The 56,847-nt window shown below is 35.7% G+C and carries 65 protein-coding genes (1 of these 65 only partly in view); 44 read left to right on the top strand and 21 right to left on the bottom strand.

The window, feature by feature from the left end:
* A protein-coding gene (locus J2Z26_RS08050; protein WP_193537219.1) for a hypothetical protein crosses the window boundary here: on the bottom strand, positions 1-451 show its 5' portion. It extends 125 nt beyond the left edge of the window; only the first 451 of its 576 coding nucleotides appear in the window; the start codon lies at positions 449-451; its stop codon lies beyond the left edge, outside the window.
* A 195-nt stretch (positions 452-646) separates the two neighbouring features.
* On the bottom strand, positions 647-937 hold the full coding sequence (locus J2Z26_RS08045) for a hypothetical protein (RefSeq protein WP_193537217.1): 291 nt from the start codon (positions 935-937) through the stop codon (positions 647-649).
* Positions 938-1,172: 235 nt separating this feature from the next.
* On the opposite strand from J2Z26_RS08045, the gene J2Z26_RS08040 reads away from it, so the two are divergent.
* The 4 genes from J2Z26_RS08040 to J2Z26_RS08025 all read left to right on the top strand — a co-directional run bounded on the left by J2Z26_RS08040 (position 1,173) and on the right by J2Z26_RS08025 (position 3,610).
* Positions 1,173-1,808, top strand: coding sequence for an NUDIX hydrolase (locus J2Z26_RS08040; protein WP_193537215.1), 636 nt, complete (start codon positions 1,173-1,175; stop codon positions 1,806-1,808).
* Position 1,809: 1 nt separating this feature from the next.
* Positions 1,810-2,253, top strand: coding sequence for a YrvL family regulatory protein (locus J2Z26_RS08035; RefSeq protein WP_193537213.1), 444 nt, complete (start codon positions 1,810-1,812; stop codon positions 2,251-2,253).
* Between the two features lie 151 nt (positions 2,254-2,404).
* Positions 2,405-2,836, top strand: a complete 432-nt coding sequence (locus J2Z26_RS08030) for a hypothetical protein (protein ID WP_193537212.1) — start codon at positions 2,405-2,407, stop codon at positions 2,834-2,836.
* Between the two features lie 150 nt (positions 2,837-2,986).
* Positions 2,987-3,610 (top strand): pyridoxamine 5'-phosphate oxidase family protein, encoded by a 624-nt coding sequence (locus J2Z26_RS08025; RefSeq protein ID WP_193537210.1) that lies wholly within the window; start codon positions 2,987-2,989, stop codon positions 3,608-3,610.
* Between the two features lie 32 nt (positions 3,611-3,642).
* Here J2Z26_RS08025 and J2Z26_RS08020 read toward each other — a convergent pair whose 3' ends face one another.
* On the bottom strand, positions 3,643-3,789 hold the full coding sequence (locus J2Z26_RS08020; protein WP_193472490.1) for a hypothetical protein: 147 nt from the start codon (positions 3,787-3,789) through the stop codon (positions 3,643-3,645).
* A 146-nt stretch (positions 3,790-3,935) separates the two neighbouring features.
* Between J2Z26_RS08020 and J2Z26_RS08015 the strand changes: the two genes are divergently transcribed.
* Positions 3,936-5,177, top strand: coding sequence for an HD domain-containing protein (locus J2Z26_RS08015; RefSeq protein ID WP_193537209.1), 1,242 nt, complete (start codon positions 3,936-3,938; stop codon positions 5,175-5,177).
* Positions 5,178-5,221: 44 nt separating this feature from the next.
* On the opposite strand, the gene J2Z26_RS08010 is transcribed toward J2Z26_RS08015, so the two are convergent.
* From J2Z26_RS08010 to J2Z26_RS08000, 3 genes are all read right to left on the bottom strand, one after another.
* Positions 5,222-5,524: a hypothetical protein gene (locus tag J2Z26_RS08010; protein ID WP_193537207.1), complete on the bottom strand. Its 303-nt coding sequence runs from the start codon at positions 5,522-5,524 to the stop codon at positions 5,222-5,224.
* A 198-nt stretch (positions 5,525-5,722) separates the two neighbouring features.
* Positions 5,723-5,854, bottom strand: coding sequence for a YjcZ family sporulation protein (locus tag J2Z26_RS08005; protein WP_193472493.1), 132 nt, complete (start codon positions 5,852-5,854; stop codon positions 5,723-5,725).
* 57 nt (positions 5,855-5,911) lie between these two features.
* Positions 5,912-5,998 carry a YjcZ family sporulation protein gene (locus J2Z26_RS08000; protein WP_193473260.1) on the bottom strand — a complete coding sequence of 29 codons (87 nt, stop codon included), beginning with the start codon at positions 5,996-5,998 and terminating at the stop codon, positions 5,912-5,914.
* Positions 5,999-6,253: 255 nt separating this feature from the next.
* Here J2Z26_RS08000 and J2Z26_RS07995 point away from each other — a divergent pair, with 255 nt between their 5' ends.
* Positions 6,254-6,694, top strand: coding sequence for a GNAT family N-acetyltransferase (locus J2Z26_RS07995; protein WP_193537205.1), 441 nt, complete (start codon positions 6,254-6,256; stop codon positions 6,692-6,694).
* A gap of 62 nt (positions 6,695-6,756) precedes the next feature.
* Here the strand turns inward: J2Z26_RS07995 and J2Z26_RS07990 are convergent, their stop codons facing one another.
* Together J2Z26_RS07990 and J2Z26_RS07985 are read right to left on the bottom strand one after the other, a co-directional pair.
* Positions 6,757-6,987, bottom strand: a complete 231-nt coding sequence (locus J2Z26_RS07990) for a group-specific protein (protein WP_193537203.1) — start codon at positions 6,985-6,987, stop codon at positions 6,757-6,759.
* Positions 6,988-7,175: 188 nt separating this feature from the next.
* Positions 7,176-7,748, bottom strand: a complete 573-nt coding sequence (locus J2Z26_RS07985; RefSeq protein WP_193537201.1) for a thioredoxin family protein — start codon at positions 7,746-7,748, stop codon at positions 7,176-7,178.
* 172 nt (positions 7,749-7,920) lie between these two features.
* On the opposite strand from J2Z26_RS07985, the gene coaA reads away from it, so the two are divergent.
* The 4 genes from coaA to J2Z26_RS07965 all read left to right on the top strand — a co-directional run bounded on the left by coaA (position 7,921) and on the right by J2Z26_RS07965 (position 10,213).
* Entirely contained in the window at positions 7,921-8,874 is a 954-nt protein-coding gene (gene coaA / locus J2Z26_RS07980) for a type I pantothenate kinase (protein ID WP_193537199.1), read from the top strand.
* Between the two features lie 104 nt (positions 8,875-8,978).
* Positions 8,979-9,410, top strand: a complete 432-nt coding sequence (locus J2Z26_RS07975; protein ID WP_193537197.1) for an NUDIX hydrolase — start codon at positions 8,979-8,981, stop codon at positions 9,408-9,410.
* A gap of 101 nt (positions 9,411-9,511) precedes the next feature.
* Positions 9,512-9,946, top strand: coding sequence for a GNAT family N-acetyltransferase (locus tag J2Z26_RS07970; protein WP_193537195.1), 435 nt, complete (start codon positions 9,512-9,514; stop codon positions 9,944-9,946).
* Positions 9,947-10,060: 114 nt separating this feature from the next.
* On the top strand, positions 10,061-10,213 hold the full coding sequence (locus J2Z26_RS07965) for a hypothetical protein (RefSeq protein WP_193537193.1): 153 nt from the start codon (positions 10,061-10,063) through the stop codon (positions 10,211-10,213).
* Positions 10,214-10,222: 9 nt separating this feature from the next.
* Here J2Z26_RS07965 and J2Z26_RS07960 read toward each other — a convergent pair whose 3' ends face one another.
* The 4 genes from J2Z26_RS07960 to J2Z26_RS07945 form a co-directional block, all read right to left on the bottom strand.
* Positions 10,223-10,513 (bottom strand): hypothetical protein, encoded by a 291-nt coding sequence (locus tag J2Z26_RS07960; RefSeq protein ID WP_193537191.1) that lies wholly within the window; start codon positions 10,511-10,513, stop codon positions 10,223-10,225.
* Positions 10,514-10,569: 56 nt separating this feature from the next.
* The gene (locus J2Z26_RS07955; protein WP_193537190.1) at positions 10,570-11,481 is read right to left on the bottom strand and encodes an alpha/beta fold hydrolase; all 912 of its coding nucleotides are present in this window, start codon (positions 11,479-11,481) and stop codon (positions 10,570-10,572) included.
* Between the two features lie 78 nt (positions 11,482-11,559).
* On the bottom strand, positions 11,560-12,519 hold the full coding sequence (locus tag J2Z26_RS07950; RefSeq protein ID WP_193537188.1) for a helix-turn-helix transcriptional regulator: 960 nt from the start codon (positions 12,517-12,519) through the stop codon (positions 11,560-11,562).
* A 60-nt stretch (positions 12,520-12,579) separates the two neighbouring features.
* The gene (locus J2Z26_RS07945) at positions 12,580-13,377 is read right to left on the bottom strand and encodes an endonuclease/exonuclease/phosphatase family protein (protein ID WP_193537186.1); all 798 of its coding nucleotides are present in this window, start codon (positions 13,375-13,377) and stop codon (positions 12,580-12,582) included.
* A gap of 188 nt (positions 13,378-13,565) precedes the next feature.
* Here J2Z26_RS07945 and J2Z26_RS07940 point away from each other — a divergent pair, with 188 nt between their 5' ends.
* The 5 genes from J2Z26_RS07940 (at position 13,566) to J2Z26_RS07920 (ending at position 19,923) form a co-directional block, all read left to right on the top strand.
* Positions 13,566-14,258: a response regulator transcription factor gene (locus J2Z26_RS07940; protein WP_193537184.1), complete on the top strand. Its 693-nt coding sequence runs from the start codon at positions 13,566-13,568 to the stop codon at positions 14,256-14,258.
* Positions 14,236-16,467, top strand: a complete 2,232-nt coding sequence (locus tag J2Z26_RS07935; protein WP_193537182.1) for a sensor histidine kinase — start codon at positions 14,236-14,238, stop codon at positions 16,465-16,467. The genes J2Z26_RS07940 and J2Z26_RS07935 overlap by 23 nt, the downstream gene beginning before the upstream one ends.
* Positions 16,468-16,772: 305 nt before the next feature.
* Positions 16,773-17,735 carry a processed acidic surface protein gene (locus tag J2Z26_RS07930; RefSeq protein WP_193537180.1) on the top strand — a complete coding sequence of 321 codons (963 nt, stop codon included), beginning with the start codon at positions 16,773-16,775 and terminating at the stop codon, positions 17,733-17,735.
* A 3-nt stretch (positions 17,736-17,738) separates the two neighbouring features.
* Positions 17,739-18,365, top strand: a complete 627-nt coding sequence (locus tag J2Z26_RS07925; protein WP_193537178.1) for a class D sortase — start codon at positions 17,739-17,741, stop codon at positions 18,363-18,365.
* A 172-nt stretch (positions 18,366-18,537) separates the two neighbouring features.
* Positions 18,538-19,923, top strand: a complete 1,386-nt coding sequence (locus tag J2Z26_RS07920; RefSeq protein WP_193537176.1) for an L-cystine transporter — start codon at positions 18,538-18,540, stop codon at positions 19,921-19,923.
* Positions 19,924-19,964: 41 nt separating this feature from the next.
* Here the strand turns inward: J2Z26_RS07920 and J2Z26_RS07915 are convergent, their stop codons facing one another.
* Positions 19,965-21,095 carry a phosphatidylglycerol lysyltransferase domain-containing protein gene (locus tag J2Z26_RS07915; protein WP_193537174.1) on the bottom strand — a complete coding sequence of 377 codons (1,131 nt, stop codon included), beginning with the start codon at positions 21,093-21,095 and terminating at the stop codon, positions 19,965-19,967.
* Between the two features lie 220 nt (positions 21,096-21,315).
* On the opposite strand from J2Z26_RS07915, the gene J2Z26_RS07910 reads away from it, so the two are divergent.
* Together J2Z26_RS07910 and J2Z26_RS07905 are read left to right on the top strand one after the other, a co-directional pair.
* Entirely contained in the window at positions 21,316-21,522 is a 207-nt protein-coding gene (locus J2Z26_RS07910) for a hypothetical protein (protein ID WP_193537172.1), read from the top strand.
* Positions 21,523-21,555: 33 nt separating this feature from the next.
* Entirely contained in the window at positions 21,556-22,833 is a 1,278-nt protein-coding gene (locus J2Z26_RS07905) for an ATP-binding protein (RefSeq protein ID WP_319638064.1), read from the top strand.
* Between the two features lie 75 nt (positions 22,834-22,908).
* On the opposite strand, the gene J2Z26_RS07900 is transcribed toward J2Z26_RS07905, so the two are convergent.
* Both J2Z26_RS07900 and J2Z26_RS07895 read right to left on the bottom strand, forming a co-directional pair.
* On the bottom strand, positions 22,909-23,982 hold the full coding sequence (locus J2Z26_RS07900) for an AbrB family transcriptional regulator (RefSeq protein ID WP_193537168.1): 1,074 nt from the start codon (positions 23,980-23,982) through the stop codon (positions 22,909-22,911).
* A gap of 30 nt (positions 23,983-24,012) precedes the next feature.
* A complete protein-coding gene (locus J2Z26_RS07895; RefSeq protein ID WP_193537166.1) occupies positions 24,013-24,924 on the bottom strand; it encodes a DMT family transporter in 912 nt (303 codons plus the stop codon).
* A 155-nt stretch (positions 24,925-25,079) separates the two neighbouring features.
* Here J2Z26_RS07895 and J2Z26_RS07890 point away from each other — a divergent pair, with 155 nt between their 5' ends.
* The 9 genes from J2Z26_RS07890 to J2Z26_RS07850 all read left to right on the top strand — a co-directional run bounded on the left by J2Z26_RS07890 (position 25,080) and on the right by J2Z26_RS07850 (position 36,953).
* A complete protein-coding gene (locus J2Z26_RS07890; protein ID WP_227413731.1) occupies positions 25,080-26,009 on the top strand; it encodes a DMT family transporter in 930 nt (309 codons plus the stop codon).
* Positions 26,010-26,154: 145 nt separating this feature from the next.
* Positions 26,155-28,302 carry a DNA helicase RecQ gene (recQ, locus tag J2Z26_RS07885; RefSeq protein ID WP_193537165.1) on the top strand — a complete coding sequence of 716 codons (2,148 nt, stop codon included), beginning with the start codon at positions 26,155-26,157 and terminating at the stop codon, positions 28,300-28,302.
* 55 nt (positions 28,303-28,357) lie between these two features.
* Positions 28,358-29,104, top strand: a complete 747-nt coding sequence (locus tag J2Z26_RS07880; protein ID WP_193537161.1) for a glycerophosphodiester phosphodiesterase — start codon at positions 28,358-28,360, stop codon at positions 29,102-29,104.
* Positions 29,101-30,594: a glycerol kinase GlpK gene (gene glpK, locus J2Z26_RS07875; protein WP_193537160.1), complete on the top strand. Its 1,494-nt coding sequence runs from the start codon at positions 29,101-29,103 to the stop codon at positions 30,592-30,594. Before J2Z26_RS07880 ends, glpK begins: the two co-directional genes overlap by 4 nt.
* Before the next feature lie 121 nt (positions 30,595-30,715).
* On the top strand, positions 30,716-32,362 hold the full coding sequence (locus tag J2Z26_RS07870; protein WP_209794322.1) for a glycerol-3-phosphate dehydrogenase/oxidase: 1,647 nt from the start codon (positions 30,716-30,718) through the stop codon (positions 32,360-32,362).
* Positions 32,363-32,648: 286 nt separating this feature from the next.
* Entirely contained in the window at positions 32,649-33,833 is a 1,185-nt protein-coding gene (locus J2Z26_RS07865) for a sulfite reductase subunit alpha (RefSeq protein ID WP_193537158.1), read from the top strand.
* Positions 33,834-33,960: 127 nt separating this feature from the next.
* A complete protein-coding gene (gene ligD, locus J2Z26_RS07860) occupies positions 33,961-34,914 on the top strand; it encodes a non-homologous end-joining DNA ligase (RefSeq protein ID WP_193537156.1) in 954 nt (317 codons plus the stop codon).
* A 157-nt stretch (positions 34,915-35,071) separates the two neighbouring features.
* Positions 35,072-36,121 carry an ATP synthase beta subunit C-terminal domain-containing protein gene (locus J2Z26_RS07855; RefSeq protein WP_193537154.1) on the top strand — a complete coding sequence of 350 codons (1,050 nt, stop codon included), beginning with the start codon at positions 35,072-35,074 and terminating at the stop codon, positions 36,119-36,121.
* A 10-nt stretch (positions 36,122-36,131) separates the two neighbouring features.
* Positions 36,132-36,953, top strand: coding sequence for an alpha/beta fold hydrolase (locus tag J2Z26_RS07850; protein ID WP_193537152.1), 822 nt, complete (start codon positions 36,132-36,134; stop codon positions 36,951-36,953).
* A gap of 39 nt (positions 36,954-36,992) precedes the next feature.
* Here the strand turns inward: J2Z26_RS07850 and J2Z26_RS07845 are convergent, their stop codons facing one another.
* Complete coding sequence (locus J2Z26_RS07845; protein ID WP_193537150.1) at positions 36,993-38,072, bottom strand: M42 family metallopeptidase; 1,080 nt, start codon at positions 38,070-38,072, stop codon at positions 36,993-36,995.
* Positions 38,073-38,228: 156 nt separating this feature from the next.
* Between J2Z26_RS07845 and J2Z26_RS07840 the strand changes: the two genes are divergently transcribed.
* A complete protein-coding gene (locus J2Z26_RS07840) occupies positions 38,229-38,399 on the top strand; it encodes a hypothetical protein (protein ID WP_193537148.1) in 171 nt (56 codons plus the stop codon).
* A 20-nt stretch (positions 38,400-38,419) separates the two neighbouring features.
* On the opposite strand, the gene J2Z26_RS07835 is transcribed toward J2Z26_RS07840, so the two are convergent.
* Positions 38,420-38,599 (bottom strand): small, acid-soluble spore protein, H family, encoded by a 180-nt coding sequence (locus tag J2Z26_RS07835; protein ID WP_193537146.1) that lies wholly within the window; start codon positions 38,597-38,599, stop codon positions 38,420-38,422.
* Positions 38,600-38,670: 71 nt separating this feature from the next.
* Positions 38,671-38,970 (bottom strand): hypothetical protein, encoded by a 300-nt coding sequence (locus J2Z26_RS07830; protein WP_193537144.1) that lies wholly within the window; start codon positions 38,968-38,970, stop codon positions 38,671-38,673.
* A gap of 221 nt (positions 38,971-39,191) precedes the next feature.
* On the opposite strand from J2Z26_RS07830, the gene J2Z26_RS07825 reads away from it, so the two are divergent.
* From J2Z26_RS07825 to J2Z26_RS07790, 8 genes are all read left to right on the top strand, one after another.
* A complete protein-coding gene (locus tag J2Z26_RS07825; protein WP_193537142.1) occupies positions 39,192-40,733 on the top strand; it encodes a sensor domain-containing diguanylate cyclase in 1,542 nt (513 codons plus the stop codon).
* 95 nt (positions 40,734-40,828) lie between these two features.
* Complete coding sequence (locus J2Z26_RS07820) at positions 40,829-41,029, top strand: hypothetical protein (RefSeq protein WP_193537140.1); 201 nt, start codon at positions 40,829-40,831, stop codon at positions 41,027-41,029.
* A 510-nt stretch (positions 41,030-41,539) separates the two neighbouring features.
* Positions 41,540-42,814 carry an ATP-binding protein gene (locus J2Z26_RS07815; RefSeq protein WP_227413729.1) on the top strand — a complete coding sequence of 425 codons (1,275 nt, stop codon included), beginning with the start codon at positions 41,540-41,542 and terminating at the stop codon, positions 42,812-42,814.
* Between the two features lie 188 nt (positions 42,815-43,002).
* The gene (locus tag J2Z26_RS07810) at positions 43,003-43,953 is read left to right on the top strand and encodes an AAA family ATPase (protein ID WP_193537138.1); all 951 of its coding nucleotides are present in this window, start codon (positions 43,003-43,005) and stop codon (positions 43,951-43,953) included.
* On the top strand, positions 43,953-45,143 hold the full coding sequence (locus J2Z26_RS07805) for a DUF58 domain-containing protein (protein WP_193537135.1): 1,191 nt from the start codon (positions 43,953-43,955) through the stop codon (positions 45,141-45,143). Before J2Z26_RS07810 ends, J2Z26_RS07805 begins: the two co-directional genes overlap by 1 nt.
* The gene (locus J2Z26_RS07800) at positions 45,133-46,350 is read left to right on the top strand and encodes a cation:proton antiporter family protein (RefSeq protein ID WP_193537133.1); all 1,218 of its coding nucleotides are present in this window, start codon (positions 45,133-45,135) and stop codon (positions 46,348-46,350) included. Before J2Z26_RS07805 ends, J2Z26_RS07800 begins: the two co-directional genes overlap by 11 nt.
* Positions 46,351-46,421: 71 nt before the next feature.
* The gene (locus tag J2Z26_RS07795) at positions 46,422-47,204 is read left to right on the top strand and encodes an SDR family oxidoreductase (RefSeq protein ID WP_193537131.1); all 783 of its coding nucleotides are present in this window, start codon (positions 46,422-46,424) and stop codon (positions 47,202-47,204) included.
* Positions 47,205-47,277: 73 nt separating this feature from the next.
* Positions 47,278-47,544 (top strand): hypothetical protein, encoded by a 267-nt coding sequence (locus J2Z26_RS07790; protein ID WP_193537129.1) that lies wholly within the window; start codon positions 47,278-47,280, stop codon positions 47,542-47,544.
* A gap of 103 nt (positions 47,545-47,647) precedes the next feature.
* Here the strand turns inward: J2Z26_RS07790 and J2Z26_RS07785 are convergent, their stop codons facing one another.
* Both J2Z26_RS07785 and J2Z26_RS07780 read right to left on the bottom strand, forming a co-directional pair.
* Positions 47,648-48,436, bottom strand: coding sequence for an alpha/beta fold hydrolase (locus J2Z26_RS07785; protein WP_193537127.1), 789 nt, complete (start codon positions 48,434-48,436; stop codon positions 47,648-47,650).
* A 309-nt stretch (positions 48,437-48,745) separates the two neighbouring features.
* Positions 48,746-48,931, bottom strand: a complete 186-nt coding sequence (locus tag J2Z26_RS07780; protein ID WP_193537125.1) for an alpha/beta-type small acid-soluble spore protein — start codon at positions 48,929-48,931, stop codon at positions 48,746-48,748.
* Positions 48,932-49,104: 173 nt separating this feature from the next.
* Between J2Z26_RS07780 and glcT the strand changes: the two genes are divergently transcribed.
* The 4 genes from glcT to J2Z26_RS07760 all read left to right on the top strand — a co-directional run bounded on the left by glcT (position 49,105) and on the right by J2Z26_RS07760 (position 53,063).
* Positions 49,105-49,947: a glucose PTS transporter transcription antiterminator GlcT gene (gene glcT / locus J2Z26_RS07775; RefSeq protein ID WP_193537123.1), complete on the top strand. Its 843-nt coding sequence runs from the start codon at positions 49,105-49,107 to the stop codon at positions 49,945-49,947.
* Between the two features lie 227 nt (positions 49,948-50,174).
* The gene (locus J2Z26_RS07770; RefSeq protein ID WP_193537122.1) at positions 50,175-50,441 is read left to right on the top strand and encodes a phosphocarrier protein HPr; all 267 of its coding nucleotides are present in this window, start codon (positions 50,175-50,177) and stop codon (positions 50,439-50,441) included.
* Positions 50,442-52,154, top strand: a complete 1,713-nt coding sequence (gene ptsP / locus J2Z26_RS07765) for a phosphoenolpyruvate--protein phosphotransferase (RefSeq protein ID WP_193537120.1) — start codon at positions 50,442-50,444, stop codon at positions 52,152-52,154. It begins immediately after the preceding gene.
* Between the two features lie 105 nt (positions 52,155-52,259).
* Positions 52,260-53,063, top strand: coding sequence for a S1C family serine protease (locus J2Z26_RS07760; RefSeq protein ID WP_193537119.1), 804 nt, complete (start codon positions 52,260-52,262; stop codon positions 53,061-53,063).
* Positions 53,064-53,316: 253 nt separating this feature from the next.
* On the opposite strand, the gene J2Z26_RS07755 is transcribed toward J2Z26_RS07760, so the two are convergent.
* On the bottom strand, positions 53,317-53,502 hold the full coding sequence (locus tag J2Z26_RS07755) for a DUF5370 family protein (protein ID WP_193537117.1): 186 nt from the start codon (positions 53,500-53,502) through the stop codon (positions 53,317-53,319).
* Between the two features lie 107 nt (positions 53,503-53,609).
* On the opposite strand from J2Z26_RS07755, the gene J2Z26_RS07750 reads away from it, so the two are divergent.
* The 5 genes from J2Z26_RS07750 (at position 53,610) to J2Z26_RS07730 (ending at position 56,824) form a co-directional block, all read left to right on the top strand.
* A complete protein-coding gene (locus J2Z26_RS07750) occupies positions 53,610-54,242 on the top strand; it encodes a class I SAM-dependent methyltransferase (RefSeq protein ID WP_193537115.1) in 633 nt (210 codons plus the stop codon).
* 75 nt (positions 54,243-54,317) lie between these two features.
* Complete coding sequence (locus J2Z26_RS07745; protein WP_193537113.1) at positions 54,318-54,542, top strand: hypothetical protein; 225 nt, start codon at positions 54,318-54,320, stop codon at positions 54,540-54,542.
* Between the two features lie 104 nt (positions 54,543-54,646).
* Entirely contained in the window at positions 54,647-55,432 is a 786-nt protein-coding gene (locus tag J2Z26_RS07740; RefSeq protein WP_193537111.1) for an SDR family oxidoreductase, read from the top strand.
* A 21-nt stretch (positions 55,433-55,453) separates the two neighbouring features.
* Complete coding sequence (locus J2Z26_RS07735; RefSeq protein WP_193537110.1) at positions 55,454-55,870, top strand: VOC family protein; 417 nt, start codon at positions 55,454-55,456, stop codon at positions 55,868-55,870.
* 42 nt (positions 55,871-55,912) lie between these two features.
* Entirely contained in the window at positions 55,913-56,824 is a 912-nt protein-coding gene (locus J2Z26_RS07730) for a YncE family protein (RefSeq protein WP_193537108.1), read from the top strand.
* Positions 56,825-56,847: the final 23 nt, after the last annotated feature.

Here is a 56,847-nt window from a genome sequence, read left to right as displayed (position 1 = left end):
ATGAAAAGGGCGTTATCTCTTTATGAACGTTCTCAGAGTTTTCATTATTAAAGGTTTCAAATTCAGGATTCCCAATTACATTAGATACCTCTAAAAACTCGTTATTATCTAAATCGTAATAATAAATTTCGGTTTTATTAAATTTAAAAATGGAGTCACGAACCTGCTGATACTCCACTAATGCAGCTATGATCGTTGATTCATAGGTTTCTGTTTCAGTTTCGTCTTCAGGTGTCTCAGGATTATCTTTTGTAACAACCTTAAATACTTCGCCTTTAAGAGAAATGGAGTCTACAATCGTAACTGTGTTTGGGTCATTATACGAGCTTGCAGACTCTAGTCGTTCCTCTAACGCTTTTGTAAATGAAGATGAACCTTCACTAGCAAAGATAAAGTTAGGGTATACCATAAACAGTAGTAATGATAATAGCAACAATCTTACTTTCTTCAATCAAATCCCCTCTTTCTATAATAGAATCATCCAGTCATTACTGAGAAGTTTGTACCAATATCCACTATGTATATAGTTGCTTAATAATTAAAATAACATAATTTGGTAACTAAATGTATAATTTTGTAAAAAAATCACATTTTATTCATAAATATAAATAATAATCGCCCCTTAACTATAGTATGAAGGGGACGATCATTTTAGAAACTCAATTCCTTTATACGTTATTTTAATCTCTTCCCACCAAATCGATATGCAATTATTTCGATAAAAAGGATGGTAGGGGATGCACTGCTGCTGACAGGGAGTTCGGTCAAACTGAACAAAGCCTAACTTTTCTAACTCAAATATATGAAACATGATTTCTTTTATTTTCATGGTTTGAGATTTTTCCTGAAGACCATAAGTTTCAATCGATGGCTTCCAGAGTTTATTTTGTTGTTTTTCGTATAAGTCTTTTAGAATGGCTACGGTAGTATGGTTCAATTTAAAATTCCACCTCAATTCAAAAAAGATAGTACCAAATAATTCGGATAATTGAATGTTTTATAGAGAGTTGTACCACTGATTAAGTGCCTATTTTAGCTAATTTAGATAACATTTTGTATAATATAAAGTTGAGTACTACATATACCAAAATAACACTTAAAATAGAACATCCTTCATTTTTAGTCTAAATAATCATATACTAATAAGAAAAATTAAGTAGAGAGGCGTAGAGATGGATCTAAAGCACATACAAAGGCAATTAGAAAATCGAACAAGAAAAATTATGGGAAGTGAAAACTTCGCACAGTTTTCTGTTCTGCTCCCTTTGCTTGAAAAAGGTGGCGAAACCCACATTCTATTTGAAGTCCGTTCTCAAAATTTGAGAAGACAGCCTGGAGAGATATGTTTTCCAGGAGGAAGAATTGATCCAGATGACCAAAATGATCGTTACACAGCTATTCGTGAGACAACTGAGGAGTTAGGTATTTCAGAGTCCTATATTGAAAACGTTTGGCCACTTGATTATATGGTTACCGCTTTTGGAACAATCATATATCCTTATGTTGGTTTAATAACCGAGCCGGAGAGGATCATTCCTAATCCTACTGAAGTTGAAGAGATATTTACCGTACCACTATCTTACTTTCAAAGCACAAAACCTGATTGTTATAAGATAAATTTCAATCTTCAACCTGAACCAAACTTTCCTTTTAATTTAATTGAAGGTGGAAAGGATTACAATTGGGCGGCACGTAAGGTAGATGAATACTTTTATCATTATGAGGGCCGGGTGATATGGGGACTCACCGCGCGAATCCTTACACACTTTCTAGAACTTTTAAATCAAAAAAGTAAAAGGGGAGGCTGAAATGAATAACAGAGGTAAGGATAAAGTCATAGTTTGGAGTGCTATGATTTTTTTGTTTTTCGTGGTCATTTCCTCTGTATTTAGTCTATATTTTTTCGGAATACTAGGGGTCTTACACCTAACCGGAGTTCATTATGACTCAATGGTCTCAATGCTCATTTTTGTTCTTCTATATGTTGGTATAAGCATAATTACAGATGTTTTCTCAAAATTGGCGAAGTACACGCTCTCTGAGAAAATTACTGGAGTAAGAATCATTTTGGGTAGAATGGTAGTTGACTTTTTTTTCTCATGGCTTGCAATCCATCTTGCAGATGAACTAATGAGTGCTATCAATTTAAGTTTAAACTCTGAACTAACTTTAGCCATTGTACTAGCGATAGCGGAGGAGGCTTTTCGGAAACCGACTCAAGTTAAGTATAAGCTCTCCCGTCCACCTAGTTAATCCCACTTCATTCAATATTCTATTGTGGTTTTGTGCGACTAAACCATAATAGAATATTGAATGATTTATTAATTTTAGCAAAGGTTTGTATATTATTACGCGAGATGTTGAATACTACCTTATTAGATTCTTCTGTAGAAGGGATGAAAGCATGTTTTCATTACGTGGGGATGCACATAAATTTTATCTTCAACTAATAAAAACATTAAAGAACGGGGAATCGTTTAGTAGTATTAAGGGGTTATCCGAGATTGAGGAGATTCAAAAGCATTACCGATCTATCAATACTGAAACGTTAAAACTAATTTATTATCGCATGATCAAAGAAAAAAACGGTACAGGTATCGTGCCGATCTTTGTAACTGCCGTGCCATGGTTTTTGTTTCTGTTTTCAAAGCAGTTACAGGAATTTCTTTTTAAAGAGGGAAGCACACTATGGATTATTTTTGGAATCATTTATTTTTCAACACTAAGTGTTAGTGTAATTGTTCATTTTCGTGAAAAAGCCTGGGCCGCTTTTCACATTGAGATCATTCAAGACATACTAAAAGAAAGAAATGAAACATTCTCTTCAAACACATAAGGTTAGAAAGCTTACTAATTGAGGTAAGCTTTTTTAATTGTAGGAAGTGCTACTATCTCATGGTAAAATTAGATTATTAAGTTTATTCCGCATATGATTGTTAGACATAAAGAATAGTAGATTGAAAATACATATAAGGATGCTGGTTATATGTTTAAAAAAATCATAAAAACCCAAGACGAATTAAGTGGATTTTTTGGTGCGCCTAGTGAATTAGTAAAAAATAAAGTCATTGACTATCTAGACTCTCATTGTCTTGATTTTATTTCACGTTCACCTTTTTTAGTTATATCGACCTCTGATAAATATGGGAATTGTGATGTTTCTCCCCGAGGAGACCACCCAGGATTTATAAAGGTTATTGACGAGAAGACATTACTAATACCTGAGAGACCTGGAAACAAAAGAATGGATTCTTTTTATAATATAATTTCTAATCCACATGCGGGACTACTCTTCGTTATCCCTGGCCTACAGGAAACACTGCGTATTAATGGAAAGGCAAGTTTGATTCAGGATGAAGAATTCTTAGAAGAAATGTCGGTAAATGGAAAAAAACCTTTAATTGCTATTGCAATCGAAGTAGAGGAATGTTTTATTCATTGTGCTAAAGCATTTAAACGCTCTGAGCTTTGGCAACCTAGCACTTGGCCTCCTGCAGAAAGTCTTCCTTCTGCAGCGAAAATCCTATCTGCTCATGCCAAAACAACGAATCTGACTGTCGAAGAAGTGGAGGAACGACTAAAAGAAAGCTATTCACAAAGGCTTTATTAAGATTCGCCTAGGAAAACCTAGGCGATATATTTTTACTTTTTCTCATCAAGTACGTTTTGTTTTTCGGCTTTCACATCTGTGTAAGCAGCAAATTCAACCATTTCGCTACTAATTCTGTTTCCTTTTTTAGCATTATTATTACGTTGAGCATTTGCATTTCCACGTTTTGTTCTACCCATTTCATCATCTCCATTTTATAGTATCATTGGTAGTATAGGTTTTATAAAATGTTTTATGTAATCCTTATCCGAAAATATGATTAGGAATAAATTTCCAGAAAATTAATATAAAAAATGAATGGTTTATACTCAAGGGAGTGATTTGAATGTCGATGAGTCATTATTTTTACGGAATTGTTCCGGTACATGATTCAATTAACAACGAAAATAGAGCAGCTATATTAAAGGATTTTCCAGTTCCTGATTTTTCGATAAATACGGAAGGTTTTTCTCTAGAAACGCAAACACATGGAGAGAATGTAGATAGAGTAACCTTTCTTTTAAATGAATTTAAGGTTGAGCGTACCCAGGGTGCTAGCCCAAAGCCCTATTTTAAAATGAAATTATCCAATCACTTAGGGACGTATAATGCAAAAATGTGGGACAATAATGGTGCAGTGGATCGATATACACCTATCCTTGAAAATAACAGTGTTTTTGAAATTTCTGGGAAAGTTGAGGAGTACAAAGGATTTAAATCAATAACAATTAATGAGATGAATCCTTGTGAAAATGAGGTAGATCCATTTAGCCTAATTGCTTGCACTCAGCAGTCATTAGAGGATTTTACGGTTGAATTGCATCATTATTTAAATGTACTTGAGGAACCATACCGAACGATAAGTCTTGCTGCAATGAAGCGTTTTTGGACAGAATTCAGCATACGTCCTGCAGCAATGGGCCATCATCATGCTTATTTAGGGGGACTTTTAAAGCATACGGTTGGCTTGATGAGATTAGCAAGATACATTTTAGTTCATGAGAATGATCATTATAAGGCAGTTCTTAAACTGATTAATCAAGTTGAGAAGGTGTACAAGCAGGAGTTGTGGAAGGACCTCAATTCCGATACACCAGGAGGCAATCCACGTAACTTAGTGTGGAAGGATTCAATTGATCATTTGTATACAATGTTTTATGGAATGGCCAAGAATCGGGATGAAGAAGTTGATTATTCATTACTCATGTGTGCGATTTTTTATCATGATCTTGGCAAGTTAATGGAATATCATCATGCTGGCAAGGGGACGAGGGAATTTGCATTCTTATATCCAACAGCTGATCAATCTTCATTAGCAAACCGTAAGCCAACAGGTATTACAATGGATGATTTAGGAGTATTAGTAGGTCATATCCCTTATGGTGTCATGTTAGTTTCAAAAATAATTGAGACAGAGAATATCGCAATGACTTTGGAGGACATTCACAGGCTGCAGCATGCCATTTTATGTCACCATGGTAAGCTAGAATGGGGTGCAAATATAGCTCCTAAAACAGTAGAGGGGTATTTAATTCATATTGTAGATTATTTAGATTCTAGATATGAACGAACAGAAGAAATTAAATAAGTAAAAAAGGCATCAGAACTGATCTGCTGCCTTCTTTTTTTATGTTATCTTCCGTATCCGTATCCGTGATGGTGTCCGTATCCGTGATGCCCATGGTGGTGTCCATGATGATGATGATGATGGTGACCATAACCATAACCAGGATAGCCATAACCATGACCAAAACCATAACCATATCCAGGTGTTCCGTATCCATATCCATAACCCGGATATCCGAAGCCTCCGTAACCTGGACCAGCTAACCCACTACCTAATGCCCCTAAGCCGAAGCCAAGTAATCCTGCTCCTAACGGTCCAAAGCGCTCATCATTTTGATTCATTGGTGTGCCATAAAATTGTTGATTCATTTTCTATTCTCCTCCTGAGATTACATAATTAATAAAGATATATACATAGTAGCCTATGTATTATGGGGCAAATGTGCATGGGGCAAATGCCTTTTTTATGCAAAAAAAAGAGTATATTTAGAGAAAGATAATGGAAATAGAAAAATAAAACCCCATCCAAAAAGGATGGGGCTTTATATATTCCTAGGATTTATTTACTTAAGCCCAAGCAGCTCCAACGATGATTAGAAGTATAAATAGCACTACGATTAGTGCGAAACCTCCAACACCAGTTCCAACTCCAGCTACAGGTGCTCCATAACCATACCCACATCCATGATACATATGCATAGATTTATTCACTCCTTAATAGTTTTTTTTTCATCAGATTCATTCTGTCACTCATACTTACACATATGCTGTTCCGATAACGATTAGCAAAATGAACAACACAACGATTAAAGCAAATCCGCTGCCATAACCAACTCCACTCATTTCGTAACACCTCCATATGTGTTATACAATTATAGACTATGGAGGAGGAGGTTGTTTGGTTTGGGCGATAGTCCATTTTTCTAAAATTGATGAATCCGCCGTTACGGACCTGGGGTATTTGCATACTTCTAATTACATTGACTACTTATTTTGTGAAAAAAACTCATGTGCAAATAATGGAAAGGTGAGTTAAAATACATGAGTAAATATAGATTTATAATTTCATTGAAACCTTACAATGGAGGAGAACCTTAAGTGTCAATCACCTTACAAAAGATAACAAGAGAAAATTGGGAAGATTGTATTGATTTGAAAGTAAGTTTAGAACAGCAAAAGTTTGTTTCCTCTAACCTTTATTCAATTGCGGAAGTCCAATTCTTAAACAATTTTGAAGCCTTAGCAATTTATCATGACAATCAAATGGTTGGATTTACAATGTATGGTCTTGATCCAGATGACAATAATTATTGGATATATCGTCTTATGATTGACGAGAAACAGCAAGGCAAGGGTTATGGAAAACATGCAATAAAAGAAGTTCTTAATAACCTAATGAAAAAGCCTAACTGTCAACTGATTATGGTGGGGTATCACCAGCAAAACACTGCAGTTCATAACTTATACAAATCAATAGGTTTCGTGGATAGGGGAATTGCTCCTTGGGGTGAACAATTAGCGGGATATGAAGTGAAATAGAAAAAGCCACGTTCAGTGGCTTTTTGACATTATGCAACAATATTTCAAAGGCGCAACATCTTCTATAGATTAAGTATGGTAGTGAGCTTTTTATTTCTTTCACTTTGCTCCATTTCTGAAGCTAAATCATATTTCTTGAGAAGGTGAAATACTTTATTTAGTGTTTCTTGGTCTAGTTTGCTAGATAAGAAAGCTTCTATTTCTTCATATAATGAATGTGGTAAAGAGGTTTTTTGGCTTTCGAGTTTTTTTAGAACGTCTTCTAATGAGTGGTCAATGTTACATGTAGACATGGCATTTCCTCCTAGTGCTTTTTAATAACCATATCATATTATGTAGTCACTTTCACAGGTTAGGTGCCATTAGCTTTTTCCTAAATAAAAATAGGGCCATCCACATACCGTTCTGGTTAGTCCCGCAACGAGGCGATTAGATAGAGGTGGATGACCCTTGTTTCTATTGTATGGTTATCATGAGAAAGTTATACACTCACACCCTTAAGAAATGAAATTAAATCTTTCTTTACTTCATTCCAAAGATGTTCATCGGTTGCAAACTGTGCAGTTAAAGTAGATATAAATTGTTTAAAAGCTTGCTCATATTCAGGTGACTCTTTGGACGGAACTTCTTCTTTTAGTGTAGTGACAAGATCTTGTACATAAGGTGCTCTTGGCCCCCATTTCCCAATCTCGTTACCTTCTTTATCAAGTAATATGATAATTGGAATGGACCTTGCTGTTCCATTTGTTAAGTACTGGTCCATTAGATCTAAATTATCATCTCTGTTTAAGTAGCGGGTTTCAATCAACCCTTCATTTGCTAGCCTTAGGAAAATAGGAAGGTTCACCATCGCGTCACCACACCAATCAGCTGTTAATATTACAGCTTTTAAATCCTTTGTTTGAAGTGTATGTAAAAAATCAAGTTCCTCATTATTGACCTGAACTTGAATATGATTATATACATTTAATAAATTTTCTTGATGGACTTTCATGCTTGAAATATAGGTATGGGCATTTAATCCTTTTTCAAACCACGAGTTTAAATTCTTCATTTCTATTCCTCCTTATGGTAATCTCAGATTGTATCCTTTTTTATTTAGAATTACATTTAAAATAGCGTAAAATGTAAATAACTTCTACTATTTTGTCTTCAAACATGAGAAAATAGTAGGTATTATTGAAATTATAGAGCAAACTAATGGCTTCAGACAGAAAGGTGCTAATATGCTGAAAGATTTAAATTATACTTTACCCTATACAACATTTGACCGAGAAGAGTGGGCAAGCTTTGACACAACTTCTACGACAGCGCTTACAGAAAAGGAAGTAAAGGATTTACAAGGAATTAATCGTCAAATATCAATGGATGAAGTTACACACATTTATCGCCCATTGACACGTCTTTTACACTTATATTCACTAGCAACGAAGGATCGTCACCAAATTACCACTTCGTTTCTTAATAATCGTATAAAAAAAGTCCCATTTATTATCGGGATTGCTGGAAGTGTAGCAGTTGGCAAAAGTACAACCGCCCGTTTGCTTCAACATTTACTATCCACTTTTCCTGAACATCCTAAAGTAGAACTAGTTACTACGGACGGATTCCTTTATCCGAATGAAATACTTGAAGAGAGAGGAATCATGAATCGTAAAGGATTTCCTGAGAGTTATGATACAGGAAGGCTTATTCAATTTTTAGCGGATTTAAAGACAGGTAAAAAAGAGGTAAAGGCACCTATTTATTCCCACTTAGAATACGATATTTTAAAAGGTGAGTTTCAACACGTTGTTGAACCAGATATTGTGATTGTTGAAGGAATCAATGTATTACAAGTTCAAACCAATAAGCCTAAAAAGTCACATTCACCGCTGTTTGTTTCTGATTTCTTTGATTTCTCAATCTACGTAGATGCAGATGAAGAGAATTTATTAGAATGGTACATAGATCGCTTCAAAATTTTACGAAATACAGCATTTAATAATCCTAAATCGTATTTTCATCGCCATGCTCATTTAACAGATGAAGAAGCTGTAAAATTTGCAACAGATATTTGGACAAATATTAACGGTAAGAATTTACGCCTAAATATATTACCAACTCGTACTAGAGCAAATTTGATTCTAGAAAAAGGGACAAACCATTCAGTGTCCCGTATTAAATTAAGAACAATCTAACACAACGTATTTTACAGAACCATATCATGATCGGATATGGTTTTTTTATATTGAAAAATTTTACAGTTATAGATTAGTATATTATTAGTAAAGGAGTGATTACGATGTTTATCGTTAATGTAGAAGGTGCGGTTTTTAAAGGGGATAAGTGGTTAATTATTAAACGTAGTGAAAAGGAAGAGCACGCTGGTGGAATGCTTTCTTTAGTCGGTGGTAAGGTTGATCTGGAAGGAAACTCACAGGATATATTAGAGAGAACAGTTAAGCGGGAGATTCTTGAAGAAGTAAATATTGAAGTTAAAGAAAAAGTCACGTATCTACATAATACATCATTTGTAACGGATAAAGGGGAGCATGTGATTAACATTGTATTCCTTTGTGAATATGCAAAAGGAGATGCAAAACCAAATTGTCCAGATGAGGTGTCAGACGTTTTATGGCTGACCTATGATGAGGTGATGAATCATCAGGATATGCCAATTTGGCCAAAAGACAGTATATCTCATGCAGAGAACAGATTGAAAGAGCTAACATAAAATGTTGGCTTTTTTTTACACATAATTTACCTCTGGAAAATAAAGTATGATTAAAGAGATGAAGATGTTGTTTCATCTGTAGTGACAAAGGAGTGTCCCAAATGTATATAAGAGTTGCTACACAAAAAGACCTGGCCATTATTAAGAGTTATGAAAAGATAGTACAGGAAGAATCAACTGTAGGCTATTTAAAACATTACGATGACGTGCCTAACATCAAGGCAAGCTTTGGAGGAAATAGTTATTATTTTGTTGCTATTCATCAAGGAAAATTATTAGGTTGGATATTGGTTGGTGAAACTGTTCACCCATTATTTAATGAACCAACAGGGATCATTTTAGAGCTTTATATTTTACCAGCAAATAGAGGAAAGGGCTATGGAAAAAGGATAATGACACATTCATTATCCTTCTTAAAACAAAGAGGCTACAAAACAGTTCAACTAAATGTTTTTTCAGGAAACCCTGCTTATAATTTGTACAAAGCTCTAGGGTTTACAGACGTGTCAACTTTGATGGAAAAAAAGCTTTATTAATTTATAAAAACAAAACTAAAAACCACCCCCATAACAAGAACATTCTTTTCGAAAGTTTTAACAGAAGCGAAAATAGGGAAAACTCCTAGAAAAGAATGTTTATGAGGTGGTTATATGAACATGCTCCGTATTGATATTGATCAACTATTAGAAAACACTGCTTTTGATTATAAAGAAAAAGAATATGTTCCTGTGATTCGTAGAATTGACATTGATCAATTACTTGAGAGTGAAAGAGATGTAACTATAAAGAAAGCTATTTCCTAATCGAAATCATTAAGGTAGGTTTAGGTAATCGTCTACATTACCGTAAAATTGGTAGCATTCTTCTTCTTTAATTGCTGGAAATTCTGTTATAGAGGTTTTTACAAATTGATCTGCATCCACTACATAATCTCCATGTGAAGAAGGTGCTGATGTTTCTTCCCATTTCCATGTTCCACCAGTTAAAGTAACATCACCATCAATGGTTAAGGTTACCTCATGTGGTACACCATTTATTACAATTACCCCATTTTGATTGTTCGTTCTGAGCCATTCGGAAATTTCTTGTATAGATAGTTTCAACGATTATTCCCCCTTGAAAAGATATCTACCATTACAATTCCCAATTATTGCTTAAATTATCGCGTATCCTGTTTTGGGTGAAGAGTTTTTATTTTAGTAAAAAATGCTTTCATTTCAGTTGCCATTTCATCATATTGATAAAACATCGTAAAAGCATGTGAAGCACCAGGGATTTTAACTGCTTTAAAATAGGGTAGGCATTGTTTCAACTCTTCCATGAATTCTCGAAAACTCTCACTATCCCATTCGCCTTCACTAGGAATAAATAATACAGGACACGTTATTTCCTTAAAAAGCTCTTCAAAATTAATCAGATAGAAATCTTCCATAAATTCATCCATGACTACTCGTGGCATTTTCCAACGAAACGTTCCTTCGATTGTTTCAGTGACATTATTTTCTATTGTAGTCGAGATAAACTCATTTAAAGGAAGTCCTGCATTTGTAATATTTGCCTTACCTGCCTCAATCAATTCATGCTTTGAAGTGTATTCTGGATATTGTTTTACACGACGTTGCAAATGGAGCTCTTGTATTTTTTCCTCTTTTTCCTGCCCGCTAAGATTGTATACACCGAAAGGACCAAACATACTTTGGGGAGGTCCTTCGCATATAAAAGATAAAACTCTAGAGCCTAGACTAGGAATAGCCTTTACAGCTACATCCACCCCTAATGAACTACCGACAATATGAACTTTTTCCAGCTTTAGTGCATCAAATAGTCCAAGTAAATCATTCGCAAAATCATCCATTGTATAGCCACTTTCAGGCTTGTCACTTTCACCATGTCCACGGAAATCAGGAATGACAATATTGTATTCATCCTTAAAATATGGAAGTAATGAGTTCCAAACTGTTACATCACCGCTACTATAATGAAGAAAAACAATCGTTTCAGTATATACCTCTTCTGTAACCATTACATTTAATCTTACACCATTTGTCATCACAAATTTCTGTTTTAACATTTTGTCTCATCCTTTTTTAGTTAATTCTATTGACATTATATAAAAACAAACCTGACAACAGTGTGTCAGGTTTGAAATTTAAGATTGATATTTATTTAATGTTGTTGTTAATAATGAAATCATTTCATTGCGGAGTGAAAGGGGTCTTATAATCTCAACTCCATCATAAAAACGTAATGTGAATGAAAGATAATTTTTGGGCACATTGGTTTGTAGGGAAACTATATAGAAATCATCCGATTCTTCAACAATCTTACTAGCTATCAACTGGTGGTAGTCTTTTATAATGTAAAAGAGTGACTTTGAAACCTTAAGGATAACTTGTGTATCCCCATCCCCATTATATAAAGATTGTGAAGAATGCTTCTCTAGTTCGAATTCATGTGGTAAAGAAAAGTCTTCCTCTAGAAGCTTTATGTGTTTAATCCTGTTAACTGCAAACAGCCGCTCTGCTTTTCTTAATTCACAGAAGGCAATTATGTACCACAGGCCATCTTCAAAAATTAAGCCATATGGATGAACTTTACGTTCAGTTAGCTCCTGCTTTTTGGGGTGGAAATAAGTTAGCGCCAGTTTCTTGTTTTGTTCGATTGATGTTGTAACAAGATAGAACGGCTGCTGGTCAAATGCAGAAGGTTTTTGTTCCTTTATATTAAAGATAATACGTTTATGTAAGTGCTGAAATTTAGAGGTAGTTTCATCATCTAGTACATTTTTAATTTTTAAGAAAGCAGTATTAATAGATCTTTGATGTCCAGGTATCTCCACTTGGTTGACGATTTGCTCTGATAATAATAGAGAAAATACCTCCTCTTTTGTGAACATAACCGGAGGGATAAAATAATGATCGGCAATTGAGTAACCACCTTCATTTCCAGGTAGGGCGATAACAGGAATACCCATTTCACTCAAAGCTTGGATATCTCTGTAAATTGTTCGAGGTGTGACCTCGAAAGTGTTGGCTAATTCAGTTGCTGTAAGTTTATTTCGCTTTTTTAATTGTAGAACAATGGCCATTAAACGATCAATTTTATTCATATATTCCTCATAGATTTATAGTTTTATACTGAGTATAAGGGAGTAAGGGAGGAAAGGCAATTAATCCTCAAACATACATTTGATCTCAACCCCATAATGATCAGATACGACATTCTTGTTGACGCCATTAAAAATGACCCTTGAATATTCCACCTTTAGTTTTCTGTTAGTTAGAATTAAATCGATTCGTAAATCCCTCGTGTTTTCACTCCACCCAGCAATTTTACCTTTAACAGTCATTCCTTCATCCCTTTTATTTGCAAGCTGATAGGTATCTAGAAGTCCCTTATTTAGCATGTATTCATACCCTTCATTCGGCAACCTGGCATCATTATTAAAATCACCCAAGAGAAAAAGATGCTCATCCATATTTAAGTTTTCTATTAATTTATCTACTTGATATTTAAATGGTTCAATCTTATCATGCCACCAGCCCATATGACAGGAATATACAAAAATAGGCTTGCAATGAAATAAAAGCTTAGTACCAATAATCTTACGTGTTTTTCCACTGTGTAAATCGTTTTTCATTGATACAAAGAATGAGTCCTCCCCTATGACAGGATGCTTTGTTAAGATTGCTAAACCTTCCTCATATTTTCCGTATGCAAAATGGGAAAGGTCCCAAACAATTGAATAATCTTTGATTCCCAATTGGATTAACTCTTGTAGAAGTACATAGGCATAATTACTTTTCTTCATTCTATCTGTAACTAACTCATCGTCAATTAACTGACTTACTTCCTGCAAGGCAATGACATCATACATTTTTTCTTTTACCGTTTCAGCCAAATATTTTATCTTCTCTACTTGATTTTCCTCCTGCCAGGAATGACAGTTAAGTGTTAAGAGATTCATCTATAATTACCTCGCAATAATATTAGTATTGTGTATTTTAGCAGAATGATTTCTAATATAAAAGAGATACAAATTTACTATTTATCATTCAATCTTAAGAAATTCTTAAGATTTTTTAGTATTAATTGTTAAGATTTACTGGTTACTATGAAAGTACTAGGTAATTGAAGCTTGAAAGTAGGGTGACGATGGATAAATATTTTGTGTTAGTTGTAGATGATGAAAAGGAAATTAGAGACGCAATAGAGATTTATTTAAAAAATGAAGGGATTGTGGTGTTAAAAGCTAAAGATGGAATTGAAGCATTGGAAATCTTAAATGAACAACAAATTCATCTGATTATTTTAGACATTATGATGCCGAAGCTGGATGGAATTTCGGCTACTTACAAAATCCGAGAGAAGAAAAATATCCCGATTATTATTTTAAGTGCAAAAAGTGAGGATACCGATAAAATATTAGGTTTGCAGGTTGGGGCAGATGACTATGTAACAAAGCCATTCAACCCTATGGAACTAGTGGCAAGGGTAAAATCACAACTTAGAAGGTATGTTACCTTTGGAACGTATGAAGGCATGAACAAGGTTATTAATTTAAATGGATTAACAATAGACCCATCTGCAAAAGAAGTAGCTGTTTATGGGGATCCAATAAAACTCACCCCAATAGAATACAAGATCGTTGAGCTTCTTATGCAAAACGCTGGACGGGTATTTTCTATTAATGAAATCTATGAAAGAGTGTGGAAAGAACCAAATTTTAATGCTGAAAATACTGTAGCTGTACATATTCGAAAAATTCGAGAGAAAATTGAAATTGATGCAAAAAATCCGAGATATTTAAAGGTGGTGTGGGGTATTGGGTACAAAATGGAAAAGTAGAATTATAATACTCTTTTTTGCATTCTTACTAACATTTGGTACAACTGGGGTGTTAACTTTCTTCGCAGTGGGGAGTACGTACTTTAACAAGGATTATTTTCATACACATAGTTTTCAGACTGAATATACGAACTTAGCCTGGTATATTACCATGTTTGAATTTAGTGATTTTACAAAGGAGGATGCAAAGGCGGCCATTATAGTAACCGATGAAGATATTAATGAACATCGATATCGTTACGGTGATCTTCCCGAACAAATTAACAACATTAATGGGCAGTATGAAAGTCGCATTCAGGAGGCTATCTCTTCCCAAAACCAGGAAATAGCTGACGCGCTTATAACAGAAAGAGACAACAAGATAGAAGATATTACAGCTAATTTTAATAGTGATGAACATGTGCGTGCCAAAGTGAAAAAAGAGAAAGAACAGGCAGTGGAGCGCTATTTTAAAGAAAGGGAAAGCTACCGTTCTGATTATGTCAGATACTCTCAAGATTTTCTTTACTATTTTGAAGAAAAGGGAACGGAGAATGTTTTCACTAATATCAATTTAGGAAATGATTCAATTGAGTCTTATATGAGTAAACAAGATATATTGTTTAAGACAAATTTCTCATTTTTAAGAGAAAATTTAATTCATAATAATGTTCATGGGTATGAGGAAATCTTAGAGAATACAATTCCAGAAACGATTGGATTTATTGAAGGAGAAATTATTGTACCTAAATCAACTTCGAGTAGGGTTTATCAAAACTATGAAAACTATAAAATGAAGCAAAGTGTAGTGATTGTTTATATTGTTGCAGGTTTCATTGCATTGCTTTTAGGTATTTTCATTGCAAGAAAGGCGAAGGCAACAGAGAGTGAATTAGCATGGTGGAGGACCTGGTATTCTAAACTTCCAATTGATTCAAGAATCGTATTTTTGCTTTTAACGACCTTTGGTACTTTTATCTCAATAGTTTTGTACATCAATCAATTTTTATATTTCTTTGACTATCCGCAAACATATGGCTTTGAACTGATTATCTGTTTAATTGCTGGTTCGTTCTTCATGGCCTTAACTATTATCCAAGGTAAGCTTATTGCTCCAGAATTGAAGAGTCGGAAAAACATAGAAGAACAATGGCAAAAAGGAATGATCTATAAGACATGGGGTGAGTTAAAAAAACTTGTAAAAAATATAATAGAAAGCTTAAACGAAGCTTTTTTAAATCGAAGCACTGGAACACAGCTTTTTGTTGTATTAGGGATCCTATTTGGCTTAGGTTTAGCAGCTTCCATGGTATTTGTTCATCCAGTGTTTTTCCTTTTCTACCTAGTTCTTCTAGCTGTAATAGGTATACCAATCGTTATGATATTGGTACGTCGAGTAGGAGAGTTCAATCGAATTTATGAAAAAACGAATGAATTAGCAGCTGGAAAGATGGGGCCAAACTTAGATATATCAGGAAGTTCTATCTTAACAAGTCTTGCAGAAAATATAAATGTTTTGAAACAAGGGGTAAAAGCATCACAAAATGCTCAAGCGAAAAGCGAACGGTTAAAAACAGAATTAATAACGAATGTAAGTCATGACTTAAGAACACCACTAACCTCTATTATTTCCTATGCTGAGTTGCTCAAAAAAGAAGGTGTTTCTGATGAGGATAGAAATGCTTACCTTGAAATCATTGATCGGAAATCAAAGCGTTTAAAGCTTTTGATAGATGATCTATTCGAAGTATCTAAGATGGCTAGTGGAAATATAGAACTTCATAAAGATAACGTTGATCTTGTTCAACTATTACAACAGTCTTTTGCAGAATATGATGACAAAATTAAAGAATCTACTTTGCTATTTCGATTTAATACACCAGAAAAGCCAATCAATGCAACGGTTGATGGGCAAAAACTATGGCGAGTATTTGATAATCTCATAGGAAACATAATCAAATACTCTTTAGAAAATTCTAGAGTATATATAAACATCGTTGAAAAAGAAGGACAAGTTGAAATTTCATTCAAGAACGTATCTAAGTATGAGTTAAGCAACAACATAAATGAGCTTTTTGAAAGATTCAAGCGGGGTGACGAATCAAGAAATACGGAAGGCTCAGGACTAGGACTTGCAATCGCAAAATCAATCATTGACCTCCACGAAGGAACCTTAGAACTCGATATTGATGGTGATTTATTTAAAGTAACCATTGTTCTTAATCAATAGGTTATTATATTTTATTAGTATTTTTCATATTTTTATTCAGAGTAAGGTTATTCGCTAGAATCCAAGAGACTCCTGCGGGAGTAACACGTCAACGGGATACCCCACAGGCGCAGAGCGCCGAGGAGGCTCCCGGACTGCCCGCGGAAAGCGAGTGGATTCTAGCGAATAACCCCTGTGTAGTTATTAAACACTATTGATGGCTACCAAACAATAATGAAAAATATCCTTTAAAATTATATTATTAGATGCATTATCTTCCTGTAATTTCACATAATACCATTAGAAAATTACAGGAGGTAAGATTGATGAAAAGAGTCATTCAACTATTTGTTATAGGCATTATTCTGTTTACTGCATACGCTAATCCAACCTTTGCTGCAATTACCGATCAACAATTGGACAAATATTTAACAGATATAGGATGGACACGTGAAGAACTGCAAGAGTACTTTGATTACTTTGAATTATCACTAGATCAATTTGCAACCATCGAAGAACTACAGACCGAATTAGGCACCCCTTTAACTGAAGAGAACTTTGCGCAATTATTGGCTGCTTATAATATGACAGAAGTTGAGGTGAATGAACTATTTGCAAGTTTCGGTGATTCTGTTGAAGATTATTTAATTTATGAAGAACTAGATGCTTCGATTGACTTTTATTTGAACCATGATGAATACATGAAGGAAGCAGAGGGATTCCTTGCTGATGTCGGCCTTACAGAGGAAGAGGTTGATACACTCTTTAATCATCTAATGTCATTGGACGAAACAGAGCTAGAGCAAAGAATGGAAGAGGTTGCTGCTAAACTAGAGCCATTTACTATGCTTGACCCTGAGGCAGAACTAACCGATGCACAGAAAAGTGAACTAGCTGCTATTTGGTCAGACATGATGAATCTAATAGGTTTAAATCCAAACTATCATCTGTTAGATGAGAATGGAGTAGCAACCCCCGTATCTTTTCAGGAATTATTAGGAATGAATGACTTAGGGGGAAAAAGCCTAGTATTAGAGCTGTATGATTTGGAAGGCAACCTTCTATTAGATATGCAATTATCGGATGAAATGCTTACTTCGGATTATCTATTTCAAGCTGCTAACCAATTAGTAGATGTTGGTGACCTAGCTGGTGAATTGACAATAGTTAAGCATGATACCATTCCAAAGACAGCATCACCTTATTTGATAAACATGCTTTTTGGACTATTGATCATATTCGTTGGGTTCCTAGTCTTTCAGAAGACCCGTAAAAGAGAGCAATTTTAAGCTATGAGAAAGCTATCTATCATTCTTATCGGATGTGGGTTCACCTTCTTTTCCTGGAATTTGTACTCCTATTTAGTAGGTTACACAGCTACTACTACAATTGAAGATAGCCAAGTAACAAGACAAGCAAAGATGCTTACGAAAGCTCAGTACCCGAAAAATGATGTCGAGTTGTATGAGGATATTCCTAGCATAGGCGAAAGTATAGGAGACTTGACCATTCCGAAGCTAAAACGTACTTTTCCAATCATTCAAGGTACAAGTAAGTCGGTATTAAAAAAGGGAGTAGGGCACTATACGAAAAGTGCCCTACCGGGTGAAAATAATAATTCCGTTCTCTCAGGTCATCGTGACACAGTTTTCCGAGGGCTGAAGGATATAAAGGTACATGACAAGCTTTTCGTTTCGACTGTTGCTGGTGAATTTGAGTATGTAGTCAAAAAGATTAGAATCGTCGATGCGAAAGATAAAACGTCCTTAATGCCTCGTCCACGAGGTACATTGACACTAACAACATGTTATCCTTTCAATTACATCGGCCGCGCCCCAGAAAGATTTGTCGTTGTTGCGGAGTTAACCTCCCAAAACACTCGTAACGGTCACTCTAAAAAGTTTATAACAAGACCTTGAATGCTTAACCTTACAGTGATGTAAGGTTTTTTTCTGTTTGCTTAATGTTGATGTTAAAGCTGATGGAAGACTTAAAAAATAATTTTTAAGACAAGGAAAGGTTAATCCTCCTGTACATATAGTATTAATAGGATAAAAATTTTATCCATTAAAGTGACAAAGGGGGAAGAGGATGGGGACCTTATTAATTATCGTTAATATTGCTTTTATGATTTTATTACTTTACGGTCTTTATTTTATGCAGAAAAAGCACGTATCTTTTTCTAAAAGAGTCTTTTTAGCTCTAGGATTAGGGGTTGTCTATGGTTTTGTTCTGCAACTAATTTATGGTGCTGGTTCAGAGGTGCTAAATGGATCCATTCAATGGTTCAATATTGTGGGTACAGGTTATATAAAATTCCTGCAAATGATTGTAATGCCACTCGTTTTCATCTCAATTATCGCTGCTTTTACGAGAATGAAGCTCTCTAATAATATAGGGAAAATTAGTGGAATGATCCTAAGTATATTAGTTGGTACAACTGCAATTGCTGCTGCGGTTGCAATAACGGTGACATTAGCATTTGGCTTGGAGGCTGTTGAGATTCCACAGGGTGAAGCAGAAACTTCTCGTGGAGAGCAAATGGAACAAAGAGCAGCTGATGTTACAACACGAACACTTCCTCAGCAAATGCTTGATTTTCTGCCTGCTAATCCATTTTTAGATTTCACAGGTGCTAGACCAACTTCTACGATTGCAGTCGTTATTTTTGCAGCAATTATCGGGATTGCATTCCTCGGAGTACGAAGAAAGAACCCAGAGCATGCTCAAACTTTCTCAAAAATTGTAGATACCTTCTATAGTATTGTAATGAGAGTAGTCACACTTATCCTACGACTCACACCGTACGGCGTACTTGCGATTATGACAAGAGTTACGGCTACAAGTAATTATGAAGCAATCATGAAATTAGGAAAGTTCGTCATTGCGTCCTATGTAGCATTGTTGATTGTCTTCATTATCCACCTAATTCTTATAGCGATTTCAGGGTTAAATCCACTAACGTATGTGAAAAAAGCTATACCTGTACTAACATTTGCATTCACTTCCCGTACAAGTGCTGGTGCATTACCACTAAATATCAAGACTCAAACAAGAGACTTGGGTGTATCAGACGGTATAGCGAATTTCTCAGGGTCATTCGGTCTATCAATTGGCCAAAACGGTTGCGCAGGTGTTTATCCAGCCATGCTTGCTGTCATGATTGCACCTACTGTTGGGATTAACCCTCTGAACCCTGGTTTTTTAGCAACTCTAATTCTTGTTGTAGCTATTAGCTCCTTTGGGGTCGCGGGTGTAGGAGGAGGAGCTACTTTTGCAGCAATCCTCGTATTATCTGCAATGGATTTACCTATAGCCTTAGCAGGTTTATTAATTTCAGTGGAACCGCTAATTGATATGGGACGTACAGCTGTTAATGTAAGTGGAAGTATGACGGCAGGTGTTATAACAGGTCGGTTGACAGGCGAACTTGACACGGCAGTTTATGATGATACTAAGGAACAACTTGAGGTATAGGTGTGAAAAGCCACATGAGTTTACTAAACTCAAGTGGCTTTTTAACTTGCTCTTCTTAGGAAATACCTTAATTTATCAACCATTACATAAGTAGGGTTAGGTTTACTGTTGATTAACAAAATTAGCTGGAAAAGCACAATAGGAATCCAGGTTTTCTTGTAAGCCAGATATTTGGGTTCCCAGCCACAAGCAAATTTACTTTTAAAGGCTCTTAGACCTTTAAACTTGTAGAGTGAGTTCCCGTGAAGATACGCGAGTTTTAATAATTTTTCAAAATGAAATGAAGAGCAACTCGTACCTACATTTGCTAATGGTGCCATGCCTAGGCTACAGAATTGATAATGATGTTCTTTTGCCCAATTAAAGATGTGAACGAAAAGGACATCCATTGTACCGTTAGGACTATCATCTGTTTTTCTCATCAAATCAATACTAATTGAGTTTTTATAATCAGTTGCTAAAGTAGCAAAGGCGACAATATTACCTTGGCCATCACTTAAAATAGCTAGTGGAAACCTAGATACATATTCTTCTGTAAATGAAACGACAGAAAATCCTTTTTCTTTATTGTTACCTAGCCATGACTCTGAAATTGTTTTTATATCTGATATAAGTTTATTTGAATATGGAGGATGGATTACACGAAACGTGAATGAACTACGAGTAAGTTTATTCATACTTGTTCGGAGCTTACCATTTTTCTTACCTTCAAGTGTGAAATTGTTTAGGTTAACAAGACCTTCTTCTCCAAGTTTTAAAAATTCATAACCCATATCTTTGTAATAGTCTAAATTTTGAGTGTTGACCTGGTAATAAACAGGTTTTAACCCTCGTTTTCTACTGTATTCATCAAATTCCCTTATTCCATACCCAATAAATGAAGGATCACCAATAGGATCTCCTAAAACAATTAGTTTGTTTGCAATTCTCTTATAGGCAATTAAAACTTTTTGGTTAGTTGTCCAGTACACTTCTTTATCCTGAAGATAAATTAAATGGGAAAGATGACTGCCTCCATGCTTTTTTAGAAAAGAGGTGATTTGGTCCATATTTAGTTCCTTATAACAGGTAGTTACTTCAATTTTAAAAAGTTGCTTTTTAAAAAAGTACATGATCAAGCAAATTATAAGTAATATACTAAAATCTAAAAAAGAAAACTGCGTATCAAACATGCATAGTTCCCTCCTGAGAAAATTCACATAGATAAAGATACCATACTAAAGCTTTTAGAAATAGATAATTTCTTTTCCAAAGGTATTTTTCTTTCAAAACTTTGAAGGGAAATTGTGATTTTTTGTCGAAAGTACACTTTAGGAATAATACCAAACTACTATTAGGGACGAAATGAAATCTTGTTCTTTCCTATTTGGCTATGGAAGGGAGTGATTTCAATTGTTGTTAGATAAGAATGTAGCAGTCAATATGACACTTGAAGAAGCAGGGGACTATATTTTAAATATGGTTGAGAAGTTCATTGATGTGAATACATTTTGCATTACAAGTATCAATGAAACGAGTAGTTACTTTGTTAGCGCATTCAATCGATCAGATCAAATTGCTAGTTCAGGAATTACTATTTCAGTTTATGAAGCTTATTGACATCTTTTATTTAAAAGTGGTCGGGAACCACTTATCATAAATGATGCACTACAACATCACGATACATGTGATATGGAAATCACGCAGAATTTCCAAATTAGAAGCTTTCTAGGGGTGCCTATATTTCGGAAAAACGGAGAATTATTTGGAAACCTTTGCTGCTTTGATAAAAATATCTATTCATTTACGCAAGAGGATTTACAACTACTTCAAACAATGTCAACCTTCTTTACCTATGTGGTTGAGCTTGAGCAAAATAAAAAACAGGTAGAGATTGATTATTCAAAGCTTTATAAAGAAAAACAGTTACTGCTTGATTCACTTTCTGAAGGTGTTTTCGGTCTTGATCTTGATGGGAAAGTTAGATATAGCAATCGCTCTGCTCTTGAGATAACAGGATATTCGACTCATGAATTACAAAACGAAAGTCCTTCTTCTACGTTCCTTAAAGGAATTAATAACACGAGTATCCATCTAACGTTAATAGATGGCTTAAGAAGAACACAAAAGGATGAAACCTTTCATAGGAGTAATGGGGTTTATTTTCCTATTGAGTATACAAGCGTTGGCATTATTGAGAATGATCATATTATTGGAGTTGTCGTTACCTTTAGAGACATTACAGAGCAGAAGAAGGCAGACGAGCTTATGCTGAAATCAGAAAAGTTAAATTTAGCTGGCCAGTTAGCAGCAGGTATTTCACATGAAATCAGAAATCCACTTACAGCTATTAAAGGCTTTTTCCAACTGATTAAATCGTCAACCCAAAAGGATGAATACTTTACAATCATTGATAACGAGCTAGAGAGAATTGAAGAGATTTCAAGTGAGTTATTAATGCTTGCAAAACCTCAAACTAAGAGGCATGAAAAGTATAACTTGTATGACATTATTAATGAAGTCAAGCTATTATTGGAAACACAAGCTATTATGAAGAGCATTTTAGTCCGAACCGAGTTCGAGAGCTCATATTTAGAGGTGGTTTGTGATAAAACAAAGATAAAACAAGTCTTTATTAACTTAGTCAAAAATGCAATAGAGGCCATGGAGAAAGGGAATATCACGATAAAGGTAAGCTCCTGCCCTAATCATATAAGCATAACCGTTGAGGATAATGGTCCAGGAATTTCGAAGGAGCGCTTAAATAGAATTGGAGAACCTTTCTATTCAACGAAAGAAAAGGGTACAGGATTAGGTTTATTGACTAGCTATAAAATTATCGAAAATCATAATGGTACAATTTCTGTTGATAGTGTTGTTGGTAAGGGAACTACATTTTTAATAACCTTACCACTTGAAGTAGAGGGTTAAATTGAGACTGGAAGGTTAGAAGTAAACGAAAATCAGTCCGATCTCTTAGAGATTCGGACTGATAAGTCCTTCTACTTATCTGCTTGATGTTAAACTAGCAAGATTCTTTCTCTGTTTTAACGTAAAAAACCATTTTAAGATACTTGGTACAAATAGAATGATAAACAATAACCGAATAAATTGTAATGAACTAACAATCGCAGGGTCAGCTCCAACGGCTTTTGCTGTTAATACCATTTCAACAAGTCCACCAGGTGCAAAGCTTAGTAGCGCAGTTGGAAGGTGGAGGTTTGTCGCTAATGAAAACAAATAACCAAGACCAAAAGAAGTGGCAATGATAATCATTGCCAAAAGAAAATAAATACCACAGTATTTTCCTCCTAATTTTAAATCTTGTATTGTTATTTTACTCCCCATGCTTATCCCTACAGATACTTGTGCAAGAATGAGTAAGAGACTAGGAAGCATAGGTAATTCAACACCACTACTATTTAACAAGGCTGTTGCCAAAAGCGGCCCTATCACATAGGCTGCCGGCAAACGATTACGTAAAAGCCACCCTGCCAAAATAGGTATAATAAACCATCCGTAAGAAAAAATACTAGCATAATTGTGCACATTTGCCACTGTCTGAAAAGGAACCACTGATTTTGAAGCAAACATGTAAACGACTAGAAAAGGAACTGTAAAAACAACAGTAAGTAGTCGTACGGTTTGAAAAATCGTTACCATTGCAGAATTAGCTTGCACAGATTCACTTGCTGCAACCATTTCTGATAAACCGCCTGGGATTGAACCAAACACGCTCGTAGCAGAATCAATGTCAATAAATCGAGCTGCTACTAAACTATTTATAACACTGACAGCTAACAATACAATTGTTGTTAGTAAGAATGGAAGAATATAAGGTCCTACAGTGGTAAATGTTGCTGCAGTAAATGAGAGGCCAAAAAATATACCTAGAATGACTAATCCTCCATTAAAGATAGCTTTTGGCACTGTCTTTTCTTGTGGACGGATTGCCTTCCATAAGATCATTGCTGTCATTGGTCCAAGAATCCATGGGATTGGTATATCTCCTAAGTAAAATAGATAGCCTGCAATGGCTGCAATTGCATAACTTTTAAAAACACTTCCCAAATGTTTCATCTTATCACCTCGTGTACTACTTAACATGTGCTACATATCTAACTTGGTGTGAGTGGTCTGGCCTATCACTTTTTCTTTTGTTGTTAAATAAACGCCTACTAGTACAACACATCCACCAAAAAACTGATGCCACGTTATTGCTTCTCTAAAAAAGATAAAAGAACCAATTGCTGCAAACACTGGTACCAGGTTTAAAAAAACCGAAGCCAATGAAGGGCCTATATTTTCAACTGCCTTGTTCCAGCCAATTAATGCAATGACAGATGGGAAAATTCCTAGATAAAGAAGGGACAAAATTGAATTCCAATTCCAGCTAATGGTATGTAGTGTATTCCATTCAAAAGTAGTAAAAGGAATCATAATTACAAGTGCTGTAAATAGAATTGACAATAATCCACCATACAACGGAAATTTTCCTGAATGACGCTTAACGACAAATGAATATAGGACCCAGAAAATGACAGCTAAGCACATCAGAATATCTCCGAAGTTAAAAGAAAGTGATGTGATAACCTCCAACGACCCTTTTGATAAAACCCATAGAACACCTGCCATTGAGATAAAAACACCTAGTAGCTTGCGTTTTTCCATTTTCTCTTTTACTAGTAAAAATCCGATAATGACTGAAAAAATGGGTGTTGATGATTCCACAATTCCAGCATTAATAGGGGAGGTGAAGTGTAATGAATAATAAAGTAGGGTATTAAAGGCGGCAATCCCTGTAAAGGCTAAGATGACAATAACTTTCCATTCTTTAAGCCATAACTGCCTATTTTGGTTCCATTCTTTAAGACCTAAGGGTAATAGTATTAAGAAGGCAATAAATAGTCGTAGGAATGCTAATGTAATTGGCGGAATTGAATCTGCCACAGCTTTCCCCACTAGTAAATTCCCCGCATAAATTGCTGCAACAATGATTAAAAGGATATATGAATTTGCCAAATTAGCACTCCCTTTACTGTGATGTTACATTACAATGTTTCTATTATACTAAAATGCTATGAGAATAATAAGTTAATTCCATTAAATATTTTGTCTCTCGAAATAAATTTTATTTTGGTTTATAATTAATCATCGTACATCAAAGAGAGATTGGGATGAGAAAAAAAGTGAAAAAACCATTATTATATGGATTATTATTATTTGTCATGGTCGTTTGGGGATTTAATGTCATTGCTGTAAAGATTATTGTCGAGAGTTTTTCGCCTGTAACTATAACCTCATTGCGTGTTTTTCTTGCAGGGCTAGTTGTATTAGCGGTTTTATTTTATCGTAAGGAATTAAAAAGGGTAACTAAGCAAGAAGCAACCTATATTTTGATTGGTGCCTTTTCTGGAGTGCTAGGTCATCATTTATTTTTAGCAGTAGGATTAACAACTACAACAGCGTCAAATGCTGCGCTCATTTTGGGGCTAATTCCCTTGGTAACATCAATTTTTGCAGTTCTATTCTTAAAAGCCCGCTTTACAATTACTAAACTACTAGGTGTCATTTTAGGATTTACAGGTGTATCGTTTATTGTTATGAACGGGGCTGGAGTTCATTATATAAGCATTGGAGATTTCTATATCTTTTTATCGGTAATTGCTCAAGCTATCAGTTTTATCTTTATTAAGAAGGCTACTCAAACTTTAGAAGCGAAGGTTATGACCTGCTACATGCTTATTTTAGGGGCAACTTTCTTATTTATTACAAGTTTACTAATGGACCCAAGCGGAATAACTAGTTTAAGTGAGGGGACTTCAGCTGCTTGGTTAATCTTTTTAGCGTCTGCTGTGATCGCTACAGGAATCGGTCATATGATTTACAACAGTGCTATCCATCAATTAGGTGCTGGCGAGACTGCTATTTTTATAAACTTAACACCCTTTTTTGCACTAGTAGGCTCTGTCTTATTTCTAGGTGAGAGTATTACTTCGTTTCAATTACTTGGTTTTATTTTTATTATATCAGGCGTACTGTTGGGAAGCGGTATTTTCGATCATAAGTTCGTTCGAAACAGCAGTATCCCTTTAGCAAAATCCTAGCTTCATAGAACGGAAAGACGACTGCCGTTTTTCCGTTTTTTCTTCTTTACACCTTCAGTTCCTAAACGAAAGCCCTCCTAACATTAATGATTCCAATCATGTTAAAATGAAAAAAACGAAAAAATCGTAAAGCAAGGTGATAATCATGCTCGAACAAGCCAAACAACTCTTACAATCTTATTTTGGATATTCTTCCTTTCGAAAGGGACAAGAAGAGATTATCTTAAATGTGCTAAATGGAGAGGACACTCTGGGGATTATGCCAACAGGTGGAGGGAAATCGATTTGCTATCAGATACCAGCCTTAATGGCTAATGGCGTAACAATCGTTATTTCCCCTCTCATTTCACTTATGAAAGATCAGGTGGATGCCCTTTTACAGACCGGTATTTCAGCAACATATATTAATAGTAGTTTAAGTCATCAGGAAATAGAAAATAGACTTGAAGAAGCAGCAAACGGTGAATTTAAGTTAATCTATATTGCACCTGAAAGACTCGATTCAAGCTCTTTTCGTAGATTGCTCTATAAATTAGATGTGTCAATATTAGCAATAGACGAAGCTCACTGTATTTCACAATGGGGTCATGATTTTAGACCAAGTTATCGTTCCATTCAATATATGATTCAGGAGTTGCCAGTAAGGCCGGTAGTAATCGCTTTAACTGCCACAGCAACGAAAGAGGTTACTTCCGATATTAGCCAATTGTTATCGATTGATGAGCAGGATGTTTTTATAACAGGTTTTAAGAGGGAAAACCTTTTGTTTTCAGTTATTAAAGGTGAAAATAAACGGGAATTTGTGACTCGGTATTTGAAAGAGAACCAGAATCAGGCTGGTATTATTTATGCTGCCACAAGAAGAGAAGTAAATGATTTGCATAACTTCTTAGTTAAGAGTGGATATCGCGCTGGAAAATACCATGCGGGACTCTCAGAAGAGGAGCGCAATGACAATCAAGAAAAGTTTCTATATGATGATTTAACAATTATGGTTGCAACAAATGCTTTTGGTATGGGAATCAATAAATCAAATGTTCGGTACGTGCTGCATTTTAACCTTCCTAAAAATATTGAAGCCTATTATCAAGAAGCAGGACGAGCTGGGCGTGATGGAGAGCCGAGTGAGTGTCATATTTTATACGGTGCGCAGGACATTCAACTTCAAAAGTTCTTAATTGAGCAAACGGGCCTGGAGTTTGAGAAAAAACAGAATGAATATATCAAACTGCAACAAATGATTGATTATTGTCATACTGAAAAGTGTTTACAATTATACATTCTCGAATATTTTGGTGAGGAACATGAGACCCGCGGTTGTGGGCGGTGTCTACACTGTAGAGATAACCGTGAACAAATTGAAATTACAACAGATGCATTGAAAATTTTCTCATGTATTAAACGAATGAATGAGAAATTTGGGAAAACACTTGTCGCTCAGGTGCTAAAAGGATCAAATAATAAAAAGGTAAAACAGTTCCGCTTTAATGAATTATCGACCTATGGTCTAATGAAGGAATATACAGAAAAAGATATAGTTAGTCTCATTGATTTTTTAGTAGCTGAGGGCTATGTATCTCTATCGAACAGTCAGTTTCCAATCTTAACTTTAAATGAAAAAGCGTTGTTTGTTATAAAGGGCCAGGAAAAGGTCTATAAAAAAGAAAAATTAAAAACAAATACAATCATCGAGGATAATGGCTTATTTGAATTATTAAGGGATGTGAGGAAGAAAATTGCTTCCCGTGACTCCATACCTCCTTATCTTGTTTTTTCAGATAGTACATTAAGAGAGATGAGTCAGAAATGCCCGCGAAATGAAAAAGAAATGTTTGCTGTTAAAGGTGTTGCACAGGTGAAATTTGAGCGTTTTGGTCAGGACTTTCTTCAGGTTATTCAGGAGTATATTGGTGAAAATGACGAATCTGAAACAAAAATCATCGATGTTCAGATAGACGAAGGAGAACCAAGAGTCATAAACGATGATGGGAAACCTAGTCATATTGTATCTTATGACTTGTTTCAAGCAGGAATGGGGATCGATACCATTTCTAAGAAACGGAATATGAAGCCTATGACAATTCAAGACCACTTAATACGAGCTATCTCTGAGGGGCAAGAAATTGATTGGGAAAGGATTGTTCCGAATAAATTTGAAGCATTGATCTTTTCCAAAATAGAGGAGCTTGGTGCAGAAAAATTAAAGCCGTTAAAAGAAGCACTTCCGGATGAAATAGATTATTTTGCCATAAAGGGTGCAATTTGCAAAAGAAGCTTAATGTCTTTTATGTAAGGGTAATAAACTAATAAAGTAGACGGTATTTGACTCGCAAGTAGGGGGAATATGTATGAAACTAACTTCAATCTTTGCCCACAGAGGTAGTAAAGGGAACCGACCAGAAAATACATTAGCAGCTTTTCGTGAAGCGTTGTCATTGGAAATCGAAGGAATTGAATTAGATGTACATATGACAAAGGATAAACAATTAGTCGTAATACATGATGAAACGGTTGATCGAACAACAAATGGAAAAGGATTCGTAAAGGATCTAACGCTTGATGAAATTAAGGAGCTGGATGCTGGCACTTGGTTTTCAAAGGAATATGAAGGTGAGAAGATTCCAACTCTAAGTGAAGTTCTAGAACTGGTTAAGCCCTCAAACTTTACGTTGAATATTGAATTAAAAAATGATGTATTCCTTTATGAAGGAATAGAGGAAGCCGTGTTAAAAGAAGTTGAAAGTTATTCTTATATAGACAATGTCATTCTATCATCCTTTAATCATTACAGCATTAGAAAATGTCTTGATTTGTATCCTACACTTGAAACAGGAGTTCTTTTTATGGAAGGTTTGTATAAGCCATGGGAGTATGCTAAATACGTTGGTGCAACTTCTATTCATGTGTATGAGCCAGCGGCGGCCTATTATGTACAAATGCAGGAAGCTAATTCGATTCCAATACGTACGTTTACTGTAAATAAGGATGAAAGTATCGAATTTTTTATTAGGAATCACATTGATGCAATTTTTACTGACTACCCTGAAAAGGCTTTGGGAATTCGATCGCAAATTGAGAGGGAGGGCAACAAATGAGTAAAGAATATATCCTGTCTCTAGACCAGGGAACAACAAGTTCCCGAGCGATATTGTTTAATAAAGCTGGTGAGATTGTTCATATTGCTCAAAAGGAATTTACTCAAATATTCCCGAATCCTGGTTGGGTTGAGCATAATGCAAATGAAATCTGGGGTTCGATCCTGGCTGTTATCGCATCAGTTCTTTCGGAATCAAACATCAAACCAGTACAAATTGCAGGAATCGGAATTACGAACCAACGCGAAACTACCGTAGTTTGGGATAAGGGAACTGGCCAACCAATCTATAATGCAATTGTTTGGCAGTCTAGACAAACCTCTGAAATTTGTAGTCAATTGAAAGAGCAGGGACATGAAGAAACATTCCGAAAGAAAACTGGATTAGTAGTAGATGCTTACTTTTCGGCAACAAAAATCAAATGGATCCTTGACCATGTTGAAGGTGCAAGAGAAAAGGCTTTAAAGGGAGAATTATTGTTTGGAACCATAGATACATGGTTAATTTGGAAACTTTCCGGTGGTAAAGTACATGTAACAGACTATTCTAATGCCTCTAGAACACTACTATACAATATTCATGAACTATGTTGGGATGAGGAGCTACTCGAAATCTTATCCATACCAGAATCAATGTTACCGGAAGTACGCTCGTCCTCTGAAATCTATGCAAAAACAGCTACTCATCACTTTTTCGGTAAAGAAATCCCAATTGCAGGAGCAGCAGGAGACCAACAGGCAGCATTATTTGGTCAGGCTTGCTTTGAACAGGGGATGGCGAAGAATACGTATGGTACAGGCTGCTTTATGTTAATGAATACGGGTGAAACAGCAGTTGAATCAAAAAGTGGACTCCTTACAACCATCGCATGGGGTTTGAATGGGAAGGTTCAGTATGCACTTGAGGGTAGTATTTTTGTGGCAGGATCAGCGGTTCAATGGTTACGTGATGGGCTGCGAATGCTGCAAAATGCAAAAGATAGTGAACTTTATGCCAGTAGGGTAGAATCAACTGAAGGTGTGTATGTTGTGCCGGCCTTCGTTGGATTAGGTACACCTTACTGGGACAGCGATGTTCGTGGTGCCGTGTTTGGATTAACAAGAGGAACATCAAAAGAGCATTTTGTAAGGGCTACCCTTGAATCTATGGCATATCAAACCACAGATGTATTAACCGCAATGGAGGCAGATTCGGGAATTTTGCTAAAAGCCTTGCGAGTAGATGGTGGAGCAGTGAAGAATAACTTCTTAATGGATTTCCAAAGTAATATATTAGGAGTTCCAGTTGAAAGACCAACCATTAATGAAACGACAGCACTTGGAGCCGCCTATTTAGCCGGTCTAGCTGTTGGTTATTGGGAAAGCCAAGATGACATTGCAAGCCAGTGGAAAGTGGAAAAGTTATTTGAACCAACCATGTCGGCTGAAAAAAGAGAGAACCTGTACAATGGCTGGAAAAAGGCTGTGCATGCAGCAATGACTTTCAAATGATTGGAATTAAAGTGCTTATTATAAAATAAGGTAATATATGGATAGCTTTTCAAGGCCACAAATACATTATAGATTCTATAGTGTTTCGTGGTCTTTTTTACGATAAAAGGAGGTTTATAAAATGAATGTGAAATTTTCGGGGATGGCAAGATCCATCATTTTATATGACCTTAAAGATAAAGAGGTAGATGTACTAGTCATCGGAGGAGGAATTACAGGTGCAGGTATCGCATTAGATGCTGCTAGTCGTGGTTTATCTACAGCCTTAGTTGACATGCAGGACTTTGCTGCAGGGACCTCCAGTCGGTCAACCAAGCTCGTCCATGGTGGCCTACGTTATCTAAAGCAATTTGAAGTCAAAATGGTGTCGGAAGTTGGAAAGGAACGTGCTATTGTTTATGAAAATGGTCCACATGTCACGACACCTGAATGGATGCTTTTACCCATTTACAAAGGGGGAACGTTTGGCAAATATACGACATCTATGGGCTTACGAGTCTATGATTTTCTAGCGGGAGTTAAGAAGTCTGAACGAAGAAAAATGCTCGATGCTTCAACCACTTTAGAAAAAGAGCCCCTTTTAAAAAAAGAAGGACTAAAAGGTAGCGGTTATTACGTTGAATATCGTACTGACGATGCTAGGCTTACAATTGAAGTGATAAAGAAGGCAGTTGAATTTGGTGCAAGAGCTGTAAACTATACTAAGGCGGTTGATTTTCTCTTCGAAAATAAGAAAATCAATGGTGTAAAGGTAGTCGATCAGTTAACGGGTAAAGCATTTAACCTATATGCAAAAAAAATTGTAAATGCTACAGGTCCATGGGTGGATTTTGTCAGAAGGTATGATCTTTCCCGAAATGGGAAAACGTTAAAGCTAACGAAGGGTGTTCATATTGTTATTGACCAAAAACGGTTCCCGCTGAAACAAGCGATATATTATGATACCCCAGATAATCGAATGGTATTTGCAATCCCAAGAGATGGAAAGACCTATGTTGGAACAACAGATACCTTTTATGAAGATGATTTAGCTAATCCTTTAATAACCAACTCAGATCGGGATTACCTTCTTCAAACCATTAATCACATGTTTCCAACTATACAAATTACCTCAGAGGATATCGAATCCAGTTGGTCTGGCTTGAGACCATTAATCCATGAAGAAGGGAAACACCCTTCAGAAATATCACGAAAAGATGAAATTTGGGTGTCTGACTCTGGTTTAATTACAATTGCTGGTGGAAAATTAACAGGCTATCGAAAAATGGCAGAGACAGTTGTGGACTTGATTGGCTCTAGTTTAAAAAAAGAAATAGGAAAGAAGATACCAAGTTGTCGTACCAAAAGAATTGCAATATCCGGTGGGGATATACATGATCTTGATAGGTTTATAGAAGAGCAGGTAAGCCATGCACAAAAGTTTGGACTAACAAAAGAGGAGGTAAGAATACTAGCAAAGCAATATGGAACGAACTTAGAAAAGGTGTTTTCAATTCTTGAAGAAAATAGCCATTTAAATAAATATCAACTACCAAAGAATCTTTTTGGAGCTCTTATCTATTGTATAGAGCATGAAATGGTTGTGAAACCAAGTGATTTTTTTATTAGAAGAACAGGAGCACTATATTTTAATCTAAACCAAGTTGAGCAATCAAAAGAAAAAGTTCTTAACTTCATGTCGAATTACTATAAATGGTCATTAAAGGAAACTGAACTTAATAAAAAAGAACTTGAACAACAACTTAAAAACGCAAAAACTTCGTATTAATAAGAAATTTCTCAATAAAGGTAAGGTCCCTTCTTAAGGGACTTTGCCTTTTTTGGTAAGTAAAATGCTATGATTAATTTTCGTGAAATCTCCCAATAGTAATGATATAGTTGTTAACTTTGTGAAAAAATGTACGAATTCCTAACAAAGCCGTGCAGTTATTGACGAAATATTCTATAATAGTAAAGAAGAGGATGCTGTGATTTTGAAAGTGTGAAAAAAAGCACACCTAATTTACTCATCCTATGCTATCCTCTCTATATACAACTTTGATGAGGTGAAGAATATGCAACCTACCGTAGTAGAAAATTTAGAACATAAAAAGGAAGAGAAAAAAGTGCCAACATATTCTAGAACGAATCCATTTCAAGCGAAGGTTCTCGAAAATATAAATTTAAATGGTGCTGGTTCAAGTAAAGAAACAAGACATATTGAGTTGTCGTTAAAAGGGTCCGATCTGTCATATATTCCCGGAGATTGTCTTGGAATTATCCCTGAAAATGATCCAGAACTAGTTGCTACCCTACTTGAAGAAATGAACTGGAACCCAGAAACAACTGTAACCATTAATAAACAAGGTGAGACACTTCCGCTTAAGGAAGCGTTAACAACTTACTTTGAAATTACGTTATTAACTAAAAAAATCATGCAGCAGGCAGCTGAATTAACAGACAATGCAGACCTGAAGAATCTTGCTGCAATCGAAAATGCAGACCAATTGAAAGAGTATATTGATGGTCGTGACTTACTTGATATGTTACGTGATTTTGGTCCTTGGAATGCATCTTCAGAGGAAATTGTGGCTCTTTTAAGAAAAATGCCACCACGTCTATATTCGATAGCAAGTAGCTTTGTGGCTAATCCTGATGAAGTTCATTTAACAATCGGTGCGGTTCGTTATAATGCTCATGGTCGTGATCGTAAAGGAGTTTGTTCAGTTCAATGTGCTGAACGTGTTGGAGAAGGTGAAACGTTACCTGTTTTTATTCAACAAAACAAACACTTTAACTTACCTGAGTCTTTAGAGACAGACATCATTATGGTTGGACCGGGGACAGGCATCGCACCATTCCGTTCATTTATTCAAGAACGTGCAGTAAATGGTACAACAGGTAAAACGTGGTTATTCTTTGGTGATCAACGTTCTGCAACAGACTTCTTATACCAAGAAGAATTAACTAAATACCAAGAAAACGGTGTATTAACAAAATTAGATGCTGCTTTTTCTCGTGACACAGAAGAAAAAGTTTATGTACAGCATAAAATGGCTGAGAATAGCAAAGAGTTATTTGAATGGCTACAAAATGGTGCCTACTTCTATGTATGTGGAGATAAGCAATACATGGCGAAAGATGTTCATAATACACTTATCGAGATTATCGCAAAAGAAGGATCAATGTCTCAAGAAGACGCTGAAGCCTATTTAAATGACATGCAAAAACAGAAGCGTTACCAACGTGATGTATATTAATAATAACTAAGATAGTGACTTTTATTTCCGTGATACACGGTCATAAAGGTCACTCTTTTTTTACATATTCTCATATAAATTCTTCAGTGGTAGAAACTATATCTACAAGAGTTGTAGGAGTGAGAATATGAAGCCAATTGTTCCAATGGAACCCGTGCGAAGTGAATCCATCCCAGAAGGTCAGGATTGGATTGCTCAGATAAAATGGGATGGGGTCAGAATCCTAACGTACTTCGAAGATAATAAAGTACAGTTATTCAACCGCAAGTTAAACGAAAGAACAAAGCATTTTCCTGAGGTTGCCGATATTACTTCTTATTGTTCAGCAGATTCTGTGATACTTGATGGTGAAATAATTGCACTAAGCGAAGCGGGCACACCCTCTTTCCAAGCGGTTATGAAACGTGATGGATTGAGAAGGTTGGACCGTGTTGGTGAAGCACGGCAGCATACGCCAATAACCTATATGGTATTTGATATTTTGTACTATAACGGAGAATGGATTAACACCAAACCATGGAATAAAAGAATGGAATTATTAGCAAAAATCTTGACTCCGAATGATACGGTTCAACTTGTCCCAAGCATGGAGAACGGTGTTGCCTTATTTGAGGCCATTAAAGAGCATGGAATGGAAGGCATTATTATGAAGCAAATCGATTCACCACATATATTAGGTGGTGCTAAGAAGGATTATTGGTTAAAAGTAAAGAATTATCGTGATATATTCGCAATAATTGGTGGTTTTACGCTACGAGCAGGGACAGTGAACGCAGTGTTGCTAGGGGTATATCATGAGAACAAGTTTGTCTACATTGGTCACACAGGTACCGGCAAGTTATCAAGCCAAGACTGGAAAGACCTTACAACCGTACTTAAACAAATTGAGACAGGGCAATCGCCTTTTGTAAACTTACAAAAGGCATCAGGTACATACTGGGTTGAGCCAAAGATTACGACGAAAATCATGTTTGCTGAATGGACTGAAGGGATGTCATTACGACAACCTAGTATTCAGGCATTCGTAGATGTACCAGAAAGTGAATGTACGCTTTTTCAGGAACAAGACCGAGCGGAGTAAGGAGTCATAATAAGGTAAATTGGGCAAGATCAAAAAGCTCACTAGTATCCCAACTAGTGAGTTTTTTGATAAATTAATTACTTTAAATAGTAATAGTAATTGCCTTTAAGAGTAATTTAGTTTATTATTGTGGTAAATAAGGAAGGAGTTGGAAGTAGTGGACCGTGTAAGACTAAATGTCCCTTTGTTACGAAAAAGAGTACCAAATCTTACAGCAGCTTCGCGCTCAGTTGGCCTTCGACCGGCAACTGTCTCGAATCTTTGCACTGGGAAAATTCCAATTGAGCGTGCGGAAGTTCGAACACTAATTGCCCTCGCAACACTAGCAGAATGTTCATTAGATGACTTAATCCTTAAGGGATATGGAGGAGAGATGATTGAAACGGGTATTAAGGTAGTCGATTTCTTTGCACCCTTAGTGTCTGGAGGAATTAATGGCTTTGTTGCACGTCCTGGTATGGGCCAACTTGTTTTACTCGCTGAGATATTCAAAAGACTAACCGACAAAGAGTATAAGACGGTGTTCTTATTATCACCCAATGCTGACCCAGGAGTAAGTGATGTGATAGAAGTGGCCTCAACTGTCTGTAACAATGTAGAAGAAGTATATAACCATATATTAAAAATAGGAAAGAATCATGAGGTAGCCCTTGCAGCAGATCGTTCACTTGTATTGAATGGTGAATTATACACACTTCATAATCAGTTAGAGAAGAAAGGCATACAACCCATAACGACCTTCTTAGTGGATCCTCGTGGAGATGCAGTTGATGAAGAAGAGCCATATGGTCCCCTAGAATCATTATGGCAATTTGATGCAGACTTAGCCTCACGAAGAATGTATCCTGCGGTCAATCCAATACAGTCTACTTCAGTAATTATTGAAAATTCACAGTTAGAACCTATCCATAACCTCCTACTACAACGTGCGAGAAAATTATTAAGACGTTACCGTGAATTAAGATTTTTAGTTAATGCAGTTGGATTTGAAAAGTTGCCTTCCTTAGATAAGCAAGTGTATTTAAGGGGAGAACGAATAGAGGCTTACCTAACACAACCATTTTTTGTTGCTGAAAGCTTTACAAATAAACCTGGTCAATATGTTAATTTACATGACACAATCAGAGACATCCAACAAATTATTGATGGTGCATTAGATGAAATTGAAGTTAAGGAATTTTCTTATATAGGAAAATTACATCTATAGGAGGTTAAACATGAAAGTATTCGATTCAGGTATTGCAAAAATAAATGAAGCCCCTATTTATTATGAAATTGTAGGGGAAGGGAAACCCTTATTACTGATTCATGGATTGCCGATTGATTCAAGAATGTGGGACAAACAGGTTGAAGAATTATCGGAAAAATATAAAGTTATTCGCTTTGACCTACCTGGTTACGGAAAATCAGGTGCTCATGATAATGACTTTTCATTTGTGGAAGATCTTATGGGGTTACTAGATTATTTAAATATTGAAACTGTCTCAATTATTGGATTATCTGTTGGTGGGCAAATTGGTATTGAATTCTCGTTAGAATATCCGGAAAAAGTAGATTCTCTAGTTTTAGCATCTAATGGAATAATAGGGTGGACTGAATTTTCATCGGAGAGAAAACAGTTTAATGAAAAAATAAATTTATCCTATCAAGAAGAAAATTTAGAAAAAACGATTGAGCTTATGTGCAATGGATGGGTAATAGGACCTAATAGGGATCAAGATATGGTTTCCAAGGATATAGTGAGCCTATTTGCGGAAATGATAAAAGAAACATATGCAAAGGAAAAAGGAAAGGGAAGGATGCTTCTTCCCGAAACGAAGACAATAGAGAGAGTAGAAGAAATTAAGATTCCTACATTGCTAGTTACCTCTGAGTATGATTTTCCTGAATTCCAAAAGATAGCTTTCTATCTACACGAAAAAATAGAAGGATCTAAAATAGAAAATATTTCTGGAACTGCCCACATGTTAAACATGGAAAAACCAAAGGAATTTAACGCAACGGTTTTATGCTTTCTTTCAGGGGTATACTCAATCTAATAAAGAAATGCACACCTTAAGAAAGGTGTGCAGTCTTCATTATTTTATAAAATTCATATCTCTCCAGAACTCAACATCACTAACCATTCGTGTTAGCAGTGTTAGACCTTTCTCAAAGTCATTTAAATCAGCAACCTCTACTGGAGAGTGAGAGTATCTGCGAGCGAAAGTGATTGCTCCTGTAAGGATGCCTTCACGCTCAAGATGAACTGCTGCAGCATCAGTTGTTGCACCAGTCATTACTGCAAGTTGGTAAGGCATGTCCAACTCATCTGCATATTTTAAAATCAATTCTTTCATTTGTGGCGACATAATATTTCCGCGAACAGACCCACCAGCAAGTGCAGGGATAACTGGTCCACGTCCGATTCCAATCGGATATCCACTTGATAGGCTATCAGGGGTATCTGCACAAGGAATTGTATCAAGAACAAGAGCGTAATCAGGGTTTACCTTATGGGAAGCGACTTTTGCCCCACGTAATCCCACTTCTTCCTGGACTGCTATTACACCAACAAGTGTTCCACTAAAGTTACGGTTAGCTAAGGCTTTAAATAGCTCTAAAACAAGAACACAACAGCTTCTGTTATCAATGGCCTTCCCACATATCAAATCTTTATTTGAGAACTGTTCAAGATCACTTATGTACGTAATTTGGTCACCAATTTTTATTCCCATTTCTTTAACATCTGCTTTAGAGGAGGCTCCTACATCGACATACAATTCATATATTGAAGGAGTTTTTTTACGCTCCTCAGGTGTCTGAAGATGCCCAGCTTTGACGCCAATTACACCGAAATGACCGTTTACATTTACTTTTCGACCTACCATTAAGGCTTCAATCATTCCACCAGTTCGTTCTATTTTTATAAAACCTCGTTCATCTATATCTCTTACAACACAGCCAATTTCATCTGAGTGGGCTGAAACCATCACAGTAGGACCAGGCTTATTTCCGTGTAGATATGTATATATATTTCCCATGTGGTCTACTTCAACTCGGTCAGAGTGAGGTGTAAACCACTCCACTAATTTTTTTACGACTAGCATTTCTTGGCCAGGAGCACCTTGAATGCTTGCTAATTCTTTTAATTGCTCAAAGAAAGATTGTTTAAACATGGTTAACCTCCTAAGTAATAATAATAGTTTTAATTTTCGCGCAAATTAACCTGGTTTGCAATTAGAAAGGCATTTGTCTAATTTTCTGATTCTAGGGTTACAATAGTCTGAGCGGGGGATACTAACCACATATGAATAAAAGTGGAGGTGTTCAATTTGGGCAAAAAAGATGAATATCGATTCTTTCCTGGTGAAGTGGTTGAACTTAAGGATGAAGGAGAACTTGTACTTGAAGATAATCGAGGAATTATCGAATTCTCAGAAGAATTGTCTGATGGTGGAGAACGAGATGAGATTATAAAGGAACAACGAAAAAGCTCGAAGTGAGTAACTTCGAGCTTTGTTCTTTACCCCTCAACTAATTCGTTAGCAGGTAATTGCATAAGGTCCTCAGGATTTGTTTCTGGTCTTATGCTTACTGTGTTGTTCGTTTCATCCGTTTCTATCAAACGTACTGCAACACCATTATAAGTTACCCTTATCTCTTCAGGGGATGAAATAATTTGTCTAGCACGGTTTAAATCCATTGAATTCATGTCTCCTTATTATGTATTGGTACTTCCTAATCATTTTTTTCAATAATCATTGTTTTTATGCATTAAATTGCTTCTGCTTCAGAATCTAGGAGAGCTGATTTTATAGTAGAAACTGACAGAATTTGATTCATTATGTCATGGATAAGTTCCTCAGAGTACATAGATTGAACATCTTCAAGTCTTGCTGTTCTCTTGTTATAGACAAGAAGTTCTAGACAGTGCTCTGTGGCTGACTCACTTTTTATTGTCATGGTAAAATCTCTACAATCTTCCGGTTCACTTGCATTCGAAAATGTGGCTTGAATGATAGAATGATTTACTCTATTCGTAATATTTGATATAACTAGATTTGTTATTAACATGCGATCCACCGCCTTATACTCTCATCATTTCCGGTTTTTGCGGAATGTATACAAAGGTGTGGAAAGGGTCGTGTTGTTATTTGTCGAAATGAATCGAAAACTTTTTCATAAAATAACCCAGAAAAGGAATAATTATTTTACGAATTATTGTAAAATTAAGTTTATCATTTATATTATTACCAATTGTTAGGTATAAGTAGATTAGTAGAAGGAGAAATTCAATGAGATTAAAAGCAACTGTAGTGTTTCCCTTCCTTGCGTTTATTCTAAGTATTCTCATTTCGATATTCATCCTACCACAAGTAGAAAATATTCCTGTTTTTATAACGGGAGTAGTCCTGTTTTTAATACTAGTTACAATAATGGCTTCTTTACTTGATAAAAGTCGGTTAAGGGCTTTAAAACTAGAAGGTGAAAATGAATATTTAAAAAAGAGGGAAGAAAACTCTCTAGCAAGTATGTTTGACTCTGTATTAGATCTTGTGTTTCTACTAGAGCTTAAAGATAATAATATCTTTGTATCCTCAGTGAACCGAAGCTTTCTTCGGATAACTGGAATTCCAAAGCAAAGGGTGATTGGAACATTAGCATCAGAGTGGTTTGGAGAAGAGTTAGTTGAGAAGTGTGAAAAAAGCATTCATTCTGGAGCACCAATTGAATATGAATCAACTGTTAGTTTTCCATTAGGCGAAAAACATTTAGAAACAACCATTACTCCGATTAAACATGAGAATGAAGCTACTGTCTCGTTAGTAGTCGTTTCTAAACCAGTCTCAGCTAGGAATCAAACAGTTGAAATGCTTAAGGAAACAGAAAATCACTTTCAATTTATTACAGATAACGCAACTGATATCATTATGAAACTCTCAGCGGATTCAACTTTTCTTTATGTATCTCCTATTATTGAAAAGATACTTGGCGTAAAACCAAAGGATGTTCTTTTTTCAAATAACTCTTATGACTTTATCCACCCTGAAGATCATGAACATTGCTATATAAATCATCAAAAAATGTTGAATTCAGATGAAATTGTTACTTTTACATTTAGAGCAATTCGAAAAGATCATAAGATAATTTGGTTAGAATCCACAGGAAAAAGAATTGTAAGTGAGGAAACAATTGAACTTATTTGTATTACACGAGATATTACTGAACGACAGCTTTTAGAAAATGAGCTGATGAAAGCAAATGAGTTGCTACAAAAAACTAATGAAAAGCTTGAATACTTATCATATATAGATGGGTTAACGAATGTGGGGAATAGAAGGAAGTTTGATATGACTCTTTTATCTAAATGGAAGGAGTATATCAATAAAGACCTCACGCTAGCATTATTAATGTTTGATATTGATTGTTTTAAAGAATTTAATGATACATATGGACACATCAATGGAGATACGTGTTTAAAAACAGTTGCAAAGACGGTGGACAGAATTGCAAATGAATATGGCGCAGAATTGTTCCGTTATGGAGGAGAAGAATTTATTATCCTTCTGCAGGGTGCTACTACGGAAGAAGTAAGCTTATTAGGGAATGATGTTGTGGCTGGGGTAAGGATGAGTGATATTCCTCATGTATCTTCGACTGTCATAAATTGTGTAACAGTCAGTGTTGGAATTGTTTCTACAGACCTTTTAAACAAAGAATCTGATCCTAATGCCTTAATTGATTATGCCGATAAGGCTTTGTACAATGCGAAAAACTCCGGTAAAAATCAAATTATGATTTACCAGGAAAACGTATTAATGAAATCTTTTAAGTGAAAAACATTACAAAAGTTCTATTTTTTTTAAAAAAGTTGAAACTTTCCTTGTTTTCATCCGTCTAATTAACTAGATAGAGGAAAGTGGGGATACACATGGAAAGTAAAAAAGTAAGATTAGAGAATGATTTGTATGAAGCATTTCTGTCAATCTATAAGGATATTGATCAGTTAGCAAGCCTTGTACATATTTCTAACCGACTTCCCAAAAAAGAAGCTGAAATCTTTAAGGTCAAAAGTCACCTTAAACAAAGCGTTAAAGCAATTGAATTTTTAACAACAGAACCACATAACTAAAACGTCTAACTAATTGAGTAGACGTTTTTTTATTTGCACTAAATATGGACCGTTCGTTTTGCTGCTTCACTCAGAAATAAAAAAACGAGCCGAATAGGCTCGTTTACGAAACTTTTTAACGTAACTATGTTATCTAATTACCAATAGCCGCGGTAATCTTCCTGGTAGTTTTACTTCTTAAACAACGAAAGCCCTACCTCTCTTCCGTCCTTACGGCTCCTTAGCCGATCCAGTGTGAATAAGTCTTGCATAAAAACCAACTTAACGGAATTGCCAAGATATATAATAAATTATTAACTGTGCATATTTGTGAGATTCAGTGGTAATACCTTACATGACTAGCTAATTTATTAAATTTATGATAGTTTATTCATTAGTTATATATAGTTACGCTAATGCGAAGAACAACAATAATAAATATTACGCTACTTTTAAGAATTTGTCAACAGAATTCCATTTTTGGGAGATACTATACTAATACAAAATGCTTATATATAAGTAGGTGCAAGTATGAAAAGTAAAAAAATTATGAAAAATATTCCGTTGCTATATTTTGTTTTTAGTTTAGGATGGATATTTTTCTCGGAAATGCTGATTAATCAACTAGAAATAACAGCTAAACTATATGAAATCTTACAAACAGGCAAGGGTTTGTTATTCGTTGGATTTACCACCTTTCTTATCTACATTATTATAAAAAAGCACGAAGCTTTAAAGACATTAGAAGAAAAAGAACAAGAGTTGTCTTCATTGATTAATGCCATGCCGGATTTTGTCTGCTTCAAGGATGGTGAAGGTAGATGGGTGAGGGTAAATCAATTTGGAAAGGATTTATATCATCTAAACCATATAAATTATTACGGGAAAACAGACGCTGAACTCGCAGAAGTATCTCCATTCTTTAAGGATGCTTTTTTATACTGTATTCAAAGTGATAAGGAAGCCTGGCAAATAAATGGCACCTCTCGATGTGAAGAGTCATTCCACGTGCCAAGCGGTGAACTTAAAACGTTTGATGTAATCAAGGTCCCTCTCTTTTTTAGCAATGGAGAGAGAAAAGGTCTAGTAACGATTGGAAGAGATATAACACAACAAAAGAATGCAGAAACTATGCTTTTACAAAAAGAAAAGCTTTCGGTTGTAGGGGAGCTTGCTGCAGGTATTGCGCATGAAATACGTAATCCGCTAACATCTATTAAAGGCTTTGTACAGCTTATGAAGGAGTCTGATAATTCTTCAACTAATCGATATGATATTATCCTTTCGGAATTAGATCGAATCAATCAAATTGTAGGTGAAATGTTGGTCTTATCTAAACCACAAAGTGTGATACATAAGTCTTTTAATATTAATGATATGATTAAATATGTAGTTAATTTAACTTCTCATGAGGCCTTAATGTATAACGTCCAGCTTGAGGTTCGTGATAAGGTTCAAGATACATACATTAAAGGTGACATAAATCAGTTAATCCAAGTCTTTATAAATATCCTTAAAAATTCAATAGATGCTATGCCAAAGGGAGGTCGCATTCTTTTTACGGCAGAAAAGCTGAATGGAAATGTTGAATTTAAAATTGAAGATACAGGGGTAGGAATACCTGAAGAAAGACTTGAAAGAATTGGTGAGCCATTTTTTACGCTTAAAGAGAAAGGCATGGGTTTGGGTCTAACAGTAAGTAATAAGATTATACATGAACATAAAGGTTCCATGGAAATTGAGAGTGAAGTGGGTATTGGAACAACAGTAACAGTGAAAATACCAGTATATCAAGAAGAAAAGTAAACGCTTGGCGAAAGTGCCAAGTGTTTTTTTAGTTTAAGACTGATATAAAAAAATAAATAATGAGCGATGGTTATGTTGATTATGGACTAAGTCTGAAATAATTGAAATGTTAATGAAATATAAGTTGACTAATGGGTTGAATTTTAGGAAAATTAGTATTATTTAAAAATATTAATCTGGGGGCTATTATGGATATTAGAGAGAGTGCAAAACAATTAAAAGAAAGCATTGGTAAAGTCATCATCGGTAAAGATGAGGTAGTAGAACTTTTATTGAATGCAGTTTTGAATAAGGGGCACATTCTGCTAGAAAGTGTTCCGGGAACTGGTAAAACGATGTTGGCAAAAAGTTTTTCTAAAACAATAAGTGGTGAGTTTAAGAGAATTCAATTTACACCGGACGTACTTCCTAGTGACGTAACGGGTATTCAGTTTTTTAATCCGAAAGAACAAGAATTTCAATTACGTCCAGGTCCAGTTATGACAAATATTCTTTTAGCAGATGAAATCAACAGGGCAACACCACGTACTCAATCTAGTTTACTAGAGGTAATGGAAGAACGACAAGTAACGATCGACGGTGAGACATTAAAACTTCCTTCTCCATTTGTGGTTATTGCGACACAAAACCCAATTGAGTCACAGCAAGGGACGTTTGCTTTACCGGAGGCACAAATGGACCGTTTCTTTGTTCAAATTGATATCGGTTATCCAAGTTTTGAAGAAGAAAAACAAATGATGAATGCTTATAGACAAAATAATCCGATTGAGGATTTACTGGAAATTTTCACAAAAGAAGATATAGCAAAAATGCAGCGTGAGGTTCAGGCTGTTAAGCTTTCTGATGATGTTGAGAACTATTTACTACAAATCGTGCATGCAACGAGGGAACATCAAGATGTAGAAGTAGGAGTAAGTCCACGTGGAACACTTGCACTCATGAGAGCGGCTCAAGGTAAAGCTTATATATCTGGACGATCTTTCGTGACACCTGAAGACATTAAATTTATGGCTCCATTTGTGGTAGCACATCGATTAGTCCTTACAATGGAAGGTTCTCTTAAGAAGACAAATCGCCAAGTTATTCAAGAGATTCTAACTTCAGTTTCTGTACCAGTTGAAGCGGGAGCGGTTAATTAATGGAATGGCAAAAGCAAGTTTCTTTAGGAAATGAGTTATCATTTTTGGGGATTATCTCCTTAGTGGTTTTATTTTCTGGTATTCTAGGAAAATCATTTTTCTTGCTTTTTGTGGGGGCATTCTTCCTCGTCTTTATCTATGCAAATCAACTCTATCTAAAGAGGGTAGGAACTCATTTAACTGTTACATGTGACCAGTCAGTGATTAAGCTTTTTCAAGGCGAAAGTGAACGGTTCACACTTGCTTTGAGTCAAAGGGGTATCTTTCCAATTTTTAATGCGACATTACGAGTGACAATTGATAATGTTCTAGAGTTAGATAATGGTAGAGATATTATTGATGGTGAGCAGGTAGAATTGGTCATTCCTATTTCACTATTTAGAAAGCAAAGAGTAGATATTGAACTTCCTTTTGTTGCTAGGAAAAGAGGAGTGGCAAGAATTCGTACAATTGAGATGCGTATCCCTCATTTGTTTGGTTTTGGTGAGTTATATCTAAAAAGAATAAAGCAAATTCCTTTTGAGACAATTGTTTACACAAACCCACATGCTGTAAGTGGGATTGAAAGAATCATTCCAAAGAATCAAGGAGAATATCCTATAAGGCAGTCCTTTTTTGAAGATATGTCGGCGATTACAGGAGCAAGAGACTATAACTCTGCAGACCCTTTTAATCGAATTCATTGGAAAGCTTCTGCCCGAACTGCTCGTTTACAAACAAAGCAATTTGAGAGGACAGCCTTATTTTCTTGGACTTTATTTGTAAATGTTAGGGAAAGAAAATTAGAAGAAATCTTGAGTGGATTAACTTACCTGTTAGAATATGCAACAAAGAAAAATATAGCGTTCGAGCTTTTTGTAAATGTAAGAAGAGCAGGAAAGACACCGTATTTACATATTCCTATGGGAGTTGGTAAAGAGCATCTTCAAAAAGTATTAGAAATCATTGCTCGACTTAGCAAACATAGTGTCACGATTCCTTTTCACAATATGGTATATACAGTAGGGAGAAATAGCCAATTATCTCCGTATGTAATCCTATGTGGTGAGTTCGAACAAAGTGAAGCCATTGTTTTAAATACACTAAAGAAGCGTGGCATTGATTCATTTAAACTGGTTGAGCATGAAGGATTAACTCACTTAACCCGAACCTCCTTTCAAGAAAGGAAGGTCGTAGACTATGCAGGATAGTACCTTTCAACGTGTTTATCAGTATATAATGGAGGTTATCTTTCTCTATATCGTACTAGTACTGTTCTATTTTCATACAACAAGCTTGCCACCTATTCTCCCATTTATCATCATTGTTGCATTTGGAGGATTAGCATATTTATCGCTATTATCGAGACTGAAAAATCGAACACCTTTTTTCGTAGTGATGATTCTAATACCAATTATTGCTTATGTTAGCAGTATGTTTGGTTATGGATTCGGTATGAGTTTAGTTTTGTCAGCTTTTGTTTGTTGGCGTGTAATTGCCTACTACAACCAAGGCTATCGACCTTCAGAATCAACTATATTAGTTGTTACTCTTATTGTTGGTTTCTTAGTTTATCTAGGGTCTGTAGTACAAGGTTATCCATTAAAAAATATTGCACTATACTTAATCATTTCTCAATTGCTATTTTTAATGTTTGGAAAGATGATCAACGGGATTTATATTAGCTCCGTTTCCAACAAGAGCCAGACAGTCGGAAAGCAAACAGGATCAATGGCTGGAATGTTCTTCGGATTAACAGTTGCTGCTGCAGTCATTGCTGTTGGTTTTCCATTGTTATTTAAATTTGTCCTGTCAGGTTTAATGAGCCTTGTTGGTAAAGGAATGTATGCTATTTCGGTCCCTTTATTCAATGCGGTCGACAATGCTGAATTTAGTAGTAATTCACAAGGAGATACTGGAGGAGTAAGTGGATGGGATAAGGCATTAGAGGATAAAGAATTGCAAGCAATTGGTGAATCATTGTTCAATATTTGGACAGTGCTAGGAATTCTTTCAATTATCGTTATTGCTGTCATCGCATTTATGTTGGCTCGAAAACGAATGATTAGGAGTGAAGAGGTTGTTGCAGCAGGTATTCCTTTCTCCATGACCACAGGTAATGCAGGTCTGGCTGAGCAATCTTGGTTTAAGAAAAGAAAAGATGCACCGAGTGAAAAGGTTCGAAGGTTGGTATTAGAACTTGAAACGCATGCTGCCAAGAAAGGTCGTGGGCGATTTGGCTATGAAACAGTTGAAGAATGGTTATCGCGTGAAAGATTTTTAGATAGAAACCTTGTTTCAGCCTACGAAAAGGTTAGGTATGGAGAAGAACAATTATCTGAGATTGAAAATGCACAATGTGATGACATTGTAAAACAACTAAAGAGTCAAATGCGTGATCTAAAAAAAGATAAATAATAAGACATTGAAAAGCCGCTTGCTAATCTGCTAGCGGTTTGATTTTTGTGAAATAAGGAGTTGTCTAGTAATTGACGTATACGCTTAATTTAAATGGAAAAATAGCTATTGTAACAGGAGCAAGTCGAAAGGCTGGTATTGGGGCAGCGATATGTCATGCTTTAGCAGATGCTGGGGCAGATATCTTCTTTACGCATTGGTCCTCCTATGACCGTGCAATGCCGTGGGGAGAACAAATCAATGACCAACATGTTTTAAAAGAAGAGCTTATTAGGAAGGGGGTAAGGTGTGAACACTGTGAGTTAGATCTGGCTAGAACAGATAGTGTTCAGAATCTTTTACGCCAAGTTTCCAACACACTTGGTACGCCAAGTATTCTAGTGAATAATGCTGCTTATTCAACAAGTACAAGTTTTGATAAGATATCAGAAGAAGAGCTAGATTTGCATTATTTCATCAATGTAAGGGGAACTACATTACTTAGTGCTGCTTTTGCAAAAGGCTTCACAAATGGTAGGGGAGGTAGAATTATAAACCTAACCTCAGGGCAATCACTTGGACCTATGCCAGGAGAATTAGCCTATGCAGCAACTAAGGGGGCTATAGAGGCGATGACGGTTACATTATCAGCAGAAGTAGCTTCGAAAGGAATTACAGTCAATGCTGTTAATCCCGGTCCAACTGATACAGGGTGGATCAATGACGAACTTAGAGAACAGTTAAAATCAAGATTCGGATTCGGAAGAATAGGAAATCCTGAAGATATCGCAAGGCTAATCAGATTTTTAGCTAGCGACGATGCTGAATGGATAACTGGACAGATTATTCACTCTGAAGGTGGATTTAAAAGATAAATACACAATCTAGAAACATAATAGTCCTTCTCTCACCTACCTACTCATATAGTTGAATTAGGAGGTGGAAGAGATGACACTAATAAATGAGCGTGAGAAGCTTTTACGGGTAAACGCTATTGCAGCAAACCTTATTAGAGAGATGCTTAAGGACGGAAGAGCTTATGATGAGAATCAATTAAGGAGTGCTGTTGAAAATCTTTCGAGGTCACTTGTAACACTGACCAATATTCAATTAGGGATTGAAAGCGATTCACAGGAAGCTCTACAAGCCACACTTTCAAAGGTCAAAATTGCCTATAACTCAGTATCGAAAGTTAAGTTGAAACAGCCAGTTTAAATCAATAAAAAGAAGGGCTAGTAAGCAGCCCTTCTATTTATCAATTATCTATTTTTTTCTTCTTTGCTTTTTTAGGCATACCAGCTTATAGATTGTCAATTCCTTATGCGTTTCTATGCATGTCTAATTTCACCATGTACTCTTGGATAATACGGTTAACCTCATCCGCATGCTTCGTAGGAATTTGGTGGCGGGCTTTGGATATAAATACTTTAGTTGTGTTCTCAATTTCTCGTTCTAACATTTTCTGATAACTATGTAGATAAAAGTCGCGAGTCCCATCAATTAATAATACAGGTACTCTAATATCTGAGAGTCTGTTTGTACAATTATACTTTAGTCCTTCTACATACATTTGATATAGTATTTCGGGATTTGCCTTTAAAACATAGTTTTCAATCTCTTTTTTATACTCTTTATCTGTACCGTGAGCTTGACCAAGAACTTTTGCCAAAAAAGGAAGTCCCTTCATTCTGACAGTGACTATGCCAAGCTTAAATTCTGATCTTAGAAGAAACGTATTTACCTCAGGAAATCCTCCCATTAATATTAATCCACTTACTCGATTTGGATGTGACAGTGCGAGTTCTAACGCAATAGATCCTCCATTGGAGTATCCACAAATGACTGCTTGCTTTATATCTAGGTGTTCAAGAACCTCACAAATATCTTGAGCTAACAAAGGTAAAGTAATTTTCTCATTATCATAACCACTTTTACCGTTCCCTCTCAAATCAATACATACAGTAGTATAGTGTTTTGAAAGGGGGAGTTGTTTTCTAAACGTTATTAATCCCATTCCAGGTGGGTGTATAAAAACAATTGGTTTACCAGAACCTGAGCTTTCATAATAAATCGGTACAGACTTATTTTTTATTTCTACAATAGGCATGTTCATCCTCCAAATAGTTCGTACGATTTTACTTTTAGTATGGACAGAATGAGCGCCTTTATTAGAAAAAAAGAGGCTATCTATCAGGGATAACCTTAATAGATAGCCTCTTTGCATTTATTACACCTCGATAGGTGTAAACCGTTCATGTTTGTGGTGAACTTTTTTAGCATTTAAGATGTGTCATGGTGTATGGTAATCAATTATCTCAAGAAGTAAATCGTGGTGGTATTGATTACATCCCTATGGTGTGTAGTTATGTTTAGCTAAAAAACTTCAAGTTGTGGTAAGGTGTAATGGCAGTTTTTCTTATAAACGTTCTTGAGCTAAGCTAACTAGACGTTTAGTGATTTCTCCACCAACAGAGCCGTTAGCTCGAGCAGAAGTATCCGCGCCAAGATTTACACCGAATTCCTGTGCAATCTCATACTTCATTTGGTCAAGTGCTGCTTGGGCACCAGGGACAAGTAAGTTATTTGTGTTATTACTAGCCATCTGTTTTCGACCTCCTTTCGTATGTTCCTTACTATCTTGTGTTTAATCTTAAAAGATATACACGTTTTTTTAAAAAAGTTTTTAAAATTACTAGAAATGCGCACCACCATTGACGATGAATCAAGTTATTAGTAAGATGAAAACGATATTTATAAATGTATAGGGATGATTAGATGGCTTCGTTTATTTTAAAAAAACGCCTAAATAATAATGTGATCATTGCAGTCCATGAAGCATATGGAGAAGTTGTATTATTAGGAAAAGGTTTAGGCTTTGGGAAGAACCAGAATGATTGGATCAAAGTGGATTCCTATGAAAAGATGTTTGTATTAAAAAATGGAGTAGAACAAGAACAATACATGAAATTATTACCTACTATTGATGAAGATTTTGTTGAGGTAATGAACGATCTCATCTACCTGATAAGTGAAAATATTCATTCACCAATACATGAGCATATTCATATAGCCTTAACGGATCATATTGCATTTGCCATTAAACGGGTAAAGCAAGGTATACATATTGAAAATCCATTTTTGACTGAAACAAAAGATATGTATCCAGCAGAGTATGGACTTGCAGCAAAGGTTGTAAAGCTATTGCATGATGCAGTGGGGGTAAAGCTTCCAGACGGTGAGATAGGGTTTATAGCACTACATATTCATAGTGCCATTTCAAACAAATCATCTGATGAGTTCCATCATTATGTAGATTTAATTAGTGAATTGATTCAATTGATAGAGGTATCATTAAAAGTCAAACTCGACCGTGAGGAAATCCAATACCTTCGTCTAGCTAGGCATCTTACTAATATAATAAAAAGAGCACAAAATAGAGATAAAGTTGATGCAGCGAGTGAACTAGCAAATTTGTTGAAGAATGAATACCCTCTGTGCTATAATCTTTCTTGTAAAGTGATGTTGGAAATAAAAAATGCTTTACATATTCCAGTTCATGATGCAGAAATAGTTTATTTCACAATGCATTTACAAAGATTAATTAGTAAAAATGAATAATTACAATTTACGTGTTACTGATCATGCAGGCATGAGTAAATGAGATGTGTTTATTTATCTTCATTTGGGTAATTTAACCTTATGAGATAATAAATTCACTTCTATTACTCATGCCTTTTTTACATATATAAATAGTGATTATTCGGATACTAGTTAATAAGGTTCCTTCTTTTTTCAGTGAACATAAGAGGGTACTATATAAAATTATGATAAAGGGGACAAATAACATGGCAGAAAAAACATTTAAAGTTACAAGTGAATCAGGAATTCATGCAAGACCAGCAACAGTGTTAGTTCAGTCAGCAGGTAAGTTCAACTCAGATATCCATCTTGAGTACAATGGGAAAAGAGTAAATTTAAAATCAATTATGGGTGTAATGTCTCTAGCGATTCAACAAGGTTCAGAAATTAAAATTATTGCAGAAGGTAGTGATGAAGAAGCTGCAATAACAGGTATCACTGAAACAATGGCAAAAGAAGGGCTTGGGGAATAAATGTCTAAATTGATAAAAGGGATTGCTGCCTCTCCAGGGATAGCAATTGCTAAAGCATATCGACTGGAAGAACCAGATTTAACTGTTACAAAAAAAAGCGTGAGTGATATTGAATTAGAACTAGCTCGATTTAAGAAAGCAATTAATACTTCTAAAGATGAGCTAGAAAAAATAAAAGAAAAAACAAACACAGAACTAGGGGAGGATAAAGCAGCTATTTTTGCTGCACACCTCCTTGTTCTAAGTGATCCAGAGTTAGTGAATCCTGTTGAAGACCGAATTAAAACAGAAAATAGCAATGCCGAATTTGCTCTTCAAGAGACTGCAAATATGTTTATCTCAATGTTTGAGTCAATGGATAATGAATACATGAAAGAACGTGCTGCAGATATACGAGATGTTACAAAGCGTGTTATTGCGCATTTACTAGGGGTTACTATACCTAACCCAAGCATGATTTCAGAAGAAGTGATTATTGTTGCAGAGGATTTAACTCCTTCTGACACCGCACAGCTTAATCGTAAGTATGTAAAGGGCTTTACAACTAACATCGGGGGTAGGACTTCACACTCCGCAATTATGGCTCGTTCTATGGAAATTCCTGCGATTGTCGGGACAAAGACTGTTACTGCTACAATTGATAATGGTGAAGTAGTGATTGTTGATGGATTAAGTGGTGATGTTATTGTAAGTCCGACAGAAGACCAAATTGCACAATATAAGCAAAAGAAACGAGATTATGAAGAGCAGCGTGCACAATGGGCTAAGTTAGTTAACGAGAAGACAACAACAAGCGACGGTCATCATGTTGAACTAGCTGCTAATATTGGTACACCAGACGATGTTGAAGGTGTATTGAAAAATGGTGGGGAAGGTGTAGGTCTATACCGTACAGAATTCCTATACATGGGTCGTGATCAACTTCCAACCGAGGATGAACAGTTTACTGCATATAAGGCAGTACTAGAAAAAATGGCAGATAAACCTGTTGTCGTTCGAACTTTAGATATAGGTGGAGATAAAGAATTACCTTATTTACACCTACCAAAAGAGATGAATCCTTTTTTAGGGTACCGTGCAATTCGCCTTTGTCTTGAAGAGCAAGATATTTTTAGAACTCAATTACGTGCACTTTTAAGAGCGAGTACATATGGAAACTTAAAAATTATGTTTCCGATGATAGCTACTCTAGATGAGTATAGGCAAGCAAAAAGTATCCTTTTGGAGGAAAAAGAAAAGTTAGTCACCCAAGGGGAATCTGTTTCAGATGAAATTGAAATTGGAATCATGGTTGAAATTCCTTCTACCGCAGTAATTGCAGACCAATTTGCAAAAGAAGTAGATTTCTTTAGTATTGGAACGAACGATTTAATTCAATATACTATGGCCGCAGATCGAATGAATGAAACTGTGTCTTATCTTTATCAGCCCTATCACCCCGCAATATTAAGATTAGTTTCGATGGTCATTGAAGCTGCTCATAAAGAAGGAAAATGGGCTGGTATGTGTGGAGAAATGGCGGGCGACCCTATAGCCATTCCATTATTGCTAGGGTTAGGTTTGGATGAGTTTAGTATGAGTGCGACATCTATTCTTCCAGCAAGATCACAGTTGAGCAAGCTTTCGTATGTAGACTCCAAAAACTATAAAGAGCAGATCCTTTCCATGAGTACAACAGAAGAAGTAGTTAACTTTGTGAAGGATAATTTTTAAAAGAAGTAAGGGATACATTTCCTTACTTTTTTTATTACTCTAAATGAGATTAACTCAATTGTGGTAGTATATACATATGAACTCAGCTAAAGGAGCTAGTGTTGTATGTACGAAAAGGATAAGAAACCAAATGATTTGGATGAAGATTTATTTGAAGATCCCGAGCATTATGAAGGGCCTTCTGCTGAAGATTTTTTATTTACAAAAGAAGAACTGGTAGAAAAGAAGAATCGAAAAAAAGAACGAAATACTAGTGGTAAGCTCATTGCATACGTCTTAGTTCTGGCACTATTAGTTAGTGGTTTTAGTGTATGGATTAATATATTCAATATCCCGTCCTTTGAATTCTTAAGAAAATCTAATGAATTATCTAAAATCGAAAACATCCAGAATTATAAAGAAGCTGTTGTAACAATTGAAGGTGGCAATTCTAAAGGAACTGGATTTAATATTTCTCCAGAGGGCTTTATCGTCACAAATCACCATGTTATTGATGATATGCTATCTATCTTGGTCATCTTTCCACAGGGTGAGTTTTACCAAGCAACGGTTAAAGAAACTTATCCAGAACTAGATATCGCATTGCTTGAAATTGAAGCACAAAACCTGCCTTATTTAGAACTTCAAGACCAAAAAGAGTGGAAGCTAGATGATCACATATATGTAATAGGTAACCCCCTTGCATATAGCCAAATTGTAATGGAAGGAAACATTGCCGGATTAGACAGTCGTATGCAAATCTCAGCCCCAATACATAAAGGAAATAGTGGCAGTCCGGTAATTGACACGAACGGTTTGGTGATAGGAGTTGTTTATGCAAAAACCATACCTCAACTCGGTAAAGGTGAGGAATCCGTAGGTCTTGCAGTTCCAATTGATACAATCCCTGTGTTTGAGATTAATAAATAGAGAAAATGACACCTTAGATAGGTGTCATTTTTTATTTATAAGGGGAGGTAGTTCATAGGTAGGGGTAGTATGTCCATTTTTTACAATACTTAACTAAAAAATGAAAATACTTAACAAAATACATCAAATACTTAACTTACATGGGAAAATACTTAATTATAATAGCAAAATACTTAATAAATCAGAACAAATACTTAATTAAGAACATGTAATAACACTTATGGAGAACGATCCCTTAGCTTTTCCCCACAAGCTAGTCTTCCTCAAAAAACTCATTCACAAGATTCTCGATCTGATCTCCACTTGGTCTCTCTCCTGTAAAAGTAAATGTAATTTCCTTCACAAAATCTCCTTCCTTATAAACATGGACTGCACCCGTCTGATTAATAACACTATATTCTGTTTCAAAACGATAACCATCACGATCAATTGCACCCACAGAACCCACTCCATTCCGGATTTTTCCTTATTTTTTACTAAGAGGTACTGAAATATACAATGGGTAATGTGATAAAATGGAACATATTTATGTAAGGAGTGTACGGAATGAGCTATAGCCAAATAAAGACGAACTTAAAAGAAGCTTATAACAATAAAGCTAGTGAACGTGATTCTCTAGAGATTGAACAATGGAAAGTAGAAATAAGACAGTCATTTCTGAACAGGTTACTTGAAGACAATAAGCAAACGCTACTTGAAATTGGAGCTGGATCTGGCAGGGATAGTATGTTTTTTCAGGACCAAGGATTAACTGTAATATGTACAGACTTATCCTCGGAAATGGTTAATCTGTGTAAACTAAAAGGGCTTGAAGCACATGAAATGGGATTTGATTCAATAACCTTCCCAGATGAGTCTTTTGATGCAGTGTGGGCATTAAATTGTCTATTACATGTTCCAAAGCACGAACTAGAGAAGATCTTAGTAGGTATCAAGAGGGTTCTAAAAACAGATGGTTATTTTTATATGGGAGTGTATGGTGGGCATAGCTCAGAAGGGATATGGGAAAATGATTTTTATGAACCTAAACGATTTTTCTCTTTTTATGAAAACGAAGAACTTATAACCATACTAAAAAAATATTTCACTGTTTTCTCCTTTGAAGTATTAGGATCAGAGATCATTGGAGGAAAAGATTTGTCGTTCCAAACCTTCGTTTTAAAGAAGTTAGATTACTAGCACGTAAATAGATACATACTTCTCCTTATTTAAACAGAAAGTAAGATAAGGCCTGTTTTAAAAGGAGGATTGAACATGTCACAAAGAAGAAATAATAACTTTCATGCCCATGACTTTAATCCGGATGAAAGGCTAGAAAGTGTCGTTAATGACACGACAGCTTCAGCAGGTGATCAAATGGGAGTAAGAGTTGATGTGAATCCTGAAAACTTCACGCAACCACAAAATCCTCTTCATCTAAATCCTAAAGTGGATCCAGAAATGGAAAAGTTCAAAAAGTTCTTTGAAGGAAATAATTAGTGAGAAAAGGGTGCTTTCTAAAGCACCCTTTTTCAAATTTAATGAAAAGTTCAACAATTATCAGTATAATGGTAGAGTGAATAATTCGATGGAGGGGTGGTACGATGGATTTTCAATTACAAGGTAAGACAGCTCTAGTTATTGCATCTAGTCAAGGCCTAGGGAAGGCTATTGCAAAACAACTGGTTGAAGAAGGCGCGAATGTTATGATTACTAGTCGAAATGCTGAAAAACTTCAACTAGTTAAAGATGAATTACAAAAGCTCGGTAAGGGAAAGGTGTCCTATCTTCAAGCGGATATAACTAAGATAGAAGAGATTAAAAATGTCGTTGAAAAAACAGTAGAAGATTTTGGTGGCATTGACTTATTAGTAAACAATGCAGGCGGACCTCCAGCGGGAAGTATAGATACGCTTACAGATGAACAATGGCAGCAATCTTTTGAATTAAATCTTCTTAGTTATGTAAGAATTATTCGCGAAACATTGCCTTATCTACGTAAGCAAGGTGGAAAAATTGTAAACATAGCTTCTGTATCTATTAAAGAGCCAATACCAGGTCTTTTGTTATCAAATACGTTTCGATTAGGTATCGTTGGATTAACGAAAACTTTAGCTACTGAGCTTGCTCCGGAAAATATTATAATTAATACCGTTGCGCCAGGCAGAATTGCAACAGATAGAATTTCATTTTTAGACCAAGTTAATGCTGAGAAACTTGGTGTAACAAAAGAAGAAGTGAAACAAAGAGCAGAGAAGTCCATCCCTCTTGGAAGGTCAGGAGAACCGGAAGAATTTGCGAAGGTAGTTACCTTTTTACTATCTGGAGCAAATACATATATGACAGGAAATTCCTACCTTGTTGATGGTGGGATGGTAAAATCAATCTAATTGTTGGTGGGAGGAAGAAGTGTGAGTGGGAGTTTTATAAAAAGTATTCCTTGTATTCATGTACCAGTATCAGACTTACATCAATCAGTAAATTGGTGGATTGAGAATTTTAATGTGGAACACGGTACCCCATTTGATCCGAATTCAGGGAAAGCAGAGCTCAGAGTTGGGAATGGTGAATGGGTTTTTCTATTTGAGACAAAAGAAATACAAAACCAACATACATATACAAAAGGAAATCTACCTCATTCAGATAGCTCACAAATTTATCTAGCAACCTTAAATGTAAAAGATCCAGAAATCCTTCACCAGCGCCTCTTGAAAAATGATGTAAATGTTGGTGAACTTCGTGAAGCATGGACTGGTAAAGCATTTGATTGCTATGATCCAGACGGCAATAAGTTTAATATATGGGGCGGAGAATGGATTGAGGATTAGAGGAGTAAAATACTAATTTTTCAACTTGGAGGATAATCATACATGGCAGAATATCTAATTGTACTAAACAAAGATGAAGATACAATTTCTTTTATAAACGTGGAAACAAGTAAGGTTGAAAAAACAATTGAGACAGACTTTAATCCGCATGAAGTGATCGTTACTCCGGACGGAACAAAAACATATGTAACTTGTTCTTTAGGAAACAAAGTAAACATTATTAACAATGAGTCGTTTGAGATCGAAAAAACGTTAGAACATGAGGACTTCAATTTTCCTCATGGGTTAGGTATTGCTGGTGAAAAGCTATATCTTGCTTCAACGTATAGTGAAAAGGTTTTTATCATTGACCTTAAAACTGACGAAATTGAAAAGGTATTTCCAACCTATCAAAAATACTCTCATATGGTAGCAGTTACTCCAGATGAAAAGACAGCGTATATCCCAAATATCGGTAGTCATAATATTACCGTCGTTAACACAGAATCAGAGAAGGTTGTAAACCATTTTCCTGTTGGAAAAGGTCCTGAAGGTGTAGCAGTTCATCCTAATGGGAAGGAATTGTATGTAGCAAATCAAGATGACAACAATCTGTTTATTATCGATACTGAAACCCTAGAAGTTCTTTATAAAAGAAGAATAGGAACATGTCCAATTCGTGTTGTTTTTTCACCAGATGGTAAATATGCATTGATTCCTAACCGTGAATCTGGGGATTTATCCATCATTGAAACAGCACATGAACTAAAAGGAAACAAAAGACCATGGGAAATCAAACGTATTCGTGTTGGGGTATGGCCTGGTGGAACTGTATTCAATTCTGATGGATCAAAAGCGTTTGTAGCCAATAACAAAACGAACGATGTTTCGGTAATTAATATGAATACATTAGAAGAAGAGAGTCGAATTAAAGCTGGTGTACACCCAGACGGAATTGCATACTTGAAAAAGTAAGAATCGCTAAATTTGGAGTTGTT

Origin of the sequence: Cytobacillus luteolus, assembly GCF_017873715.1 — a bacterium.
GTDB lineage: Bacteria > Bacillota > Bacilli > Bacillales > Bacillaceae_L > Bacillus_BV > Bacillus_BV luteola.
Note: the sequence above shows the minus strand (reverse complement) of the source record. Positions and strands in the feature narration are given on the sequence as shown.

What these genes read in the sequence shown, in the direction of transcription:
- J2Z26_RS08025 (WP_193537210.1), top strand. Translation starts at nt 2,987, where the DNA reads ATGTTTAAAAAAATCATAAAAACCCAAGACGAATTAAGTGGATTTTTT.
- J2Z26_RS07945 (WP_193537186.1), bottom strand. Translation starts at nt 13,377, where the DNA reads ATGAATCTCTTAACACTTAACTGTCATTCCTGGCAGGAGGAAAATCAA.
- J2Z26_RS07790 (WP_193537129.1), top strand. Translation starts at nt 47,278, where the DNA reads ATGACACTAATAAATGAGCGTGAGAAGCTTTTACGGGTAAACGCTATT.
- J2Z26_RS08010 (WP_193537207.1), bottom strand. Translation starts at nt 5,524, where the DNA reads ATGAATCAACAATTTTATGGCACACCAATGAATCAAAATGATGAGCGC.
- J2Z26_RS07990 (WP_193537203.1), bottom strand. Translation starts at nt 6,987, where the DNA reads ATGTCTACATGTAACATTGACCACTCATTAGAAGACGTTCTAAAAAAA.
- J2Z26_RS07950 (WP_193537188.1), bottom strand. Translation starts at nt 12,519, where the DNA reads ATGAATAAAATTGATCGTTTAATGGCCATTGTTCTACAATTAAAAAAG.
- J2Z26_RS07900 (WP_193537168.1), bottom strand. Translation starts at nt 23,982, where the DNA reads ATGAAACATTTGGGAAGTGTTTTTAAAAGTTATGCAATTGCAGCCATT.
- J2Z26_RS07800 (WP_193537133.1), top strand. Translation starts at nt 45,133, where the DNA reads ATGCAGGATAGTACCTTTCAACGTGTTTATCAGTATATAATGGAGGTT.
- J2Z26_RS07825 (WP_193537142.1), top strand. Translation starts at nt 39,192, where the DNA reads ATGAGATTAAAAGCAACTGTAGTGTTTCCCTTCCTTGCGTTTATTCTA.
- J2Z26_RS07815 (WP_227413729.1), top strand. Translation starts at nt 41,540, where the DNA reads ATGAAAAGTAAAAAAATTATGAAAAATATTCCGTTGCTATATTTTGTT.
- J2Z26_RS07745 (WP_193537113.1), top strand. Translation starts at nt 54,318, where the DNA reads ATGTCACAAAGAAGAAATAATAACTTTCATGCCCATGACTTTAATCCG.
- J2Z26_RS07740 (WP_193537111.1), top strand. Translation starts at nt 54,647, where the DNA reads ATGGATTTTCAATTACAAGGTAAGACAGCTCTAGTTATTGCATCTAGT.
- J2Z26_RS07805 (WP_193537135.1), top strand. Translation starts at nt 43,953, where the DNA reads ATGGAATGGCAAAAGCAAGTTTCTTTAGGAAATGAGTTATCATTTTTG.
- J2Z26_RS07880 (WP_193537161.1), top strand. Translation starts at nt 28,358, where the DNA reads ATGAAACTAACTTCAATCTTTGCCCACAGAGGTAGTAAAGGGAACCGA.
- J2Z26_RS07770 (WP_193537122.1), top strand. Translation starts at nt 50,175, where the DNA reads ATGGCAGAAAAAACATTTAAAGTTACAAGTGAATCAGGAATTCATGCA.
- J2Z26_RS07750 (WP_193537115.1), top strand. Translation starts at nt 53,610, where the DNA reads ATGAGCTATAGCCAAATAAAGACGAACTTAAAAGAAGCTTATAACAAT.
- J2Z26_RS07930 (WP_193537180.1), top strand. Translation starts at nt 16,773, where the DNA reads ATGAAAAGAGTCATTCAACTATTTGTTATAGGCATTATTCTGTTTACT.
- J2Z26_RS08000 (WP_193473260.1), bottom strand. Translation starts at nt 5,998, where the DNA reads ATGAGTGGAGTTGGTTATGGCAGCGGATTTGCTTTAATCGTTGTGTTG.
- ptsP (WP_193537120.1), top strand. Translation starts at nt 50,442, where the DNA reads ATGTCTAAATTGATAAAAGGGATTGCTGCCTCTCCAGGGATAGCAATT.
- J2Z26_RS08020 (WP_193472490.1), bottom strand. Translation starts at nt 3,789, where the DNA reads ATGGGTAGAACAAAACGTGGAAATGCAAATGCTCAACGTAATAATAAT.
- J2Z26_RS07780 (WP_193537125.1), bottom strand. Translation starts at nt 48,931, where the DNA reads ATGGCTAGTAATAACACAAATAACTTACTTGTCCCTGGTGCCCAAGCA.
- J2Z26_RS08040 (WP_193537215.1), top strand. Translation starts at nt 1,173, where the DNA reads ATGGATCTAAAGCACATACAAAGGCAATTAGAAAATCGAACAAGAAAA.
- J2Z26_RS08015 (WP_193537209.1), top strand. Translation starts at nt 3,936, where the DNA reads ATGTCGATGAGTCATTATTTTTACGGAATTGTTCCGGTACATGATTCA.
- J2Z26_RS07850 (WP_193537152.1), top strand. Translation starts at nt 36,132, where the DNA reads ATGAAAGTATTCGATTCAGGTATTGCAAAAATAAATGAAGCCCCTATT.
- J2Z26_RS07965 (WP_193537193.1), top strand. Translation starts at nt 10,061, where the DNA reads ATGAACATGCTCCGTATTGATATTGATCAACTATTAGAAAACACTGCT.
- J2Z26_RS07890 (WP_227413731.1), top strand. Translation starts at nt 25,080, where the DNA reads ATGAGAAAAAAAGTGAAAAAACCATTATTATATGGATTATTATTATTT.
- J2Z26_RS07785 (WP_193537127.1), bottom strand. Translation starts at nt 48,436, where the DNA reads ATGCCTATTGTAGAAATAAAAAATAAGTCTGTACCGATTTATTATGAA.
- J2Z26_RS07870 (WP_209794322.1), top strand. Translation starts at nt 30,716, where the DNA reads ATGAATGTGAAATTTTCGGGGATGGCAAGATCCATCATTTTATATGAC.
- J2Z26_RS07915 (WP_193537174.1), bottom strand. Translation starts at nt 21,095, where the DNA reads ATGTTTGATACGCAGTTTTCTTTTTTAGATTTTAGTATATTACTTATA.
- J2Z26_RS07970 (WP_193537195.1), top strand. Translation starts at nt 9,512, where the DNA reads ATGTATATAAGAGTTGCTACACAAAAAGACCTGGCCATTATTAAGAGT.
- J2Z26_RS07820 (WP_193537140.1), top strand. Translation starts at nt 40,829, where the DNA reads ATGGAAAGTAAAAAAGTAAGATTAGAGAATGATTTGTATGAAGCATTT.
- J2Z26_RS07975 (WP_193537197.1), top strand. Translation starts at nt 8,979, where the DNA reads ATGTTTATCGTTAATGTAGAAGGTGCGGTTTTTAAAGGGGATAAGTGG.
- J2Z26_RS07920 (WP_193537176.1), top strand. Translation starts at nt 18,538, where the DNA reads ATGGGGACCTTATTAATTATCGTTAATATTGCTTTTATGATTTTATTA.
- J2Z26_RS08005 (WP_193472493.1), bottom strand. Translation starts at nt 5,854, where the DNA reads ATGCATATGTATCATGGATGTGGGTATGGTTATGGAGCACCTGTAGCT.
- glpK (WP_193537160.1), top strand. Translation starts at nt 29,101, where the DNA reads ATGAGTAAAGAATATATCCTGTCTCTAGACCAGGGAACAACAAGTTCC.
- J2Z26_RS07940 (WP_193537184.1), top strand. Translation starts at nt 13,566, where the DNA reads ATGGATAAATATTTTGTGTTAGTTGTAGATGATGAAAAGGAAATTAGA.
- J2Z26_RS07925 (WP_193537178.1), top strand. Translation starts at nt 17,739, where the DNA reads ATGAGAAAGCTATCTATCATTCTTATCGGATGTGGGTTCACCTTCTTT.
- J2Z26_RS07835 (WP_193537146.1), bottom strand. Translation starts at nt 38,599, where the DNA reads ATGGATTTAAACCGTGCTAGACAAATTATTTCATCCCCTGAAGAGATA.
- recQ (WP_193537165.1), top strand. Translation starts at nt 26,155, where the DNA reads ATGCTCGAACAAGCCAAACAACTCTTACAATCTTATTTTGGATATTCT.
- J2Z26_RS07845 (WP_193537150.1), bottom strand. Translation starts at nt 38,072, where the DNA reads ATGTTTAAACAATCTTTCTTTGAGCAATTAAAAGAATTAGCAAGCATT.
- J2Z26_RS07730 (WP_193537108.1), top strand. Translation starts at nt 55,913, where the DNA reads ATGGCAGAATATCTAATTGTACTAAACAAAGATGAAGATACAATTTCT.
- J2Z26_RS07760 (WP_193537119.1), top strand. Translation starts at nt 52,260, where the DNA reads ATGTACGAAAAGGATAAGAAACCAAATGATTTGGATGAAGATTTATTT.
- coaA (WP_193537199.1), top strand. Translation starts at nt 7,921, where the DNA reads ATGCTGAAAGATTTAAATTATACTTTACCCTATACAACATTTGACCGA.
- J2Z26_RS08035 (WP_193537213.1), top strand. Translation starts at nt 1,810, where the DNA reads ATGAATAACAGAGGTAAGGATAAAGTCATAGTTTGGAGTGCTATGATT.
- J2Z26_RS07955 (WP_193537190.1), bottom strand. Translation starts at nt 11,481, where the DNA reads ATGTTAAAACAGAAATTTGTGATGACAAATGGTGTAAGATTAAATGTA.
- glcT (WP_193537123.1), top strand. Translation starts at nt 49,105, where the DNA reads ATGGCTTCGTTTATTTTAAAAAAACGCCTAAATAATAATGTGATCATT.
- J2Z26_RS07830 (WP_193537144.1), bottom strand. Translation starts at nt 38,970, where the DNA reads ATGTTAATAACAAATCTAGTTATATCAAATATTACGAATAGAGTAAAT.
- J2Z26_RS07985 (WP_193537201.1), bottom strand. Translation starts at nt 7,748, where the DNA reads ATGAAGAATTTAAACTCGTGGTTTGAAAAAGGATTAAATGCCCATACC.
- J2Z26_RS08030 (WP_193537212.1), top strand. Translation starts at nt 2,405, where the DNA reads ATGTTTTCATTACGTGGGGATGCACATAAATTTTATCTTCAACTAATA.
- J2Z26_RS07865 (WP_193537158.1), top strand. Translation starts at nt 32,649, where the DNA reads ATGCAACCTACCGTAGTAGAAAATTTAGAACATAAAAAGGAAGAGAAA.
- J2Z26_RS07810 (WP_193537138.1), top strand. Translation starts at nt 43,003, where the DNA reads ATGGATATTAGAGAGAGTGCAAAACAATTAAAAGAAAGCATTGGTAAA.
- ligD (WP_193537156.1), top strand. Translation starts at nt 33,961, where the DNA reads ATGAAGCCAATTGTTCCAATGGAACCCGTGCGAAGTGAATCCATCCCA.